46 protein-coding genes (2 of these 46 only partly in view) are annotated in these 57,671 nt (G+C 58.8%); 11 read left to right on the plus strand and 35 right to left on the minus strand.

Annotated features, from left to right (window positions below):
* Positions 1–1,375 carry the 3' portion of a RimK family protein gene (locus N018_RS14315; RefSeq protein ID WP_025390030.1) on the plus strand. It extends 212 nt beyond the left edge of the window, so only the last 1,375 of its 1,587 coding nucleotides appear in the window; its start codon lies off the left edge, out of view; the stop codon is at positions 1,373–1,375.
* A 4-nt stretch (positions 1,376–1,379) separates the two neighbouring features.
* The gene (locus N018_RS14320) at positions 1,380–2,309 is read left to right on the plus strand and encodes a magnesium transporter CorA family protein (protein ID WP_025390031.1); all 930 of its coding nucleotides are present in this window, start codon (positions 1,380–1,382) and stop codon (positions 2,307–2,309) included.
* A gap of 4 nt (positions 2,310–2,313) precedes the next feature.
* Here N018_RS14320 and N018_RS14325 read toward each other — a convergent pair whose 3' ends face one another.
* The 5 genes from N018_RS14325 to lexA all read right to left on the minus strand — a co-directional run bounded on the left by N018_RS14325 (position 2,314) and on the right by lexA (position 8,989).
* Positions 2,314–3,165, minus strand: coding sequence for an urea carboxylase-associated family protein (locus tag N018_RS14325; protein ID WP_025390032.1), 852 nt, complete (start codon positions 3,163–3,165; stop codon positions 2,314–2,316).
* Positions 3,166–3,236: 71 nt separating this feature from the next.
* The gene (locus N018_RS14330; protein WP_025390033.1) at positions 3,237–6,332 is read right to left on the minus strand and encodes an error-prone DNA polymerase; all 3,096 of its coding nucleotides are present in this window, start codon (positions 6,330–6,332) and stop codon (positions 3,237–3,239) included.
* Positions 6,329–7,744, minus strand: a complete 1,416-nt coding sequence (locus N018_RS14335) for a Y-family DNA polymerase (RefSeq protein WP_025390034.1) — start codon at positions 7,742–7,744, stop codon at positions 6,329–6,331. Before N018_RS14335 ends, N018_RS14330 begins: the two co-directional genes overlap by 4 nt.
* 7 nt (positions 7,745–7,751) lie before the next feature.
* Complete coding sequence (gene imuA / locus N018_RS14340) at positions 7,752–8,372, minus strand: translesion DNA synthesis-associated protein ImuA (protein WP_024647008.1); 621 nt, start codon at positions 8,370–8,372, stop codon at positions 7,752–7,754.
* Complete coding sequence (gene lexA / locus N018_RS14345; protein ID WP_025390035.1) at positions 8,372–8,989, minus strand: transcriptional repressor LexA; 618 nt, start codon at positions 8,987–8,989, stop codon at positions 8,372–8,374. The genes imuA and lexA overlap by 1 nt, the downstream gene beginning before the upstream one ends.
* Before the next feature lie 335 nt (positions 8,990–9,324).
* On the opposite strand from lexA, the gene N018_RS14350 reads away from it, so the two are divergent.
* Positions 9,325–10,320 (plus strand): aldo/keto reductase, encoded by a 996-nt coding sequence (locus tag N018_RS14350; RefSeq protein ID WP_025390036.1) that lies wholly within the window; start codon positions 9,325–9,327, stop codon positions 10,318–10,320.
* A 21-nt stretch (positions 10,321–10,341) separates the two neighbouring features.
* On the opposite strand, the gene N018_RS14355 is transcribed toward N018_RS14350, so the two are convergent.
* Positions 10,342–11,028 (minus strand): hypothetical protein, encoded by a 687-nt coding sequence (locus N018_RS14355; RefSeq protein WP_024647005.1) that lies wholly within the window; start codon positions 11,026–11,028, stop codon positions 10,342–10,344.
* A gap of 489 nt (positions 11,029–11,517) precedes the next feature.
* Here N018_RS14355 and N018_RS14360 point away from each other — a divergent pair, with 489 nt between their 5' ends.
* The 3 genes from N018_RS14360 to N018_RS14370 are packed head-to-tail and all read left to right on the plus strand — an operon-like array spanning position 11,518 to position 14,093.
* On the plus strand, positions 11,518–12,531 hold the full coding sequence (locus N018_RS14360; RefSeq protein ID WP_025390037.1) for an aliphatic sulfonate ABC transporter substrate-binding protein: 1,014 nt from the start codon (positions 11,518–11,520) through the stop codon (positions 12,529–12,531).
* On the plus strand, positions 12,528–13,376 hold the full coding sequence (locus N018_RS14365) for an ABC transporter permease (protein ID WP_025390038.1): 849 nt from the start codon (positions 12,528–12,530) through the stop codon (positions 13,374–13,376). Before N018_RS14360 ends, N018_RS14365 begins: the two co-directional genes overlap by 4 nt.
* 3 nt (positions 13,377–13,379) lie before the next feature.
* Positions 13,380–14,093 (plus strand): ABC transporter ATP-binding protein, encoded by a 714-nt coding sequence (locus tag N018_RS14370; protein WP_025390039.1) that lies wholly within the window; start codon positions 13,380–13,382, stop codon positions 14,091–14,093.
* Positions 14,094–14,116: 23 nt separating this feature from the next.
* Here N018_RS14370 and N018_RS14375 read toward each other — a convergent pair whose 3' ends face one another.
* On the minus strand, positions 14,117–15,196 hold the full coding sequence (locus N018_RS14375) for a polyamine ABC transporter substrate-binding protein (RefSeq protein ID WP_024647001.1): 1,080 nt from the start codon (positions 15,194–15,196) through the stop codon (positions 14,117–14,119).
* A 371-nt stretch (positions 15,197–15,567) separates the two neighbouring features.
* Here N018_RS14375 and N018_RS14380 point away from each other — a divergent pair, with 371 nt between their 5' ends.
* Positions 15,568–15,834, plus strand: coding sequence for a DUF1652 domain-containing protein (locus tag N018_RS14380; protein ID WP_024647000.1), 267 nt, complete (start codon positions 15,568–15,570; stop codon positions 15,832–15,834).
* A gap of 51 nt (positions 15,835–15,885) precedes the next feature.
* Here N018_RS14380 and N018_RS14385 read toward each other — a convergent pair whose 3' ends face one another.
* The 15 genes from N018_RS14385 to N018_RS14455 form a co-directional block, all read right to left on the minus strand.
* Entirely contained in the window at positions 15,886–18,378 is a 2,493-nt protein-coding gene (locus N018_RS14385) for a UvrD-helicase domain-containing protein (protein WP_024646999.1), read from the minus strand.
* Positions 18,379–18,507: 129 nt separating this feature from the next.
* On the minus strand, positions 18,508–19,431 hold the full coding sequence (locus tag N018_RS14390; RefSeq protein ID WP_024646998.1) for a sugar kinase: 924 nt from the start codon (positions 19,429–19,431) through the stop codon (positions 18,508–18,510).
* A 27-nt stretch (positions 19,432–19,458) separates the two neighbouring features.
* The gene (locus tag N018_RS14395; RefSeq protein ID WP_024646997.1) at positions 19,459–20,664 is read right to left on the minus strand and encodes an amino acid deaminase; all 1,206 of its coding nucleotides are present in this window, start codon (positions 20,662–20,664) and stop codon (positions 19,459–19,461) included.
* A 14-nt stretch (positions 20,665–20,678) separates the two neighbouring features.
* Positions 20,679–21,443 carry an IclR family transcriptional regulator gene (locus N018_RS14400; RefSeq protein WP_025390040.1) on the minus strand — a complete coding sequence of 255 codons (765 nt, stop codon included), beginning with the start codon at positions 21,441–21,443 and terminating at the stop codon, positions 20,679–20,681.
* Between the two features lie 94 nt (positions 21,444–21,537).
* Positions 21,538–21,924, minus strand: a complete 387-nt coding sequence (locus N018_RS14405) for a RidA family protein (protein ID WP_024646995.1) — start codon at positions 21,922–21,924, stop codon at positions 21,538–21,540.
* Between the two features lie 40 nt (positions 21,925–21,964).
* Complete coding sequence (locus N018_RS14410; RefSeq protein ID WP_025390041.1) at positions 21,965–22,756, minus strand: amino acid ABC transporter ATP-binding protein; 792 nt, start codon at positions 22,754–22,756, stop codon at positions 21,965–21,967.
* Positions 22,753–23,415 (minus strand): amino acid ABC transporter permease, encoded by a 663-nt coding sequence (locus N018_RS14415; protein ID WP_025390042.1) that lies wholly within the window; start codon positions 23,413–23,415, stop codon positions 22,753–22,755. The genes N018_RS14410 and N018_RS14415 overlap by 4 nt, the downstream gene beginning before the upstream one ends.
* Before the next feature lie 9 nt (positions 23,416–23,424).
* Positions 23,425–24,087 carry an amino acid ABC transporter permease gene (locus N018_RS14420; protein ID WP_024646992.1) on the minus strand — a complete coding sequence of 221 codons (663 nt, stop codon included), beginning with the start codon at positions 24,085–24,087 and terminating at the stop codon, positions 23,425–23,427.
* Between the two features lie 63 nt (positions 24,088–24,150).
* The gene (locus N018_RS14425; protein ID WP_024646991.1) at positions 24,151–25,002 is read right to left on the minus strand and encodes a transporter substrate-binding domain-containing protein; all 852 of its coding nucleotides are present in this window, start codon (positions 25,000–25,002) and stop codon (positions 24,151–24,153) included.
* Positions 25,003–25,493: 491 nt separating this feature from the next.
* The gene (locus N018_RS28405; RefSeq protein ID WP_024646990.1) at positions 25,494–25,853 is read right to left on the minus strand and encodes a hypothetical protein; all 360 of its coding nucleotides are present in this window, start codon (positions 25,851–25,853) and stop codon (positions 25,494–25,496) included.
* 48 nt (positions 25,854–25,901) lie between these two features.
* Positions 25,902–26,345, minus strand: coding sequence for a hemerythrin domain-containing protein (locus N018_RS14435; protein WP_024646989.1), 444 nt, complete (start codon positions 26,343–26,345; stop codon positions 25,902–25,904).
* 115 nt (positions 26,346–26,460) lie between these two features.
* Positions 26,461–26,886 carry a DUF3830 family protein gene (locus N018_RS14440; RefSeq protein WP_025390043.1) on the minus strand — a complete coding sequence of 142 codons (426 nt, stop codon included), beginning with the start codon at positions 26,884–26,886 and terminating at the stop codon, positions 26,461–26,463.
* A gap of 69 nt (positions 26,887–26,955) precedes the next feature.
* Complete coding sequence (locus N018_RS14445) at positions 26,956–27,582, minus strand: glutathione S-transferase family protein (protein WP_025390044.1); 627 nt, start codon at positions 27,580–27,582, stop codon at positions 26,956–26,958.
* A gap of 27 nt (positions 27,583–27,609) precedes the next feature.
* Entirely contained in the window at positions 27,610–28,161 is a 552-nt protein-coding gene (locus tag N018_RS14450; protein ID WP_025390045.1) for a GNAT family N-acetyltransferase, read from the minus strand.
* Between the two features lie 99 nt (positions 28,162–28,260).
* Positions 28,261–28,962: a DUF3053 domain-containing protein gene (locus N018_RS14455; protein WP_024646985.1), complete on the minus strand. Its 702-nt coding sequence runs from the start codon at positions 28,960–28,962 to the stop codon at positions 28,261–28,263.
* 818 nt (positions 28,963–29,780) lie between these two features.
* Between N018_RS14455 and N018_RS14465 the strand changes: the two genes are divergently transcribed.
* Both N018_RS14465 and N018_RS14470 read left to right on the plus strand, forming a co-directional pair.
* Positions 29,781–30,623 carry an LPS biosynthesis protein gene (locus N018_RS14465; protein ID WP_024646984.1) on the plus strand — a complete coding sequence of 281 codons (843 nt, stop codon included), beginning with the start codon at positions 29,781–29,783 and terminating at the stop codon, positions 30,621–30,623.
* Between the two features lie 311 nt (positions 30,624–30,934).
* Positions 30,935–32,524 carry an ABC-F family ATPase gene (locus tag N018_RS14470; protein WP_024646983.1) on the plus strand — a complete coding sequence of 530 codons (1,590 nt, stop codon included), beginning with the start codon at positions 30,935–30,937 and terminating at the stop codon, positions 32,522–32,524.
* Between the two features lie 69 nt (positions 32,525–32,593).
* On the opposite strand, the gene N018_RS14475 is transcribed toward N018_RS14470, so the two are convergent.
* Positions 32,594–33,727: a lactonase family protein gene (locus N018_RS14475; RefSeq protein WP_025390046.1), complete on the minus strand. Its 1,134-nt coding sequence runs from the start codon at positions 33,725–33,727 to the stop codon at positions 32,594–32,596.
* Positions 33,728–33,891: 164 nt separating this feature from the next.
* Here N018_RS14475 and N018_RS14480 point away from each other — a divergent pair, with 164 nt between their 5' ends.
* On the plus strand, positions 33,892–35,076 hold the full coding sequence (locus N018_RS14480; RefSeq protein WP_025390047.1) for an MFS transporter: 1,185 nt from the start codon (positions 33,892–33,894) through the stop codon (positions 35,074–35,076).
* 213 nt (positions 35,077–35,289) lie between these two features.
* Here N018_RS14480 and glgB read toward each other — a convergent pair whose 3' ends face one another.
* The 3 genes from glgB to N018_RS14495 are packed head-to-tail and all read right to left on the minus strand — an operon-like array spanning position 35,290 to position 42,885.
* Positions 35,290–37,524, minus strand: a complete 2,235-nt coding sequence (gene glgB, locus N018_RS14485) for a 1,4-alpha-glucan branching protein GlgB (RefSeq protein WP_024646980.1) — start codon at positions 37,522–37,524, stop codon at positions 35,290–35,292.
* On the minus strand, positions 37,521–40,847 hold the full coding sequence (gene treS / locus N018_RS14490) for a maltose alpha-D-glucosyltransferase (protein WP_025390048.1): 3,327 nt from the start codon (positions 40,845–40,847) through the stop codon (positions 37,521–37,523). Before treS ends, glgB begins: the two co-directional genes overlap by 4 nt.
* Positions 40,848–40,866: 19 nt before the next feature.
* Positions 40,867–42,885: an alpha-1,4-glucan--maltose-1-phosphate maltosyltransferase gene (locus tag N018_RS14495; RefSeq protein ID WP_025390049.1), complete on the minus strand. Its 2,019-nt coding sequence runs from the start codon at positions 42,883–42,885 to the stop codon at positions 40,867–40,869.
* A gap of 461 nt (positions 42,886–43,346) precedes the next feature.
* Here N018_RS14495 and N018_RS26580 point away from each other — a divergent pair, with 461 nt between their 5' ends.
* Positions 43,347–43,526 (plus strand): hypothetical protein, encoded by a 180-nt coding sequence (locus N018_RS26580; RefSeq protein ID WP_024646977.1) that lies wholly within the window; start codon positions 43,347–43,349, stop codon positions 43,524–43,526.
* 54 nt (positions 43,527–43,580) lie between these two features.
* On the opposite strand, the gene N018_RS14500 is transcribed toward N018_RS26580, so the two are convergent.
* The 9 genes from N018_RS14500 to N018_RS14540 all read right to left on the minus strand — a co-directional run.
* A complete protein-coding gene (locus N018_RS14500) occupies positions 43,581–44,327 on the minus strand; it encodes an SDR family oxidoreductase (RefSeq protein ID WP_025390050.1) in 747 nt (248 codons plus the stop codon).
* 114 nt (positions 44,328–44,441) lie between these two features.
* Positions 44,442–46,559 carry a putative bifunctional diguanylate cyclase/phosphodiesterase gene (locus N018_RS14505; RefSeq protein WP_025390051.1) on the minus strand — a complete coding sequence of 706 codons (2,118 nt, stop codon included), beginning with the start codon at positions 46,557–46,559 and terminating at the stop codon, positions 44,442–44,444.
* A 169-nt stretch (positions 46,560–46,728) separates the two neighbouring features.
* Positions 46,729–48,192 (minus strand): efflux transporter outer membrane subunit, encoded by a 1,464-nt coding sequence (locus tag N018_RS14510; protein ID WP_025390052.1) that lies wholly within the window; start codon positions 48,190–48,192, stop codon positions 46,729–46,731.
* Positions 48,189–51,296 (minus strand): efflux RND transporter permease subunit, encoded by a 3,108-nt coding sequence (locus tag N018_RS14515; protein WP_024646973.1) that lies wholly within the window; start codon positions 51,294–51,296, stop codon positions 48,189–48,191. The genes N018_RS14510 and N018_RS14515 overlap by 4 nt, the downstream gene beginning before the upstream one ends.
* Positions 51,293–54,403, minus strand: a complete 3,111-nt coding sequence (locus N018_RS14520; RefSeq protein ID WP_025390053.1) for an MdtB/MuxB family multidrug efflux RND transporter permease subunit — start codon at positions 54,401–54,403, stop codon at positions 51,293–51,295. The genes N018_RS14515 and N018_RS14520 overlap by 4 nt, the downstream gene beginning before the upstream one ends.
* The gene (locus tag N018_RS14525) at positions 54,400–55,698 is read right to left on the minus strand and encodes an MdtA/MuxA family multidrug efflux RND transporter periplasmic adaptor subunit (protein WP_025390054.1); all 1,299 of its coding nucleotides are present in this window, start codon (positions 55,696–55,698) and stop codon (positions 54,400–54,402) included. The genes N018_RS14520 and N018_RS14525 overlap by 4 nt, the downstream gene beginning before the upstream one ends.
* Positions 55,699–55,848: 150 nt before the next feature.
* Positions 55,849–56,349 (minus strand): thiol peroxidase, encoded by a 501-nt coding sequence (tpx, locus tag N018_RS14530; RefSeq protein WP_024646970.1) that lies wholly within the window; start codon positions 56,347–56,349, stop codon positions 55,849–55,851.
* Between the two features lie 89 nt (positions 56,350–56,438).
* A complete protein-coding gene (locus N018_RS14535; protein WP_024646969.1) occupies positions 56,439–57,356 on the minus strand; it encodes a LysR family transcriptional regulator in 918 nt (305 codons plus the stop codon).
* 105 nt (positions 57,357–57,461) lie between these two features.
* Positions 57,462–57,671, minus strand: partial view of a translocation/assembly module TamB domain-containing protein gene (locus N018_RS14540; protein ID WP_025390055.1) — the end only. 3,471 nt of this gene lie beyond the right edge of the window; 210 of the gene's 3,681 nt are visible here — the last part of the coding sequence; its start codon lies off the right edge, out of view — the gene reads right to left on this strand; it ends in the stop codon at positions 57,462–57,464.

A 57,671-nucleotide genomic window follows, 5' to 3' on the forward strand; every position in this document is an offset into this window, starting at 1 on the left:
CAAGCGTGTACAAGTTATCAACCTGTGCCGGAGCTACAAGTACCTGGGCCATGGCTATTACTGTTCGCTGCTGGCCGAAGCGCGCCAGCACAATGTAATTCCTTCGGTAAAAACCATCAGCGAGTTAACGCGAAAATCACTCTACGGCCTGGCCCTGGACGACCTCGACAAGTTGCTGGAGACGGCACTTCAGGATCATCCCTATGACGACACCGAAGGGTTTACCCTGACGCTGTACTTCGGCCAGACCACACTGGAACCGTTGAAAGATCTGGCCCGTCAGTTGTTTGAAGCCTTTCCCTGTCCGATCCTGATGGTCGAGTTTCGCAAGCGTGACAATTGGCATATCGCCGGTATCAAAGCCGGCGCCCTGCCCCGTTTGCGCGATGATCAGCAAGACGAGTTTGCCATCGCGCTGGACGGTTTCAGCCGCAAGATCTGGCGACAGCCCAGCTCTCGTCGTCTGGCGCGTTACGACCTGGCGATCCTCCACGACCCGCAGGAGCAACTGCCGCCGTCCAACACTCAGGCGCTGGCCAACTTCATTCGCGTCGGTCAGCGTCTGGGCATTGATGTCGAGCTGATTGAAAAAAAGGACTATGCCCGTCTGGCGGAGTACGACGCACTGCTGATTCGAGAAACCACCAGTGTCGATAACCACACCTACCGGTTTGCCAAAAAAGCCGAAAGCGAAGGCCTGGTGGTCATGGATGACCCCACGTCAATTCTGCGCTGCACCAACAAGGTGTACCTGACCGACCTGCTGAAAAGCCACGAGCTGGGGATGCCACGAACCGAAATACTCTACAAGGATCGCCCCGAGGAACTGCAACACGTCGCCACGCGGCTGGGTTTCCCGCTGGTACTGAAAATCCCTGACGGCTGCTTCTCCAGAGGCGTCATCAAGGTCAGCACACCCGAGGAGATGCACACCGCGACGACCCAGTTGTTCGAGCATTCGGTGTTGTTGCTGGCACAGGAGTTTTTCTACACCGAATACGACTGGCGCATCGGCATTCTCAATCGCAAGCCGATATTTGCCTGCCAGTACTTCATGTCCAAGGGGCATTGGCAGATCTACAACCACAAGGCGATTGGTGCCGAGGTCATTGGCGAATGCCGCACGCTTGCGGTACACGAAGCGCCGAGGGCTGTGGTCGAACTGGCGCTCAAGACCGCCAACCTGATCGGTGACGGGCTTTATGGTGTCGACCTGAAACAATCCGGTGATCAAGTCGTGGTGATTGAAGTCAACGACAACCCGAATCTGGATGCCGGTATCGAAGACGCTTATCTGCAGGATGATCTGTACAGTCTGGTGCTGGAAGAATTCATTCGGCGCCTGGAACTCAAGCGCCTCGGCCAGGCATGGTGAAACGATGATTCAAGGTCTGAAACTTGATGCCGGTCGATTGCAGCCCTGTGACTCGCAAAAGGCTCAGGTGCTGTGGTTCAGCAAACCTGATGCTGGCGAGCGCAGGTTGCTGCTGGAGCAGTTCCACCTCGACGAGCATGCGGTGGCCTCGGCGCTCGACCCGGATGAAATATCGCGCATCGAGTTTCATCCCGATGCGTTGTTTTTGATCTGGAAACGCCCCGAGAACTATTCGGGCAAGGACAGCTTCTCGTTCGATGTTTCATCATTTGGCGTGCTGCTGAGTCAGGATCAACTGCTGCTGATCTGTGATGACGATCAGCTCTTGAGCACGCTGGGGTCTCATCGTCCTCTGAACCAGCCGCTGGATATCCTGCTGGAGATGCTGTTCAACAACATTCACCACTATCTGGGACACTTGAAGGTCATCAAGATGGTCGCCCGGGAATTGCAGCAGAAATTCAACTCATCGCTGGAAAACCGCCATCTGTTGCAAATGTTCAACCTCAGCGAAAGTCTGGTCTATTACATCAACGCTATCCACAGCAATGGCGCGGTGCTGACGCGCCTGCGCAATCACGCGCAAGGCAAGCAATACGCGGCTACCAGTCTGGCGCTGATCGACGACATGATCATCGAGAACGATCAGTGCTACAAACAGGCTGAAATATATTCCACCGTGTTCGCCGGTCTGATGGATGCACGGGGCAACCTGGTCAACAACAGCACCAACACCCTGCTGCGCAAACTGACTTTGATCAACGTGGTGTTTCTGCCGTTGAACCTGATTGCCGGAATCGGCGGCATGTCAGAATTCAGCATGATGACCGCCCCGCTACAGTGGTGGGTGTCTTACCCGGCCTTGCTACTGGCCATGCTCGGGCTCGGGGCGGTGATGGTCCTGGGACTGCGCAAAATGGCCCGCTCGACCTGAGCCGTTACTTTTCCCAGTCGGCCTTGGCGATCTGCAAACCATGCAGCCCGTTGTACGCCGCACGCTCGGGAGACTGCCAGCCCTCCAGTAACGAGGCGTCGAGGTCATAGATCTCGACACCCAACGGCCGGCAGACGCTTAGCGGGTCCTGGGCCTCAGGGCCCCACATTGGCAGTGACAGGTCGCCACCCGGACAGGTCGACAGCGCACACAGCAGGTCGATCTCCGCAAAAAACTCCAGGTAGTCGCCCTTCTGCGCTGGGCAGGCTTTCATGAAATACATATCGTCGTGATTCAGGCCGGTGCACTGAAAGATGTTCAGCACATCGTGCACATCGAATTCGGTCAGACCATGCGGCAACACTGCGCGAGTCAGGTTCGAATGGCAGTGGTGATGAAAGTCTTCGCCGGTCAGCATCTTGTTGACGTAAGGGTCACAGCGCGTACCGAGCAAGTCGTGCAGGCGGCCGCCATGCTCGTCGATGCCGTAGCTGGCGAGGCTGTCATCGGTGATGGTAACCAGCGGCCGCAGGAACGGCAGGTTCGACCACAACCGGTCATGGGTGCTGACGTGCGCACCCTGCAACTGACGCGTGCGCGCTGCCCATAAGCGTTCGCGAGGGTCATTGGCATTCCATACGTTGAAATCGCCCACTTGCGGCCCGACCGGTGTGGTGACGCGAAACACCTGGCCAGCCCTGACCTTCCACGCGCGCCCGGTGCGAATCGGTACTTCGAACTGTTCGACCAATGTGCGCTGCTGCGCATTCGCCCGTATACGCTCGTAAAAAGCCGTGTCCACTTGCAGCGCTGCGCCCTTGCTGACCTGATAGGCGGCTGGGTAGTCTTTGTACATTCAGGGCTTCTCGTTGGCAGGATGTAGCGATTAATGCTGCAAATTGCGGGCCTGGTGCTGGCCTGACCCGATCACTGAAAATCCCGACTGCGCACATCCAGCCCTGTCAGCAGCGGCGTGAGGTCATACAGCCGCTGGGCGATCAGGTGGCGCACGCCGCTTTTCGATTCCAGCCGTCCGAACACGTGCAGTAACTGCGAACCGACCAATACCTTGCGCTGGCGCTCGGCCAGGTCGCGCCAGACCACGACATTGACCATGCCGAACTCATCTTCCAGCGTCACGAAGGTCACGCCGCTGGCAGTGCCCGGTCGTTGTCGGCCGATAACCAGACCTGCCACGCTGAGGGTTCGGTCGTTTTCCAGCGTCAGCAAGTCCTGCGAGCTGCGAAAGCGCTTGGCAGCCAGTTGCCGCCGCAGCAAGGCCAATGGGTGTGGACCAAGGGTGGTGCCGAGTGTGGCGTAATCGGCAACCAGGTCTTCGGCCACGGTCGGCAGCGGCAGCGTTACCTGGGTTTCTTCGCTGGGCAGGTCGCTGAACAGCGGACGCTGGGCTTCGACCCCTGCCACTTCCCAGCGCGCCCGGTGCCGATGGCCGATCAGACCGCGCAAGGCCCCGGAATCTGCAAGTGCTTCGGCGGCGCGAGCATCGAGCCCGGCGCGTAACGTCAGGTCCGTAGCATCGGCAAACGGTCGCTTCGAACGCGCCGTTTCGATACGCAAGGCATCGTCTTCACGAAAGCCACCCACCATACGCAACCCGAGACGAATGGCCAGATTGCGCGTGCTGTCAGGGTGGTCCAGCGGTTCCAGCGAGCAATCCCAGTGGCTGTAACGGATGTCCACCGGGCGTATTTCGATGTGATGACGCCGCGCGTCTTGCAGCAGTTGGTCCGGGCTGTAAAAGCCCATCGGCCAGCTGTTGATCAGCGCGCAGGTAAAGGCTGCCGGCTCATTGCATTTGAGCCAGCAACTGGCATAGGTCAGCAAGGCAAAGCTGGCGGCATGGGATTCAGGAAAGCCGTAGCTGCCGAAGCCTTTGATCTGTTCGAAGATGCGGTCGGCAAAGTCCGCTTCGTAACCGTTGTTCAGCATGCCTGTGCGCAAACGCTCACGGTGCGGATCCAGCCCGCCGTGGCGTTTCCAGGCGGCCATGGCGCGGCGCAATTCGTCGGCCTCGCCGGGCGTATAACCCGCGGCAATGATCGCCACTTCCATGACCTGTTCCTGAAACAGCGGTACGCCCAAGGTGCGCTCAAAGACACTTTTCAGCTTGGGCGGATAGGTGATGACTTCCTCTTTATTACGCCGACGCAGGTACGGATGAACCATGTCGCCCTGAATCGGCCCCGGCCGGACAATGGCGACTTCGATGACCAGGTCATAAAACTTCTCGGGCCTGAGGCGTGGCAGCATGGCCATCTGGGCACGGGACTCGATTTGGAATACGCCGATGGTGTCGGCGCGGCTGATCATTTCGTAGGTTTTCCGATCATCACCTGGCAGATTTGCCAGGGTCCAGCGCTTGCCTCGGTGCAGATGCACCAAATCGAACGTCCTGCGCAGTGCACTGAGCATGCCCAGTGCAAGGATGTCGACTTTCAGCAGGCCGACCAGATCCAGATCGTCCTTGTCCCATTGAATGATGGTGCGCTCGGCCATCGCCGCATTCTCGACCGGCACCAGTGTGTCCAGCGGGTGCTCGGAAATCACGAAGCCGCCCGGATGCTGCGAGAGATGCCGAGGGAAGCCGATAAGCTCGCCGGTCAGTGCCAGCACACGCTTTAGGATCGGTGTGTCGGCATCGAAACCGTATTCGCGCAAGCGTTCGGGCGAAGGCAGCGAGTCGCTCCAGCGACTGAACGCTTCGGACAAAGTATTGATCTGGTCAGACGGCAAGCCCAGCACCTTGGCCACGTCACGCAGTGCGCCAGAACCGTGATAAGTGCTGGCCACGGCGGTCAGCGCCGCCCTGCCCCGGCCGTAACGCCGGAATATGTACTGGATGACTTCTTCGCGGCGGTCATGCTCGAAATCCACGTCAATGTCGGGGGGTTCGTTGCGCTCTTTGGAAATGAAGCGTTCGAACAACAGGTTGCTCTGTTCCGGGTTCAGCTCGGTGATGCCCAGCGCGTAGCACACTGCCGAGTTGGCCGCCGACCCACGGCCCTGACAAAGAATGTGCTGGCTGCGGGCAAACTCGACGATGTCGTGGACCGTCAGAAAGTAGCTATCGAACTTCTTTTCCGTGATCAGGGCCAGTTCTTTCTCGACCTGCGCACGCGTCGACACACTCAAGCCTTTCGGCCAGCGCCTGCGAATTCCGCGCTCGGTCAGCTCGCGCAGCCATGATGTGGAGGTCTGCCCCTTGGGCACCAGTTCATGGGGGTATTCATAGCGCAATTGATCGAAGGTGAAGGTGCAGCGCCGGGCAATGCGCGCCGACTCGGCCAGCAGCCAGTCAGGGTAATGCTCGGCCAGTGCGTCGAGTGGACGTAGATGGCGCTCGCCGTTGGCAAAGAGCAGGTGCCCGGCTTCGGCCACGGTGGTGTGATGGCGGATGGCAGTCATGGTGTCCTGCAAAGCGCGTCGCCCACGGGCATGCATGTGTACGTCGCCGCTGGCCACTGCCGGAATGCCCAGCGACTGCGCCAGCGCCAGCAAATCGGCCAGACGCTGATCGTCATCCGCACCGCGATGCAGCTCTACGCCCAGCCACAGGCGCTCGGCAAAATGCTCGCGCAACCAGTTGCCCTGCGCCAGACAGGTTTGAGCGTCGCCTTCGATATCCGCCAGCCAGATGGCCAGCAAACCACGGGATGAGTGCTCGAAATCTTCACGCAGCAGACGATATTCACCCTTTTTGGCCCTGCGCCGGGCAGCGGTGATCAACCTGCACAGCGCTTCATATCCCGTTTTGTCCTCCACCAGCAGGACAATCTTCGGGCCATTTTCGATGTGCATTTCGCTGCCGACGATCAACGGCAGACCGGTTTTCTGCGACGCCTGCCAAGCGCGAACGATACCTGCCAGGGTGCATTCGTCGGTAATCGCCAGCGCCGTGTAGCCATGGCGCACGGCCCGCTCGAACAACTCACGGGCACTTGAAGCGCCACGCTGAAAGCTGAAGTTGGACAGGCAATGCAGCTCGGCATAGTCGGTACTCATGCGAACCAGCCGTGCAGCAGCAGTTCGCCCTGCTCGCCAACGCTGCGATAGGCCCAGGCGCGCTGGCCATTGAGGGTTTCGACCAGATAATAGTCGCGGCGCACATCCCCACCGTCCCACCAGCCAGACTCGATTCGTTCCGGACCGGCCAGAATGCGCGTGGTATGCACAGGCAACGGCTGCGGCTCTCGCAACAGCCAGCCCGGACGCGTACAGCCGCGTGCGGGCAGAACCGGGTTGCGAGTGCTGTACGGTTGCCAGGCACATTCCGGACGATGATCCGCCTGGGCGCGCAGGCCAGAGACTGACTCGTCGCCCAGCCGCGCCCGCAAGCGTTCGCGCAGTTGCTCCCAGGGCAAGGTCTGTTGCACGCGCTCATCGAACAGCTCGCGGTGGGCCGGCACGAAATCCGGCAGATCCCGCGCCAGCAAACGCACCGCCCGTACCGGCGAGGCTACCAGCACCTGTTCCAGCCTGCCGCGCGCCAGTTCGAAAAGCATCGAAACATCGCGTTCGGCACTGAGCAACCCGACCGGGATGACCGTTTCCGGGCCGTCGACGTGCTCCAGGTGCAGGGCAAATCGCTGCACACCGCTGTCGCGTCCTGCCAGAAACAATGCCAGGTCGGCAATCAGGCGTTTAAGGGGGAACAACAGGGCCTGATGCGATTCGACATCGAAATTCAGCTCGATACGCACATCGAAGAAGTCAGGCGGCGTGTAGCACTCCAGCGCCACGGGACGTGCTCCCAGCAGTGTGTCGAAGTGCTGCAAGACACCGGCCGGGAAACGCCGCGCCAGGGTATCGCGCGGCAACGCCAGCACTTGCCGCACGCTGCGCAAGCCCATGCGTGTCAGGGCGGTGGTGATTTCGCGGCTCAGGCCGATACGCTCCAGCGGCATCTGTTCCAGGGTCCGGCGCAATTCATGTGGGCAATCGATACTCAGCCCGTCGTGCATGTTGGCCAGCATTCGCGCTGCTACCGGATTGGGCGCCACCACGATGCGATGCCGAAAGCCCTGCTCGGTCAGTTCTTCACGCAAACGCGCCTCGAACACGGGCCACGGCCCGAACAGCTTGAGGCTGGACTCGATTTCCATCAGCAGCACGCGAGGATATTTAAGGCTGACATTGGAGCTGAAGCCGTAGGCCCAGGCTGCAAGCAGTTGTTGCAAGCGCTCTATGTCGGACGGGTCGTGCTCGACTGTGGTGAAGTTCGGCACCAATGCCTGCGCTGCGGTCAATGCTTGCCCGGCTTTCAACCCCAGCGTACGCGCAGCCGGATTGACCGCTTGCACCACCCGGCGCTGGGCGCTGCCGCTGATCAGCGCCAAAGGTTCGTCGGGATTTACATGACGGCGCATGACGCCGTCGAGTGCCAGTTGCGGCAGCAAGACACAGGCCCACAGCATAAGAACCTCAAGCGCCGGTCGGAAACGGGATGGGAAAAGGCGGCGCAAGCCCGCCCCGGCATTTGAGCACCCGCAATTGTGCAGGCCGGGTATCGAGGACCACGCGCAGGGCTGCTGGCGAGGGGTTGGCAGCCGCCTGCTGAGGGCGACAGGCAAACGCCAGGGTCTGCCCGGTTTCAGCGGCCACCTGCAATCGCCGCAGCGCACGGTCATCAACCATACCGGGCCAGCACACCACCGCACCGCAACTGCCGGAACGCAGACATTGCTCAGCCGCCCACAGCGCATCGCGGGCACTGGCCTCGACCACCACCAACTGACGCAGGTCGACACCGGCGGCCAGCCAGGCCTGCGGGTAGGGAATATAGGGTGGCGCAACCAGCACGATGCGCTCACCGATACTGGACAGCCGCGCCAGGCTCGGCCACAGCAAACGCAACTCGCCGCTGCCATTGGCAGGAATGAGGATTTCAGTCAGTGCCGAAGCCGGCCAGCCGCCTGTCGGCAAGGCGTTGTCGAGCGCCGCATGACCACTGGGGTGCGGGCTGAGCGCCGGTGCACTCTGCTGACGCCCTTTCCAGACCCGGCGTTCATCCAGCAGGGTATCGAGGCTGACCACCGCGCCCATCATTCGCGGCGCACCAGGCCACAGAACACACCTTCGATGGCGAAGTCCTGATCGGGAGTGACGATGATCGGTTGATAGGCCGGGTTGCGTGGCAGCAGGTGCAACTGATCGCCCCGGTGCTGCAAGCGCTTGATGGTGACTTCGCCGTCCAGACGGGCGACGACGATCTGCCCGTCACTGGCCTGCGGATTGCGGTGCACGCCCACCAGATCGCCATCGAGAATACCGTCCTCGATCATCGAGTCGCCCTGCACGCGCAGCAAGTAGTCCGGCACGCGGGTAAACGTGCCACGATCCAGGTGCAACGTGGTGTGTATGTCCAGATCCGGGCCGATGGGTGCGCCTGCAGCGACACGGCCCAGCACCGGGATTTCCAGTAACTCGGGGCGCAGCTCGCTGTTCAGCAGACGAATGCCGCGTGCCTGATGCGGTACGACCTCAATAAGACCGGCTTCAGTCAGGGCCACGATGTGTTTGCGCGCCACACTGCGCGAAGCAAATCCGAAGGCCTCGGAGATTTCCGCAAGGCTCGGCGATTGCCCTTGCTGCACGATGCGATCGCGGATGAAGGTAAGGATTGCGCTACGGCGGGGAGATAATGTGCTCATGGAGCACATTTGTACTCTTTTCGGTATTTTGTGGCTAGCGCAGTTGGTCGGATTTGAATGGCTCGATATTGCGCAGCCCAACACAGGCCTCGATGAGCCTGGAAAACCGGGATTTTGTAGGAGCGAACGTGTTCCCGAAGGCGCCGTTTCAGACACTGGATCTTCTATGGACGCACTGGCCCTTTCGCTAACACGCCAAGCGTCGCGCGGTTTGCTCCTACAAAAGCTGGGTTAGAAGACTATTGTTTAGATTTTCACAACAGTGAAATCGTAAATACCCGGTTTATTGGGTCAATCAAATGGCAGAGACTCTTGGGGTCTTTCAAATGTCAGGAGCACTCACAGTGATCACGCGCCAACTGGGTAACAACGGTCCTCAGGTTTCTGCCATCGGGCTGGGCTGCATGGGGATGTCGGACTTCTATACCACCGGCATCGACGAGCAGGAGTCCATCGCGACGCTGCATCGCGCACTGGAGCTGGGCGTCACTTTTCTCGATACTGCCGACATGTATGGCCCGCACACCAATGAGGCTTTGCTGGGACGTGCGCTGAAGGGCAAGCGTGAAGGCATTTATCTGGCCAGCAAGTTCGGCATCGTGCGTGGCGATGACCCGCATGCGCGCGGTGTGAACGGCAGCCCTGCGTACATTCGGCAGGCCATCGAAGGCAGCCTCAAGCGGCTGAATACTGATTATCTCGACCTGTATTATCAGCATCGCGTCGACCCTACCGTGCCGATCGAAGACACCATCGGTGCCATGGCCGAACTGGTCAAGGCAGGCAAGGTTCGCCATATCGGTATTTGCGAAGCCAGTGCGGCAACCATCGAGCGAGCGCACAAGGTGCATCCACTGGCTGCGGTGCAAAGTGAATATTCGTTATGGTCGCGAGACCCGGAGCACGATGACGTGCTTGCCACTTGCCGCAGCCTGGGCATTGCTTTCGTGGCCTACAGCCCGTTGGGCCGCGGTTTTCTGACCGGTGCATTGCGCAGCCCGGACGATTTTGCCGCCGACGACTATCGTCGCTTCAGCCCACGCTTTCAGGGGGAGAACTTCTCCAGGAATCTGGCACTGGTAGAGAAGGTCAAGGCGCTGGCTGCTGCCAAGGGCATCAGTGCGTCTCAACTGGCACTGGCCTGGGTGCTGGCTCAAGGTAACAACATCATTCCGATCCCTGGCACCAAACAACGCAAGTACCTGGAGAGCAACGTCGCCGCCGCCACGCTGACCTTAAGCAAGGATGAACTGGCCCAGCTGGATGCGATTTTTCCCTCACGGGGCGGCGCAGCAGGTGAGCGTTACACGCCTGAATCAATGAAGTCGCTCAACGGCTGACAGAATGCTGTCATTTCGAGGTCAGGTCGACGTTGGGCAAGTCTCGGTGCCGTTGTTCAGGTCCTGTTTATGACTCTTGTAATCCAGCGTGGCCTTGCCGTCGACCCACTTGAGGGTGACCACCACCACTGAATCGAAATCATCATTGGTCCAGTCATCGACCAGATTGACGGCCTTGCCGGATGCTTCTTCAGCAACCTTGTTGATCAGCTCCGGCAAGTAGCCGTGAGACCAGGCGGTATAGATAATCGCGTTGTGGTATTTGTCATGCATCAACTCCTCGGCCAGATCGCCGGTGTCGTTGGCGCCAAAGTCGATGTTGACCGGCAGCCCAAGCTTGATGGCGCTGGGACCTACCGTCATCAAAGGTCGAACGTAACTGTAGGAAAGGTCGCCATCACCTTCTTCCACATGCCGACTGGGATTGGCAGCGAAGATGTAGTCCGCCTTGCCAAACTTCCTGGGAAGCACCTCTGATAATTCAATCGCGCGATTAAGCCCTTGGCAATTCAACTGACCCAAACCCATGGCCGGCTTTTCAGCATGACGAAGAAACACCAGTGTCTGCGTACCGTTCTTGGTCTCGGCGAGGGCCCCCTTGCCAACAGTAAACAGCGTCAAGGCTGAAACCATCAGCAGCGCAGGCAGAGAGAACCAGGCTATGCGGCGCTGAAGTCGGGTGGTCAATGCTATTTTTGGAATTTTCATGGTTTAACATCCGATGCGCATTAAGAGGGATCAGCCATCTGGCTGCTGCGAATACGCCTGCTTGGCGTTTCGTCCCGAGAACTTCCTGCGGATCAGTCGAATCCGTGTCTCAGGTAAAAGTAACCACGCGCGATACTAGTGTGCGCATGTTTCTGAATTAAGAATGCGGACGATTAAGAGTGTCAAAAAACGATTGTGTTGCACGACTGGCGGAAAATTTCTGCCTGACGGGTCGAAACCTGTCAAAAAAACGCCGAATCGGGCATTGAACGCTTGCTGTTGATACCGCAACAGTCATTCGACAGCTTGTTGCCGAATCAACATCCCTGAGCCGGGATAAATCGTTCTAGCCCTTGATATACAAAGCCCCCAAGCCTTTGGCACAGAGCGTGCAATATTCCATTTGTGAATCTAACGCCCTTCTGACTGCTGATTTCGGAATATGAAAAACAGCAGACTTGCCTTTTTCCCCTGAGCTGGACGCCCACTATGCCACGTCTTCCTGTTTCTTTTCGGTTGCAGTCTCCTCATGCACTGTTTCGCTGGATAGCGACGACCTGCGCTTTGGCCGTAAGTCTGCAGGGCGCAGCAGTGCACGCGGATGAAACCAAGCCTGCCGAGATCCGTCTGGATTATGCCTACTACTCGCCGGTCAGCCTGGCGCTCAAGCATTTCGGCTGGCTGGAAAAAGCGCTTCCGGACGCCAAAGTCACCTGGGTGCTGAGCCAGGGCAGTAACCGTTCGCTGGAATACCTGAACAGCGGCAGTGTCGACTTTGCCTCTTCGGCCAGTTTGTCTGCAGTGCTGGCCCGGGCCAACGGTAGCCCGATAAAGTCGGTTTACGTTTACAGCCGGGCAGAATGGACCGCTCTGGTGGTGCGCAAGGACTCGCCACTGCAATCGGTGGCCGAGTTGAAAGGCAAGAAGATCGCCGCCACCAAAGGCACCGACCCGTACTTGTTCACCCTGCGTGCGCTGCAACAGGCCGGTCTGAAAAAGGATGATGTCGAGCTCCTGCACCTGCAGCATCCCGACGGGCGTACCGCGCTTGAAAAAGGCGATGTGGACGCCTGGGCAGGACTTGACCCGCACATGGCGGCCAGCGAAATCCAGTCCGGCTCACGCCTGCTTTACCGCAACAAGGATTTCAACAGTTATGGCGTGCTGAGCGTGACCGAAACTTATGCCAAAGAACACCCGCAAGCGATCAGAACGGTCTTGACCGCCTATGAAAAAGCCCGCGAATGGGCGGTGAAGAACCCGGATGAGCTGGCCAGGTTGCTGGCGACCGAGTCAGGCCTTCCGCTCGAGGTCGCTCGCCTGCAATTGTCGCGTACCGATCTAGGCAACCCGCAACTGAGCGCAAAAGACGTGGAGGCCTCCAAAGCTGCCGCGCCGATCCTGATCTCGGAAGACCTGGTGCGCAAAGGTGTCAATGTCGAGCAGGTGATTGATCAGTTGATCACCCCGGACTTCTCCAAAGTCGTGATAGCGACACCATGACCAGCCAGGAAAAGTCTCTGCATGCGGTGCCGCAGACCACGTCGACTGAGCGTCAGGCGCGCAACCTGTGGCAGCGCTCCGGCACACGACTCAAAGGGCTGGTAGTCCCCGCGCTGGTTATCGTGTTGCTGGAAGTCATCGTGCGTATCGGCTGGTTGCCGTCTTACCAGATGCCGGCACCCAGCGAAATACTGCTGACCCTGCGAGACCTGGCAGACGGTGCCTTGTGGAAGCACGTCAGCGCCAGCCTGTTACGCGTTCTGAGTGGTTTTCTGATAGGTGCCGGTCTAGCGCTGCTATTCGCGGCCTGGGTCGGGCTCAGTCGCGAGGCAGAGGCTTATCTGGAACCGACCTTCGCCGGGCTGCGCTCAATCCCCAGTCTGGCCTGGGTCCCGCTGCTGTTGCTGTGGCTGGGGATCGGCGAGACGTCAAAGATCGTGCTGATTGCCATCGGCGCGTTCTTCCCCGTTTACCTTAATGGTGTGGCAGCGATTCGCGGCATTGACCGCAAGCTGGTGGAGGTAGGCCAGATGTATGGTTTCAGTCGCTACCGCCTGACCCGCCGCATTCTGCTGCCCGCCGCCCTGCCCGGCCTTTTCACCGGTTTGCGCAGCGGTATGAGCCTGGCCTGGATGTTTCTGGTGGCCGCCGAACTGATAGCGGCCACTAAAGGCCTGGGTTACCTGCTCAGTGACGGGCGCGAAACTTCGCGCCCGGACATCGTGCTGGCGGCGATTATCGTTCTGGCCACGCTGGGCAAATTGAGCGACGGCCTGCTGGCTGGCCTGGAAAAACGCTTTCTGGCCTGGCGAGACACATTCAACGGTCAGAGCCGTGAGGGTTGATAGATGCCGGATTCGTTGCTGAACATTCGTGTAGAGCACAAGGCTTTCGCTGGCCATACCGTGTTGCAAGGCATTGATCTGTCATTGCAGCCAGGGGAAATCGTCAGTCTGCTCGGCCCCAGCGGTTGCGGTAAAAGTACGCTGCTGCGTATTGTCGCCGGACTTGAGCAGGATTTTCGGGGTGCGGTCGCGCGGACCGGGGGCGAAGTGGCGTTCGTGTTCCAGGAGCCGAGGCTGATGCCCTGGCTGACGGTAGAGCAAAATATCGGCTTCAGTGACGATGAACGCTACGACCGCGACTGGGTCGGTCAGTTGATCGAAGAAGTGGGTCTGGCAGGCTTTGCCAATGCATTGCCAAAGGCGCTGTCCGGCGGTATGGCGCAGCGCGTGGCGATTGCGCGCGGCCTGTATTCGCAGCCGGCCGTATTACTACTGGATGAACCGTTCAGCGCAGTGGATGCCTTCACCCGCATGAAGCTTCAGGACCTGCTGCTGCAACTGGCACGACGTCACGCAATCACCCTGTTGCTGGTGACCCATGATGTCGACGAAGCGCTGTATCTGAGCAATCGCGTGCTGGTCATGGGCAGTCGTCCCGGCACCATCACCCATGAACTGGCTATCGGACTGACAACGCCGAGAGATCGCCGTGATCCCCTGCTGGCCCGACTCAAGGCTCAGGCACTGACCGAACTGCATCAGGCGCATGTCATCTGAATACTGGTAGCGGGTTGAAGCGTCTATTTGCCCGCCATGATTTCATTCCATATCCGCAGGCGCAGCTCGTCGATGTCGACAGGGATCTGGGCCATCACGAACAGGCGGCTGAGCATGTCGGCATCAGGATAGATATTAGTGTCCGACCATATGCCGGGATTGATCAGCGCATCCGCTTTTTCATTACCGTTTGCGTAATGCACGGTGTTGGTGATGTTGGCAATCACCTCCGGACGCAGCAGGTAGTTCATGAAGGCGTAAGCACCTTTGACGTCCGTCGCGTCGGCCGGAATGGCGATCATGTCGAACCACATGGGCGCGCCTTCCCTGGGCACTACGTAGCTGATCCTGGTGCTGCTGCCCGCCTTCACGGCCAACTCCTGGGCTTGGGAGATGTCTCCTGAATACCCCACGGCAACGCAGATTTTCCCGGCGGCCAGGTCGGCAACATAATCAGCGGCACTGAAGTTACGAATATAGGGCCTTACGCTGTCGAGCACCGCTCGGGCCTTGCTGTAATCGTCCGGCACTTCGCTGTGCGGCGGCAAACCGAGGTAATTCAAGGTGATCGGAAACAGGGCTGGCGCACTGTCGAGGAACGCGACACCGCACTGGGCGAGCTTTTTCATGTTTTCCGGCTTCAGCACCAGATCCCAGGAATCAAGAGGCGCATCCTTGCCAAGAATTGCCTTGACCCTGGCCGCGTCATAGCCAATTCCGGTGCTGCCCCACAGGTACGGGAAACCGTGACGGTTTCCCGGATCACTGGCTTCCAGCACCTTGAGCAATACCGGATTGAGATTTTTCCAATTGGGCAACTGGCTCTTGTCGAGAGGTTTGAGCAACCCTTTTTCGATTTGCCGCCCCATGAAATGGATGGACGGGAATACCACGTCGTAACCGGAATGGCCAGCCACCAGCTTTGCGTTCAACGCTTCGTTGCTGTCAAAGGTGTCATACGTGGTCTTGTAACCGGTCTCGGCCTGGAACTTTGTCAGCGTGTCCGGCGCGATATAGTCGGTCCAGTTGAGGATATTGACCGTCTCCGCCGCATGGCTGGTCGAGGCCAGCAGCATGAGAGCAGCAAGGTATTTTTTCAGCATGCGCAGTTCCTCGGGTCAATAGCGACAGCTTGCCCCAGACGCTGTGCGAAAACCACCGTCATTGGGACAAAAGAAGTCCATGACAGTGATGAGAAACTGCACAGAACGTGCCTATCAATACCCTTTAATGATGCATTTCATGTAATTGAATTTCTCATTCAGCGTCATAAAAATTTTTTCCAGAAAAAGCCCGGTCAGTGCTATTTTCATTACTCGTCAGACCGCTCAGTAATCCCGCCGGAAAGCAGCCCCGACAGATGTCTGCCAAAGCAGCTCATCTTCTGGTCATCACAGCTTTGCCAGACGCGTCCTGATTGGTCTGCCTACCCAATGGAGCATTGGACGCTCGATCGATTCAGGTGGGCCATGTCATGACTAAAGTCACCTTCCCCAATGCCTGCCAATTGATGCGCTGGCATTTCCACCCGATTGGCTTTGAAGCCTCAATGGATGCGCCCGGCAGCATGATCGCCAGGCTGTTTGATCGAGCCAGTGGCGAAACGGTGGTGGCCATTGCTGGTCTGCCCTGTTCCACCGTGATGAACGCTGCGGACGTCGAGCGCATCATCGAAGCCATCGAGGACGAGCTGGAGCTGTTTGGCGCGCACACTCAGCGGCAGGTGGCGGGCTTTTCCTGAGCGGCTCCGGCCTGAAACGTCCCGTCTGAACCTGCATACCCAGCTGAAGCCTCAGCCCGCCTGCACCTTGCCGCGCAGATCATCAAAGAATGGTTTGTCCCGGGCAATTCTGTCCGATGCCTTGGGCATCTGCGTGCTGTCTCCGGTACTGGCACTTTCATCGATGTACCAATAACAGTGACGCGACGAGCGCGTGATAGCCACGTAGGCCAGCCGCAGCACTTCATCTTTCTGCGCCGTGTCAAACGGCTGAAGATCGTTAGCGTCGCCCAACCCCGCCAATCGATAGATCTGGTTCTTGTAGGGCGATACGGTCAGATGCTGACAGTCCCCCAGCAGGAAAACAGCATCAGCCTGCAAGCCCTTGGAGCTGTGATACGTCAGCGTGCGTATCCGGCGGCCTTGCGCACCCATCGCCGCGTCGGCATCGATCAATGCCTGCAGGCGCTCGGTAAACCGGGCCTTTTCGCTGCCCTTGCGGTACAGCAGCAGAATTGAATCCCCATCGTTGTAATGTTCAGCCACACGCTCGGCGAGCTCGTCCTCGTTACGGTCCAGTACCTTGACCGGCAACAGTTCCTGAGGCGCACCACTGGCACGGGCCTTTTTGCCCGGAATCGCTGGAGCGGCGCGGACGATATGTTCTGCCGCGTCTATGATGTGCTGATGGCTGCGGAAATTCTCACTGAGCATGACTTTGGTGGTGGCCGGCGACGAAAACTCTTTGGCGAACTCCATGAAGTACTTCGGCGAACTGCCGCGCCAGCCGTAAATCGATTGCCAGTCATCGCCCACGCAGAGCAGCGACGAACGCTGCGCAATGCGGCCCACCTGGAGGGCCGGGCCGCGACGCCTGATCTCGCGCAGGCTGGCACGGATCCACGAAACGATTTGTGGCGACACGTCCTGAAATTCGTCGATCATCAAGTGCGACAGCGGCCTGAGCATCTCGTCGCTGACCTGCCTGAGGTTCTGCGGGGACGTCTCACCAAACAGGGCGAACATCCGGTTGTAGGTCATGACCGGTGGAGTCTGTGCCAGCAGGTGCGCTTCGAACGCTTTCCAGAACAGGCTCAGCCCCTCAAAGAAGAAGCGGTCAGGGTCATCACTGGCAAAACTCATCTCGGCGACTGCGGCGGGAACATCCAGCCCGAGGTTCTCGATAAAGCTGGCAGCTGTTACGAAACAGTCCAGAAGTGGCGCTGCACCGAGTTCGCCCTTGACCCGATAATCAAATCCGGGCCCGGCCACTGCAGTTCCGGCAAGAGACTGCAAAATCTTGCTGGCAGCCTGATAGTTATCCATCCATATCAATGGCTTGTCGCAGAAAGCTTGAAACAGGGTGCGCTTGATGACCCCTTCGGCCCACACCGGCAGTTTGGCACCCGGACGCTTGAGATGCTGGTCTTCACTGGGGTCCAGACCCAATACCACCCATGCATCGAGTTCGGCGATATAACCGTGGAAGTGGAACGGAAAGCCATTTATTTCAACGGTTTGGCGCATAGGCTCAATGCCTTTTATGGGCCAGATTCCGGCACGAATCCACAAATCCTCTACCGTGTCGCACCATTCCTCATCACGTTTCGAGGACAGCTCGGTCACCGCCACGCGCTTCTGCACGTCCGGGTGATCGCGATCCAGTTCCTTGAGCTGTAACGCATGGCGATACAGCGGCGCCATGACCTCACGAAAGCGCTCATTGCTGGCGTACAGGTCGCGGTAGCAAAGATTCAGCTGCTGGCGTTGAGCGTCGTTGATACGCAAATCGAACGGGTTGCTGTCCGCGTCCTCCAGCCCTGATGACTGACTGCTCAGGTTTTCGAAGGCGCGCAACTGTTCGAAGCCCGGCAAACTGCGCACCAGCGGCAGAATACGCGAATGAAAGGTACGCACCAGATCCCTGGCCTGCTTCTGCCCCACTGCATGACCCCACAAAGCCATGACGTCGATCAGCTTGCCGATGAAGTCCTTGCGTGACTCTCGCGTGAAGGTCACCACCGTCATCGCGTTCAGCTCGTAACCCAGATAGTGGTGCAGGAGCAGAATACGCAGCACCAGTGATGTCGACTTGCCCGCGCCCGCCCCTGCAATGACATACGTGGACGGCGTATCGCTGAAAATCATCTTCCATTGCGCCGTGCTGGGTTGGGCATGCGCTAACAACTTTTCCGCGACATCCGCCTTGACGCGCTTTTTCAGCTCGGGCGTCAGCGCCAGCCGCCAGTCATCGAACAGGTGGTCATCAACCTTCGGCCCGCGATGCAGGGCTGGACGTGTATCGCTGATTACCAGCACCTGGCGACCCAGCTCCTGGCCGTCGAGATAGCCTTCGGCGTAGCCTTCACGGACACCTTCTATGTGGCCGTTCAGATAGCCGTCGGCGTGCCCCTGAAACCAGGACGGTGTGTGCTGCGCGCCCAGCCCGGTCAGGCTGCGCCCCATCAGACGCGCCAACAGGCGTCTGAAAAACGGCAATTGCCGCGGCGGTATGAGATCGACATCCAGGTCATGAGGAAGCTCGGAGGGCAGATCGTCGGGCACGCAGACTCCATTGGGTGGCTTGCAGGCAGAAAAGGCGCCTATGGTGGCCGGATTCGCCTGCAGGTTCCAGTGAAATGCTTTGCCGTCAGTGCGTTAGCCGATCAACTGCATGCAATGTGGCAGGTACTGTCAAACTGGCATGACCGATTTCGGCACCAGCGCGCCTGGGTGCTGGATGACTACACCGGCCAGGCGATGCCCCGCTTCGGCAGCCTGTCGCGGGTGCTCGCCACCCAGACGGGCGGCCAGGTAGGCTGCACTGAATGAGTCACCTGCCGCCGTGGTGTCAACGATGTGCTCGACCTTCTGCGGCGCTATTTCAAAGCGCTCGCCGCCGGCTTCTATAAGACAACTCTGCGCACCCCGTTTGATGACGACCTCACCAATGCCGCGTTGCCGATAGGCTTTCAACAATTGCTCGCTGTCGGTGTAACCATACAGCGCCTGTTCGTCTTCCTCGGTCAGCAGCGCCAGATCCACCTGCGGCAGAAACGCCTGATAGGCTTCACGCGCCTGATCGACACTGGTCCACAGCCGGGGACGATAATTGTTGTCGAACGCGACCTTCACCCCACGCGCCCTGGCGCGGACCAGGGTGTCGAGCAACCGCGCACGGCCCTGTTCACCAAGAACTGCCAGGGTGATGCCGCTGAAATACAGCACGTCGTAGCTGGCCAGTGCCGAGAGGATCGGCTCGGCAGCTGGCGTCATGAAACAGTCACGGACAGCAGCCTCGTTGCGCCAGTAGAGAAAACGCCGCTCGCCATTGGCATCGGTCTGGATGCAGTAAAGCCCCGGCAGACGACCCGGCAGGCGCTGCACCTTGCCCAGCCCGATGCCCTCGGCGGCCCAGGCCCTGCACATGGCGTCGCTGAAGCTGTCGTCACCCAGTGCGGTCACGTAATCCACCTGGGCGCGATCACCGAGCAGTCGGCACAGATAGACGGCGGTATTCAGCGTGTCACCGCCGAAACTCTGACGCAGGCTGCCGTCGGCATGTTGCTGCAATTCGATCATGCATTCGCCGATCAGGGCGACGCGTGGAAGGCTCATGGGGCGATACTCCTTCGAATACTTGAACTAGAAAAACGTGCTGAAGGGCTCGATCACTCTCAGATCATCATCTACCAGACAACCTGAACGCCACTTGTCGAAGGTCAGACACGGGTGCGAGGTGCCGAAGGAAATGATGTCGCCGACCTGCAACTGACAGCCGGGTGCGACCGTCATGAAGGCGTGCTGGTCCATGACGGCCGTGACCTTGCAGGCGCTGACATCATCGCCCGAGGCTGGCACTGCGCCTGCCTTGTAGCGCAACAGCGGGTTAGGCAGGCCGGCGTCATAGGCTACATCGCGCTTGCCCATGGCGATCACTGCAAAACCCGGCTCAGGCAGGGACTGCACGTGCGCCCAGACCTCCAGCGCCGGACGCAGCGCTTCGCTCAACTCGGCACGTCGATCCAGCACGCAGCATTGCGCATCCTTGTAGATGCCGTGGTCGTGTACCACGTAACTGCCAGGCCGCAAGACGCTGAGAAAGCGCTCGCGGACTGCCTGAGCATCGAACGCTTCGGCAATCAGGTCATACCAGGCAGAGCCCGACGCCGTCACAATCGGCCGCTGCAGAGCGAATGCGCCCTTGTCCTGCAAATCGACCGCCAGGCGTACCAGCGAAGCGGCAAAGGCCTTGATGCCTTCGATGGCGTGCTCGCCATGAATAACCCCTTCGTAACCCTCGATACCGGTCAGTGCCAGCGCAGGCTGGGCCTGAACGGCGTCGGCCAGCGCCAGCACCTGCGCTTCGCTACGACAGCCACAGCGGCCACCGGGCACGCCATACTCGATCATCACGTTCAAGCGCAGACCACGGGCGGCAAAGAACTCGCCAAGTGCAGCGACGTTGTCCGGATGGTCGACCATGCAGTGAAACTCGAACATCGAATCAGCCAGCAGATCAGCGATCAGCGCCATGTTTGGCGCACCGACCAGCTGATTGGCCATCAATACGCGCTTTACGCCATGGGCATACGCGGCTTGAGTCTGCATGGCTGTCGCCAGGGTCATGCCCCAGGCACCCGCGTCCAGTTGGCGGCGAAACAGCGCGGGGACCATGCTGGTCTTGCCGTGCGGTGCCAATTCCGCACCGCTGTCGGTGACAAAACGCTGCATCCAGCGAATATTGTGCTCCAGCGCCTGATTGTGGATGACCAGCGCAGGCAGACTGACGTCGCGGGTCAGACTGTCACCCGGCTGTGCAGTGCCTTTTTGCATGACGGCGATGCTCATCGGTAATCTCCTGGTTATTCGTTGATTCGGCGAGCCAGGCCGTTGGCGCTGTCGATCAGCACCCGACGGTAGTCGCTGTAATGGGTTTTGGCATCGGCCCGTGGCGCGACGATGCACAGCGTTGCGATGCACTGGCCGTGCTCGTTCTTCACGGGGGCGGCGAAACAGTGGGTGAAGGTGTCGGCCACGCTGTCGAAGGAGAAGAACCCCTCCTCCCCGGCCTTGCGAATTTCCCGCAGGAACGTCTCCAGCGGCAGGCGCTCGCCGCCCGGCAGGATGAAATCGTCGACGTCGATCAGGTCGATGATTTGCTGATCGCTCAGGTGGCTGAGCAACAAGCGGCCGGAAGCCGTCCACGGGATCGGTGCGTTCTCGCCGATGTCCGAGGAAATCCGGAAATGCCGCTCGCCTTCTTTCATCAGCGCGACCGTGTATTTACGGCCATTGAGCAGGCACATCTGCGCGGTTTCCCGCGTCTGACTGACGATATCGCACAGGCAGGATTCCGCCTCGCGGGTGAAATCGAAGTGCCGCAGGTGCGCCTGGCCGAGAAAATACAGCTGTCGGCCCAGGTAGACATGCCCGTCCTTGCCGACCGTTTCCAGAATCCGCCGCTCCAGCAACGACGCCACCAGTTCGTAGACAGTCGACTTGGGGCTGCCAATACCGCTGGCAATTTCGTTGGGACGCATGGGCCTGGCCTTTTCCTTGAGAAAATCCAGAATATCGAACGCCCGGTCCAGCCCGCGCGCCCGGCGCTTGATTGTGTCTTCGGTCATGAGGGTATCCTTCGGATAGCGGCACGCTGCAAACCTCAAGCTAAAAGCCTAATTTGATCTGGCTTGCAGCTCGCAGCCTTGCAGCGTGTAGCGGCTACTTCCGTTTATAAGCTATGCAGTCGATTTCGACCTTGCAGTCCACCATCATGTTGGCCTGCACGCAAGCCCGCGCCGGGGCGTGTTCGGGGCTGAAGTATTCGCCGAACACCTTGTTGAAGCTCCAGAAGTCGCGTGGGTCTTCCAGCCATACGCCGACGCGAACCACGTCCTTGATGTCGTACCCGGCCTCTTCGAGGATTGCGATCAGGTTGCGCATGGTCTGGTGCGTTTGCTCGACGATACCGCCAACGATGATCTCGCCGTCCTGCGCGGGGACCTGGCCGGAAACGTGCAACCAGCCATCGGCCTCGACGGCTCGGGCGAATGGGCGCGGCTGTCCGCCACCTGCGGTGCTGCCTGCGCCATAACGGGTAATAGTCATGAGTTTCTCCTTGCATTGAAACGTTAAAAGGGTTGAAACGTTAAAAACGGATGTTCTTGAGGAATTCGCTCAGGCGTGCTGACTTCGGCTGCTCGAACAGGGCTTTCGGTGCGCCTTGCTCTTCGATGCGGCCCTGATTCATGAACACGATCTGATCCGACACCTCATAGGCAAAGCGCATCTCGTGGGTCACCAGCAACATGGTCATGCCCTCCTCGGCCAGGTCTTTGATCACGCTCAGCACTTCGCCCACCAGCTCCGGGTCCAGTGCCGAGGTCACTTCGTCGAACAGCATCAGGCTGGGGTTCATGGCAATGGCGCGGGCTATCGCCACGCGCTGCTGTTGACCACCGGACAACTGGCCGGGAAAGTGATTGCGCCGCTCCAGCAGCCCGACCCGGTCCAGCCACTTCTCGGCCAGGGCAATCGCCTGATCCTTGGGCATCTTCTTGACCTTGAGCAGGCCCAGGGTCACGTTCTGCAAGGCGCTGAGGTGTGGAAACAGATTGAATTGCTGAAACGCCATGCCGGTCATGGCCCGGTGTTGCGCGATCAGACGCTCCGGATGGCGGACGCGCTTGCCATCTACGTCGCTGTAGCCGATGTCCTGACCTTCAAGACGAATGTGGCCGCCTTGAAACTCCTCCAGCAGGTTGACGCAACGCAGCAAAGTTGTCTTGCCCGAGCCGCTGGAACCGATCAGGGTGACAACGTTGCCCTTCTGCATGCGCAGATCGACGCCTTTGAGCACTTCCACTTCGCCGTAGGATTTATGCAGGCCCTCAATGCTGAGCAGCGCCGGGCCGGGGGTTGCGGTGTGAGTCTGTGTCATGGCAAGGCCACCCGTTTTTCAATGTGTCGCCCAAGAAGCTCGATGGCGTAGTTGATGAGGAAGAACAGGAAACCGGCAAACAGGTAGAACTCCAGCGTCATGAAGGTGCGAGCGATCACCTGCTGGGTGCTCAGCAGCAACTCGGCCACGCCGATCACCGACAACAGGGTCGATGCCTTGACGATCTCGGTCGAGGAGTTGACCCAGGTTGGCAGGATCTGACGCATCGCCTGAGGCAGCAGCACATACCGCAGCGTCTGGTTGAAGCGCAGGCCAATCGCCTTGCTCGCCTCGATCTGACCTCGCGGAATGGCCTGCAAGGCACCGCGCACGATCTCCGCAACGTGAGAGCCGCAAAACAGCGTCAGGCCTATCGCGCCAGCCTGAAACGCACTGATCTGCCAGCCCAGCGCCGGCACCATATAGAACACCGCCAGCACCAGCACGAACACCGGCGTGCCGCGAATCAGGTCGACATACAGCCGAACCGGCAAGCGAGCGAAGAATCCGCCATAGGTCAGGGTCAGACCGGCGCACATGCCGATCAGGGTGCCGAACAGAATCGCCAGCGCCGAGCACTGGATGCTGGTCAGAAAGCCGGACCAGAGCACTTCACGTGCGGCCCACAACTCGTGCAACCAGCCAGGGGGTTGATACATGACGGCCTCCTAGCGGCGAATCGCCAGACGTTGTTCGAGGGCGCGCAAAAGCATGGCGATCACGTAGCAGGCAACCACATACAGCGCAGTGGTCACCAGCCAGGTTTCGATCACCCGATAGCTTTCGACGTTGATCTTGCGTGCGTAATAGGTCAGCTCGGGTACGGCAATCGCGGCCGCCAGCGAGGTGTCCTTGAACAGCGATATGAAGTTATTGGAAAGCGCTGGCAGTACGTTGCGCAACATGACCGGTACGGTGATGTAAGCCCTCACCTGCCATTCACCCAGGCCGATGGCCAGCCCCGCTTCGCGCTGTCCCTTGTGGATACTCAGCAATCCCGCACGGAACACTTCGGTCAGGTACGCACCCGCGTAAAGCGAGAGCGTGACGATGAACGACGCCAGCTTGTCCAGACGAATGCCCAACCCGGGCAAGGCAAAGTAGATCAGCAGGATCAACACCAGAATCGGCGTGTTGCGTACTACCGTCACGTAGATCGATGCCACCACTCGCAGCGCCCGATAACGTGACAACAGCGCGAAAGCGTTCATCAAGCCGATGACACAACCGATGGCAATCGAGAACAACGCCAGTTCCAGACCAAGGCCCAGACCGGCCAGCAGGTTGGGGAAATCCCGCCATACGGCATCAAAATTCAACTGATAGTTCATGTTCGCCCGTACCTGGCAGGGATGGCCAATCGGCCTGCCCTACCCTTGAAGGTCAAATTCGGCTTATTTGTATTCCATCGGGAAACCGATCGCTGGCACCGGCAGGTCAACGCCAAACCATTGTTTGAACGACGCTGCGTAGGCCGGAAACTCAACACCGGTCATGGCTTCGTGCAAGGCGGTGTTGACGAAGTTCAGCCAGTCCTGATCGCCACGCTTGACGGCGCAGGCGTAGGTTTGCGGGCTCCAGGCAAAGGCCGGTGAGCGGTAGCGGCCAGGGTTCTGCACCATCAGGTACTTGACCGAAGACTGGTCGGTGGCGGCCGTATCGGCGCGACCTGAATTGATGGCCTGATACATCAGGTCGACGCTGTCGTACTGATCGACCTTGGCCTTGGGCAGCGCCTGATGCACCAGTTCTTCGGCGTATACGTTTTGCAGCACGGCAACGGTCACGCCATCGCCTGCTGCTTTCAGGTCATCGATTTCCTTGTACTTGCTATTGGCTGGAAGCAGCAAGGCAACGCCTTCGCGGTAGTACGGCAGCGTGAAAGCCACCTGTTGCGCGCGGCTGGCGGTGACGGTGATGAACTGGCAACTGATGTCGACCTTGTCAGTCAGCAAGTTGGGAATCCTGGCGTCCGAGGACTGCACCACGAACTCGACCTTGCTCGGGTCATTGAACAGGCCCTTGGCAATGATTCTGCCGATGTCGATATCGAAGCCCTGCAATTTCCCATCCGCGCCCTGAAAGTGCCACGGCGCGTTGGTGCTGCCTGTGCCGACGATAAGGTTGCCACGTTTCAACACCGCATCCAGTTTGCTGCCTTCGGCCGCCTGCGCCGCATTGGCCAGCGTGAATGAGGCTGCAAGAACAAATGCACAAGCTTTCAGAAAAGAAGGTCCGCGATGCATGACATAAACTCCGCCGGGGTATTCGTAATCCGCTATAGCGGACACTAGTGTGTAACAACGGAATAGACAGCAGAAAGTGTGCCATAGGCGTCAAACAGAAGACGCCACATTAAAAAGCCGAGGCAAATCAACAGGCTGAAATTCAGAGGGTGATGCAGGAAAGTGAGGGGAGATACTGGAGGTAACGCTACCGATTGCCACATTAGGGTGGTAAGGCCCCACTCTTGTGCGTATGCGCTGTTATCGGGCGCGGGGTATCAACGTCCATGAGCCCGGAGCGCGAGCGCAAAATGCCTGACTCTCGCGCCACTCTGCGTTGGTGTGCATCCATGACGCTCTGCGTGACAAATCCAAGCCGCGCAGCGCCTCAAGAGCGGACGCAGAGCGTTGGAACGAGAGGTGTCAGGGCGAAAGCCTCTCGATCTCTTGCCATGCGCTAACGGAGGGACAAAAGTCCTGGTAACGGGGCCCACAGAGCGTGGGGACAAGAATCAAAGGCAGGTAGCAACAGCCGCCGATCGCAAGGCGGCTTGGGTATCGCCTTGCGGAGCATAGAACTCAACGGTGGTGGCCGGGCCTTTGCTGCGCACGTCGGCGAAGTACTTCGACTCGGTGGTGAACACCGTGAAGCCGCCACCGGACAAGTCATGCAGGAACACGTCCGAAGAGGTGCCGAACATGGCCTCGTTCTGCCAGGTCACCTGGATGCACTGGGCAACGGCAGCGTCCTGTTTGGCGCTGGACAGCACCTTTGAAGGCCCTGCCGAGCGCGCCGAGACGGAAGGCGCTGCGCACCCGGCCAATGTAGCTGCCGCAAGTACCGCTGCACCCGTCAAAAACAGAAACTTCATGTCATGCCCACGCTGGTAAAAAGCCGATTCTAGCATTGCAGCGCAGTATCAGCTCTCCGCCAATTGCTCTTCGTATTCCTTCACGTACTCGCCCGCCAGGCTCTCTTTCTGCTTTTCGTCGAGCAGCTTGCCCGCCATCTGGAAGAACTTCTGTTCCTCTTCCTTCAAGTGGTGATGGACTTTTTCCGAGAGTTTTTTTGCAGTCGCCAGCCAGGCTGGACTGGACATTTCGGTCTCGTCGAGCTCTTCCATCATCTCGTCCATTTCATGATGCTCGGAAATGGCATGCCGGCTCAGGTCCACGCCATTGTCGTGGGCCATCAGCGGGATATAGAAGAAACGCTCTTCAGCGGTCTCGTGAGCTTGCAGTTCGTCCTTGAGCTGCTTGTAGGCCTCTGCCCGTTCGGCACTGTCGCCACTGGTCTGGATCAGCGCATCGGCGTAACCACGTTGACGGTCATGACTCTCGCGCAATGCTTCGAAAATATTCAAGGTCTTGTCTCCAGGTCGGCTTCCGGGAGCTGGAAGCATTGTGGACTAGACCCTTGACGAAGATCAGCAGTTCAAGAAAATGCTGGCAAATAACCAGTGCACTAAAATGAAGTACTCAGGCAAGCTCGAAAATCACATCCTGAGCACCTTCCCACAGCGTTTTCACGCCCAGCTTGCGCAGGTTCTCCTTGCCTTCGGTGATGGTCAGGAAATGATTGCCCGCCAACTGCCCCATCTTGCTGGCGAAGCAGCATGAGCCATAAGCCAGGATAATCTCGGTCTCGCTGTAACCGCCCGGATAGAAAAGAATATCGCCCACCGAAGGATGGCTGGTCGCGTTCTCGAAACCGATCAACGTGTCATCAAGCTTCAGTTGATAATCATCCAGCGGCACCCAGCAACCCTCGCCGCTCCAGCGCACATGGATAAACTTCTGCCGATAAGGCAGCAGCTTCAGAAACGCCTCGACCGTCTGCGGCGCATCCGGATTGGCTTCGGCCAGAAATTCATATCCGCCGGCAGTAATCTTAATAGTGGTCAACGCGAGTGCTCCTTGAAAGCCTGAAGACTTGAAACGGCGAGCAAGAATAAACGCGACCGTCATGCGTCGTCACGGAGTTCCGTTGCGGCCATACAACAGATAACCGGGCCGGTTGCTCAGACGTTGGTAATAAGCATTTACCGCAGGCAACTGTGGATGGTCCATCGGTGTTTCGAACCAGCGATTGACTGACAGCCCGATCGGGATATCTGCCAGAGCAAAAGACTCGCCGCTGACATAAGCGCCTGTTGTTTCGAGCTGTCGATTCAATATCTGCATATGCCTGGCCCAATTGGCGCACGAAGCCTCAGTGGCGGCAGGATCGTTGAAATCAGCAGCGCGGCGCGTCAGTGACATGAACGCGTAGGACCAGGATCGATTCAGGTCCGCACTTTGCCAGTCTATCCACTGATCAACGCGCGCCCTCGCCTTCGGATCATGCGGATAAAGACGCCCTTCAGTGTCATGACAGGCAGCCAGATAGCGAATGATGCTGTTGGACTCCCACAGCACAAAATCATCGTCAACGATGACCGGGACCATTGCATTCGGATTGAGCGTCAGAAACTCAGCGGTAGCGGTCGGTTTGAAGCCACTGCCCCACTCTTCTTGATCGAAGGGTATCTTCAGCTCCTCACACGCCCATAGCACTTTCCGTACATTTATCGAAGAAGACTTGCCCAATATGCGCAGCATTTCAGCGTCCTTTGCAAAAATAAGGTCTTATTCAGCAGTGCGATTCACCACCTTGGCAAACAGGCTGTTGCCATGGGTTTCGCCCTGAAACTCATAGTCAGGAAAACCTCTCACCTCATAGCCTTGACGCGGATAAAAGCTCAAAGCGCGCTCATTGCCAGACCAGACGGTCGCCCACAGCAGTGATGCCTGCTTGCGGGCGGCGCAGTGTTCTGCAGCTTTGAGTAATAGACTCCCCGCACCACGTCCGGTGAAGCGTTCCTGTACGTAAAGGCGTTGCAGTTCGGCGGCGTTTGAATCGCGCAGGATCGGGTGATCCGTGCGCAGCTCGACCTGTGCGAAGCCGATCAGATGATCGTGCACTTCGGCAACTATAATAGTGAGGTTTGCCGGTTCGGCGAGTAACCGGACAAAAGCCCGAGGTGCAAAAGCCTCAAGGGCTTCGCGGGCGATGGACTCACGAATGCCTTGCGTTGCGTAAGTGTCGAGAAACACCTGCATGCCAAGTACGCTCAGGCACAGCGCGTCGTCGGGCGTTGCATCGCGTAGCGTGATTGCCAGTGAAGGAGGTGTGATCATCAATCCGTTGAACCCGAGTGTCAGGTAAGCGAGACGCAAATCATACCTGACACTCGCTGCGGCCCGACAACAGCGTCGGGCCGGAACGTCAGCGCTGCCTTAGCGCCCGGTCATGAGCGACTGCAGTCGACCCTGTGCCTGTTGGGCATTCTTGCCCTGATCATTGAGTTCTTGCAGCAGCTTATTGAGTTCAGCCTGCACGACAGGGTCCTTTACGGTAATCGCGGAACCGGAAATATCAATCTGCGACTTGTGTGCATCTATGTAATCGGCGACTTTCAGACCTGTCGAAAATGTACCTTTGATCTGCGGCAACACTTCACGAAATGTATTCGCAGGCACGCTGACAGTCCTGTCGTAGGCCTTGTCATAAACCACTTTCAAATCGTCCGGCTGTTTCAGCTTCGCGTGCGCAGCATCTGCCTTGCCTTGTTCTACGGTCAGTTCTTCACCCACCTTATCAAGACCGGTCTGCACGGCTGCGAGATCACCACGACGCTGCACGACATCACTCACCGAGTGAAACGAACCCTTCTGCATCAGGCTGCTCAACGGCTGCACAGCGGTGTCCATGCCCGCGCCAAAGTCAGAGATCACAGCGTAATGCGAGGTGTAGTCACCAAAGGTCTTCTTCTCGTCGTCCGTCAACTTGGGAACGTGCAGGCCTGGTTTATCGATGATGCGGGTTTGCAGGAACTGAGTAAACGCTGCACGTTGCTCAGGTTCCTTGTCGCCACAGCCAGCCAGTAACAACGGTAAGGCGACAGCCAGCAGCAAACCTGGACGAAAAAGGGACTTCATGTCATGGACCTCCGAGAGAATAAGAATGCGTGTGCAGAGCAGTAGCGCCGCTGAACACAAGCCTGCTTATAGGCTCGTGACGGGGCCATCTAGTTCCGCAATGGCCGTATAACGACTGAAACAACGCGTTTGCTGGCCAGCCGATTGATTGTTTTCCAGCCGATCGTCTGGCTTCAGCACGCTTGATGAACCTGGGTGAGCGCCCACGCACGTCCGGCCAAGGTAAAAGTTCCTGAACAATTCTTCATGTGATGAAACGTTTCAGCGACTAACCTCCATCGGACCGACAAAGTGAACAACAGGAGTCAATCACTATGTTTGCACACGAGGCCATGGGCCTGATCATTATCACCGTCGTCTTTCTGCTTGGAGCGATAGCGCTGTTCATTCACCCGTTCCACGCGCTGGGAAGCTGGTTCAGGAAAAAAAGACAGGAACGGAAATCCGAATAGCTTGCGTCTCGACAAATGATTCAAACCCGCCACAGAAGGCTGGCCCGGCGATAGCCGGGCTTGCAGGACAGACCTTCACATCCCGGTCGATAAAACGAAGTTCAATCGACACTCATTTTCGCCAGAATAGAAGCCCAAACTTCATGCCGGCTGCGATAGCAAGTTGACACTACCCTCCTTCTGCTTATCGTTCCTTACATCACCAACACATCGGCGGAAGAGCAGACGCCTGAAAAAACATCACCCTCTAATGTTTCCTGTATGATACGATTTTGAAACAATCTGATATTGAAATAATGGCCATTAGTAAATATAGTGTGCGGCAAACTTGGTAACTAATTTGCCGCCAGTGCTTACAGGGTAGCCATGGTTAGTCCATCCATAAAAGTCCCCGGCTATATACGCAAGTCCAACGACGACTGCGCCCGACACCCGACGCGCGTGCTGGATTTCGGCAAATGCAAGGGCATCAGGAAGGGACCGGTTTTCCTCATCGGCTCAGGCCGTTCTGCAAAGGATTTTCCGGTCAATGAGTTCTCGGACGTCCCCATGATTACAATGAACGGGGCCTTTTCGATTTTTGCCGGCACGAACATCCAGCCTTTCTTCTACGTTTGTTCGGACCGGGATTTCCCTAATCAACAGCCCGAGCTCTTCGCTGCTGCCCTGCGCGGCAGCGAGAATGTAGGCCTGTGGGAGGACCAGTTCCGTTCAAGCATGCCGAAACCGGCCGGACGTAGCTACGCACTGAAGAAATCCCCTAGATCATCTGCTATCGCCACCCTTTGTTCACGTGAAGAAGCGCTGGTCAGAAAGTTGTCGTTGTGGAGCAGTCGCAGCAGGGATATCGGTTTCAGCAAGGATCTGCAACTGGGTTTTTTCGATGCTCGCACGGTCATGTATCTGGCACTGCAACTGGCGTATCACCTGGGTTTCGATAACGTCTTTCTTGTAGGTTTTGATATGAACCAGTCTGCAGGAAGATTTTATGAATCCTCATCCGGCAAGCACTCTCCTTGCGGTCTGGACCAGCACTATGAGTCCCGAATTCTTCCCTCACTCGAACTCATGTCCAGGCATGTTGTAGGCGATGACTTTCAAGTATTCAACTTGTCCCAAACTTCGCGAGTGCCACACGAAATCATCCCCAAGTTGAGCATTGATGAAACCCGACAGATGTTGCGCAAGACAGGCAGCAACGTTGTCTGAGCGGGCAATGCCCGGCCATCAGACTGGCCGCCCTGTCAATGCTGCACCGCACACAACCCTTCAAACTCAGCCTCCGGCATCACCCGCCATGTCACTGCCGCCCGACCTATGCGACAATGCGCGCCAATGTCTGGCGTGAACCCCCACATTCATCTCCCGGCAACGCAGTCACGGCAGACTGCCGTTGCTGTCGACGCATGCCCGCTGGATAAGCCAAAGCTCAGCCGGAACGGGCTGGAAAACGACAGATGTGGCCCAGAATCGGTCCCAGCCCAAATAAGCGCACCATAAGCTATTGATAGGTAAAGTAATTGATCTCCACAGCTAACATCACGATGCAGTTCGGCGCCAAACCCTTGTTCGAGAACGTCTCGGTCAAGTTTGCTGCCGGTAACCGTTACGGCCTGATCGGCGCGAACGGCTGCGGAAAGTCCACGTTCATGAAAATCCTCGGCGGCGATCTCGAACCTTCGGGTGGCCAGGTGATGCTGGAGCCGAACGTGCGTCTGGGCAAGCTGCGCCAGGATCAGTTCGCCTACGAAGAATTCACCGTGCTCGACACAGTGATCATGGGCCACGAGGAGCTGTGGAAGGTCAAGGCCGAGCGCGACCGTATCTATTCGCTGCCGGAAATGAGCGAAGACGACGGTATGGCAGTCGCCGAGCTGGAAACCGAGTTCGCCGAAATGGACGGTTACACCGCCGAGTCGCGTGCCGGTGAATTGCTGCTCGGCCTGGGTATCGGCATCGAGCAGCACAGCGGTCCGATGAGCGAAGTGTCGCCGGGCTGGAAACTGCGTGTTCTGCTGGCGCAGGCACTGTTTTCCGATCCTGAAGTGCTGTTGCTCGACGAACCGACCAACCACCTGGACATAAACACTATTCGCTGGCTGGAAAACATTCTGACCCAGCGTAACAGCCTGATGATCATCATCTCCCACGACCGTCACTTCCTGAACAGCGTGTGCACCCACATGGCTGACCTGGACTACGGCGAGTTGCGCCTGTTCCCGGGCAACTACGACGAGTACATGACCGTGGCCACGCAGTCCCGCGAGCAACTGCTGTCGGACAACGCCAAGAAGAAGGCGCAGATTTCCGAACTGCAATCGTTCGTCAGCCGCTTCTCGGCCAACGCGTCGAAAGCCAAGCAGGCCACGTCCCGAGCCAAGGCGATCGACAAGATCCAGTTGGCCGAGGTCAAACCTTCGAGCCGCGTGAGCCCGTTCATTCGTTTCGAGCAAACCAAGAAGCTGCATCGCCAGGCGGTCATCGTCGAGCGCATGGCCAAAGGCTTCGATGGCAAGACCCTGTTCAAGGATTTCAGCTTCCAGGTTGAAGCAGGCGAACGCGTTGCGATCATCGGCCCGAACGGTATCGGCAAGACCACCCTGCTGCGCACCCTGGTCAACGAACTGACCCCGGATGCAGGCACCGTGAAGTGGACCGACGCTGCGGAGCTGGGCTACTACGCCCAGGACCACGCTCACGACTTCGAAGACGACTGCAATCTGTTTGACTGGATGGGCCAGTGGACGCAGGGCGGCGAGCAAGTCGTGCGAGGCACACTGGGCCGCATGCTGTTCTCCAACGACGAAATCCTCAAGTCGGTCAAAGTGATTTCCGGTGGTGAACAGGGTCGTATGCTGTTCGGCAAACTGATTCTGCAGAAGCCGAACGTGTTGATCATGGACGAACCGACCAACCACCTGGACATGGAATCCATTGAAGCGCTGAACCTGGCGCTGGAAAACTATCCGGGAACGTTGATCTTCGTCAGCCATGACCGGGAATTCGTATCCTCGCTGGCTACCCGCATCATCGAGCTCAGCCCGAGCGGCGTCATCGACTTCAGCGGCACGTACGACGACTACCTGCGCAGCCAGGGCGTTACGTTTTAAGCCTTACTGACTTTCCGGCGACACTAAAAAGCCCTGTCTCGTGACAGGGCTTTTTGTTTACCGACTGTTTTACGAGCCTGGCTGACTCAGCATTTCGATCCAGAGTGCGCCCTTCCCCGATGGCGCCTCGCTGACCCGCTGCAAGGCACCGTTCGCCCCGATGGCGTAGCTGCCGACCTTGTCGCTTTTCTCTCCGCTGACCAACAACCAGCGCCCATTGGGCGACACGGCGATATTGCGCGGCTGTTTTTCCTGAACCGGATAGTTTTCAACGAACGTGACCTTGCCACTGGCCGGTTCGACCTTGAATACCGAGACACTGCTGCTGGTTCGCTCGCTGACAAACAGCCATTTGCCATCCGGTGCAATGCGTATGTCGGCGGCCCAGATGCGCGGCGTCGGGTCATCCTTGAGGTCGTTGTTACGCGCATCACGTGCTTGTCCGGGGGCCAGTTTCAAGCGCTCTGGAATGCCATCGGCATGGCTCACCTGCTTCAGCGCGCCAGTCTTGTCGTTGATCGCGAAGGCGGTCACTGTGCCGCTCATTTCACCCACCACGTACAGAAACTTTCCATCCGCCGAGAACGCCAGATGGCGCGGCCCGGTTTTGTCCGGAAGCGTCACGTAACCTTCGCCGATGGGCAACAGCTTGCCGTCTCTGGGCGCCAGGCGGAATTGCAGGACGCGGTCAACACCGAGGTTCCCGGCGTATACAAATCGGTTGCTGGGGTCTGTGCGCACCGAATGCGCGTGCATGCCGGTCTTGTACGTGGCAATGCTGTCGCTGGGGCGGTGCTGCGCGTCAATCGGCTGAACGCTGAGCAGATCGGCACCGTAGGACGCACCGAACAGAAAGCGCCCACTGCGGTCCGTCGACAAGTAGGCCAGACTTTCCGCGAGCGGCGCCTGACCGAGCGGCTTGAGATGCCCGGTTCCCGGCTCTATCGTGAAACTCAGCACTTGATAGGGCTTGGCGCGTAACGCGGCGAACAGGGCCTTGCCGTCCGGGGAAATAGCCATAGGGTTGACCTGGTCACCTGCCTGGGTCTGTTCGACCAGGCTTAGCGCCCCGCTCTTCTCGTCGAGACGGTACTGTGAGATGAGCCCGTCTGCGGGGCTGGAGATGTAAGCAAAGGTAGAGGCCTGAACAGGCGCACCGAACGAACAGCCGACCGCAGCGGCCAGCAAGAGGAATTTTCTCATGAAAGACCTTTTTGTTATTGTGTTGTAGTCAGTCATCCTATGACCATCCCTGCAGATCGGCAACTGCCGTCTGATCATCCTGATAAAACCGTTAGCCTGCTTTCATTTATTCACGGCGCACGCCATCATGGGGGCACTCCCACCGCCTGCCAGCGAAGAGTCCAATGTCTGTCGCGCAACCCGGTTCCACGACGATTACTCTGCAAATTGTCTCCATTGTTTTCTATACCTTCATCGCCTTCCTGTGCATCGGCTTACCTATTGCCGTATTGCCGGGTTACGTGCATGACCAGTTGGGTTTCAGCCCGCTGATTGCCGGGATGGCCATCGCCTCGCAATACCTTGCGACCCTGCTCAGCCGCCCCTTTGCAGGCCGGGCAACGGACACGCTGGGCAGCAAACGCTCTATTGTGTTCGGCCTGTGGGGCATCTGCATCAGCGGCGCACTGACTTTGCTGGCGACGCTGTTAGAGGATTTTCCAGCGACCAGCCTGTCGATCCTGATCGTAGCCCGACTGTTTCTCGGTGTATCCCAAGGGCTCATCGGCGTTGGCACCATCAATTGGTGCATCGGCAAGGTCGGTGCGGAACACACCGCGCGCTCGATCTCCTGGAACGGCATTGCCTCCTACGGCGCGATTGCCATTGGCGCACCAATGGGCGTGCTGATCATTGATGCAGTGGGTTTCAACAGCCTGGGCATCGCCTTGATGGTCATGGCCGGAGCAGCGCTGGTCCTGATCCGCAACAAACCTCCGGTGCCGGTCATCGTCGGCGAACGCCTGCCGTACTGGTCGGTGTTCGGCCGGATCGCGCCCTATGGCATGGGCCTGACCTTATCCTCCATCGGTTACGGCACGCTGACCACGTTCATTACCCTCTTCTACCTGAGCCGCGGCTGGGAAGGCGCGGCGTATTGCCTGAGCATGTTTGGCGTGTGTTTCATCCTCGCGCGCCTGATGTTCATCGGCGCCATCAACCGCTTTGGCGGCTACAGCACCGCTATCGCATGCATGGCTGTCGAAACCTGCGGGTTGTTGATGCTCTGGCTGTCGCCGAATATCGGCTTTGCACTGGCAGGTGCCGGGCTGACCGGTGTGGGCCTGTCGCTGGTCTACCCGGCGCTGGGTGTGGAAGCCATCAAACGCGTACCGCCGCCCAGTCGTGGCGCCGGACTGAGTGCCTACGCAGTGTTCTTCGATCTGGCGTTGGCCATTGCAGGCCCTGTGATGGGTGCCATCGCCCTCGGTCAGGGCTATGACTGGATCTTCTTTTACGCATCCCTGCTGTCGATCTGTGCGCTGGGGCTTGCGCTCTGGCTGTCCCGTCACACCCGTCCGCAATCCTGAAATCCTCAATTGCCTTGCCTTGATCACTTGATCAGGACCGAGCATCAATCAACGACGGCCAGTTTTGGCGCTGGGACAGTGGCGAAGATTTCCGGAGATACGAACCTGTACCGGGAGATCGATTACAACTGCGACTTGCCCATTAACGATCAGACCGGAAAAAGCGCCAGCCTGGGAGGCAGGCTGGCGCGGTCACGCGATAGCAGTTGCGACTTACGCCTCATCCGCCTTCTTTGGCTTGAGAATCAACACAGCCAACGGCGGCAGGTTGAGGCTCAGCGACGCTGGCATACCATGCGCCTCATCGCCCTGGGCAATCACTTCTCCGCCATTGCCGAAGTTCGAGCCGGCATAGGTTTCAGCGTCGCTGTTGAGCAACTCGACCCAGGCGCCCTCAAATGGCACGCCAATTTGATAATTCAAACGTGGGACCGGGGTCATGTTGGCCACCACCAGCAGCGGCTCGCCGTCCTTGCTCCAGCGCAGGTAAGCGAACACGCTGTTAGCGTTGTCGTCGCCGACCAGCCACTGGAAACCGCGAGGTTCGGTATCCAGTTCATGCAACGCCTTTTCTTCGCGATAGATACGGTTGAGGTCACTGACCAGCTTCTTGACACCGACATGCTCAGCGTATTGCAGCAAGTACCAGTCCAGTTGCTGATCGTGGTTCCACTCCCGCCACTGACCAAACTCGCAGCCCATGAACAACAGCTTCTTGCCCGGATGGGTCCACATGAACGACAGGTAAGCGCGCAAGTTGGCAAACTTCTGCCAGCGATCGCCCGGCATCTTGTCAATTAGCGAATGCTTGCCGTGAACCACTTCATCGTGGGAGATCGGCAGCACGAAGCGTTCGGAATACGCATACACCAGGCTGAAAGTCAGCATGCCATGGTGATGCCCGCGGTTGATAGGGTCCTCCTCCATGTAATGCAACGAATCATTCATCCAGCCCATGTTCCACTTGTAATTGAAGCCCAGACCACCCTTCTCGGTCGACTCGCTGACGCCTGGCCAAGCCGTGGACTCCTCGGCAATCACCATGGTGCCCGGTGCCTCCAGCGCAACCACATCGTTGAGATGGCGCAGGAAGTCGATGGCCTCCAGGTTCTCGCGGCCGCCAAAACGGTTCGGCACCCACTCGCCTGCCTTGCGCGAATAGTCTCGATAAAGCATCGAAGCTACCGCATCCACCCGCAGGCCGTCGATGTGGTAGTGCTTCAGCCAGTGCAGCGCCGAGGCCAGCATGAACCCGTGAACCTCGGTACGGCCGAGGTTGTAGATCAGCGTGTCCCAGTCCTGATGGAAGCCTTCCTTGGGGTCGGCATACTCATACAGCGCCGTGCCGTCGAACTGCGCCAGACCGTGGGTATCGGTCGGAAAATGCGCAGGCACCCAGTCGAGGATGACGCCGATGTCTGCCTGGTGGCAGGCGTCGACGAAGGCTGCGAAATCCTCAGGCGACCCGTAACGGGCAGTCGGTGCGAACTGGGCCAGCAACTGATAACCCCATGAACCGCCGAACGGGTGTTCCATGATCGGCATCAGCTCGATGTGCGTGAAGCCCATTTCCTTGACGTAGGGAATCAGCCGATCCGCCAGCTCACGCCAGTTGAACTGCCGCCACTGACCTTCGTCGTTCTGCTCCATCTGCCACGAGCCGGCGTGCAGCTCGTAGATCGACAGCGGTGCGGAGGCCTCGTGACGCCCGGCACGCGATTGCAGCCAGTTCTCGTCGTGCCATTCGAACTGCAACGGCGCAGAGATTTTCGAAGCGGTATCTGGCGGCAAGGTGGTCGCCAACGCCATCGGATCGCTTTTCAGCGGCAGAATGCCATGCGGGCCGAGGATCTCGTACTTGTAGACCTCACCGGGTTGCAGACGCGGAACGAAGATTTCCCACACGCCGGTAGGATGCCTCAGGCGCATCGGATGGCGGCGGCCATCCCAGTTGTTGAAACTGCCGACCACGGACACACGCCGTGCATTAGGCGCCCAGACCGCGAAGCGCACGCCATCAACACCGTCGACGCTGGTCACCTGCGCGCCAAGGCAGCTGCTCAGGTCGCGGTGGTTGCCTTCAGCGAACAGGTACAGGTCCATTTCGCCCAGCAACGCACCGAAGCTGTACGGGTCCTCAGTGATTTGCTCGCCACCGGCCCAGTTGATCTTGAATAGGTACGGTTGCGGCTGGTCAAGATGACCGACGAAAAAGCCTGGCACCTCGCTCATTTCCATCTCGCCCAGCTCACGGCCATCGTCTCTGGCCAGCAGGCGGACACTCAGTGCACCAGGCAGGTAGGCGCGGACAAACTGCCCGCTGCCACCGTCGCCGTGCGGACCGAGGATCGAAAACGGGTCACGGTGTTCAGCTCGGATCAGCGCGTCCAGATCCACAGCAGCGGGTATCGCTTGGCGGCCCGTGCCGGCTTTGTCAGGCGCATTCATATTGGCTCTCCATCAGACGGTTGCAGCAATCCACGCAAGCCCTGCAAAGGTACCGCCAGCCAGGCTGGCCGGTTCTCGGCTTCGTAGATCACTTCATAAGCAGCTTTTTCAAGGGTGAACAGTTCCAGCGCAGCGTCCTCCCCTTTTGCATCTTTCCAGGCATGGGCCATTTCAGCCGTTGCCGAACGATAGCCTTCGATGAAGGCTGCACGCGCCTGCGACAGGTACGTCTCGGCGACTCGCTTGCGAGCCGCGGCGGCCTCTGGCGACGTATCAACGCTCTGCGCACTGCGCACGGCCATGGCGGCGGCGTAGTCGAACGAACGCAGAACACCGCTGACGTCCTTTAACGGGCTGTGCTTGGCACGACGCTCTTCAAGCGCACGGGCCGGTTCACCCTCGAAATCGATCAGATAGGCATCGCCCTTGACCACCAGCACCTGCCCCAGGTGCAGGTCACCGTGCACACGAATGCGCAGGCCGCCCGCAGAATGCTTGGCGAGGCTGTCGACCCGCTGGCGGATCTGCTTGCGATGCGCCAGCAAATCACTGACCAGTTGCTGATCATCTTTATCGAGATCGCCCTTGCGCTGCTCCAGCAACTGCAGCGCACGCTCAAGCTGAGCGTTGACGCTGGTTGCAGACGCCTTGCCGTCCGCCACGCTGGTGACCTCAACGGCAAAGTCAGGGTTATCGGTCGGTGCCGCGAGAATCTGGTGCATTTCACCAAGGCGCTGGCCCAGGCTGCGCGAGAAGTCCGCCAGTTCAAGCAGCGCGTTGTAATGCTGCTCCAGCCCGGAAACACCGTGCGCCAACTCGTCGCGAACTGCACGTTCGAGGTTGTTTTGCGTCCATTCCCAGGCATCGCCCTGATTGCTCAGATAGCCTTGGGCGATCATCAGCAGATTCGGCTTGCCGTCATTGCCGACCCGCACCAGCGAGCCCAGCAACGGCGAAATGTTCTTGAAGCCGGCCTGGGTCAGAAACGCGCCCATTTCCAGCTCCGGGTGCGTCCCGGCGCTGACCTTGCGGATCAGCTTGAGCACCAGGCTGCTGCCCACCACAACCGAACTGTTGGACTGTTCGGCGGAGAGATAACGTACTTCCGACTCATCGTTCAGGCCCAGCGGCGCAAGTTGCGAACTCTGTTCGAAACGCAGCTCGCCATCGACGCACGAGATCACGGTCTGCGACTGCATGCCCTTGATAACGGCGCGGATGAAGGTTTCAAGGGTGAACGCATCGGTAATCAGGCCGACATCGCGACTGCGGCGCACTCTGGCGAGCGCCAGCTGTTGCGGCAATGCACTGCTGATGTCGTCTTCGGCCAGCAAACCAAAAGGTAACTGATAACGCTCGGTCTGCCCGCCTGCGGTGACTTCGATTTCACTGAGCAAGACGGGATTGGTCGCGTCGCCAAAGCGTACGGCGTAGGCGATGTGGACCTGCTCGATAGGCTTGTCCTTGCCGCCGAACCAGCGTCGTTTCGGCAAGTAATTCGCCAGCGAGGTGTTTTCCATGGTGCCGCGCAGCGGTTCATCGAGCAGTTCTTCAAGATGCTTCTTGAGCACCAGGGTCGGGAAGTCCGGCATGCTTTGCGCGGGTTCAACGTGCCAACTGGGCATTTGATTCTCCGAAGCCAGTAGAAACCAATAAAAACCATACGGCGGGAGCGTCAGCAGATAGCTCAACTGGCCGATAGGCGGAAATGCACTGCCGCCGAGCATTTCGACAGGGACGGTGCCCGCGTACGCCGACAACTCAAGTTCGGCAGCCTGAGCCGCGCTGGAAACGTTGGCCACGCACAGCACAATCTCGTTGTGGCCGTCAGGCGCAGTGTATTCACGGGTGTAGGCAAGAATGCGCCGGTTCGACGGCGAGAGCATTTTCAGCGTGCCGCGGCCGAATGCCTTTTGCTGTTTACGCACCGCCAGCATGCGCCGGTTCCAGTTCAGCAGCGAATGCGGGTCGCGCTCCTGACTCTCGACGTTGACCGATTGAAAACCGTACAGCGGGTCCATGATCGGCGGCAGCACCAGGCTGGCCGGGTCGGCGCGCGAGAATCCGCCGTTACGGTCGATGGACCATTGCATCGGGGTTCGTACACCGTCCCGGTCGCCCAGATAGATGTTGTCGCCCATGCCGATTTCATCGCCGTAATAAAGGGTCGGCGTGCCCGGCATCGACAGCAGCATGCTGTTGAGCAGTTCGACGCGACGACGATCACGGGCCACCAGCGGCGCCAGACGACGGCGAATCCCCAGGTTGATCCGCGCTCGGCGGTCGGCTGCGTAGTAATTCCACAGGTAATCGCGCTCACGGTCCGTGACCATTTCCAGGGTCAGTTCATCGTGGTTGCGCAGGAAAATCGCCCATTGGCAGTTTTCCGGAATTTCCGGGGTCTGCCGCAAAATGTCGGTAATCGGAAAGCGGTCTTCCTGCGCCAGCGCCATGTACATGCGTGGCATCAGCGGGAAGTGAAAGGCCATGTGACATTCGTCACCGTCTGGCCCCTTGCTGTCACCGAAATACAGCTGCGTGTCCTCGGGCCATTGGTTGGCCTCGGCCAGCAGCATGCGGTCCGGGTAATTCGCGTCGATCTCGGCACGAATACGCTTGAGCACCTGATGGGTTTCCGGCAGGTTCTCGTTATTGGTGCCGTCCCGCTCGATCAGGTACGGGATGGCATCCAGACGCAGCCCGTCGATGCCCAAATCCAGCCAGAAACGCATGACTTCAAGGACCGCTTCCAGCACGTGCGGGTTGTCAAAGTTCAGGTCCGGCTGGTGAGAATAGAAGCGATGCCAGAAATACTGGCCCGCAACCGGGTCCCAGGTCCAGTTCGAGGTTTCGGTGTCGAGAAAGATGATGCGTGTGCCGTCGTACTTCTGATCGGTGTCCGACCAGACGTAAAAATCCCGTGCCTTCGAACCCGGCTTGGCATTGCGCGCCTTCTGAAACCAGGGATGCTGGTCAGAGGTGTGGTTGATGACCAGCTCGCTGATCACCCGCAGGCCGCGCTTGTGAGCCTGAGCGATAAAGCGCTTTGCATCGGCCATGGTGCCGTAATCCGTATGCACATCACGGTATTCCGAGATGTCATAGCCATCGTCCCGACGGGGCGAGGGATAAAACGGTAACAGCCAGATGGTGTTGACGCCCAGCGCGGCAATGTAGTCGAGCTTCTCGATCAGCCCTGCAAAGTCGCCGATGCCGTCGTTGTTGGCATCGAAGAACGACTTCACGTGAACCTGATAGATCACCGCATCCTTGTACCAGAGCGGGTCTTTGATAAATGTCGCTTCACCGGGTTTCTTAGCCATTGCTGACTCCTTGGGAGTGTTATTGCGCGGCCTGGATACGCCAGATTCCAAACGGTTGCGACGGGTCGAGACGCGTATGCTGGTACTTGCCGTACCAAGTCCAGCGGTGCCCGGTCATCAGGTCTTCGCCCGAAGTCGCGGCGTCGTCCGGCAGGCCCATCTCCCAAAGCGGCAATTCAAAATCCGCTTCCTGTGCGTTATGCGGATCGAGATTGATGGCAACCAGGATGAAGTTGCTGCCATCTGCGCTGCGTTTGCCGAAGTACAGAATGTTGTCGTTCCACGCGGTGTACAGCTTCAGCCCCAGGTGCGTTTGCAAAGCCGGGTTCTGTCTGCGAATACGATTGAGCTGGGCAATCTCGGCAATGATATTGCCGGGCGCCGTGAAATCGCGCACACGGATTTCGTACTTCTCAGAGTCCAGATACTCTTCCTTGCCGGGAATCGGTGCCGCTTCGCACAGTTCGAAACCGGAGTACATGCCCCACAGCCCCGAGCCCATGGTCGCCAGCGCCGCACGGATCAGAAAGCCCGGCCGCCCCGACTCATGCAGGAAACGCGGATTGATGTCCGGCGTGTTGACGAAGAAGTTCGGGCGATAGCAATCGCGCCATGGCACTTGGTTGAGTTCGGTGAAATATTCCGCCAGCTCGGCCTTGGTATTGCGCCATGTGAAATAGGTGTAACTCTGGGTGTAACCAACCTTGCCCAGACGCGCCATCATCGCTGGCTTGGTGAACGCTTCAGCGAGGAACATCACTTCCGGGTGCTGACTGCGCACTTCGCCGATCATCCACTGCCAGAACGGCAGCGGTTTGGTGTGGGGGTTATCGACGCGGAAAATTTTCACGCCTTCCTTGACCCAGCCCAGCACGATGTCACGCAATTCCAGCCACAGGCCCGGAATGGCATCCGGCGCGTAGAAATCGACGTTGACGATGTCCTGATACTTTTTCGGCGGGTTTTCCGCGTAGCGGATGGTGCCGTCCGGACGCCACGAGAACCAGCCTGGATGCTGCTTGAGCCACGGGTGGTCCTGCGAACATTGAATGGCGAAGTCGAGCGCGATTTCCAGACCATGATCCGCAGCGGCTTTCACCAGATTGCGGAAGTCTTCAAGACTGCCCAATTGCGGGTGAATGGCGTCATGGCCGCCGTCTTCGCTGCCGATTGCGTATGGGCTGCCTGGATCATCCTGGCCAGCCGTCAGCGAGTTGTTCGGACCTTTGCGGTGCGCGCGACCAATAGGATGAATCGGCGGGAAATACAACACGTCGAAACCCATGTCGCGAATCACCGGCAAGCGCGAGTGGACGTCGTTGAAGGTGCCATGGCGTGCCTTGTCATCGGTGATCGAGCGGGGAAACAACTCGTACCAGCTGGCAAACTGCGCCAGTTCACGCTCGACATCCAGCGGGTATTCCAGGCTGCGGCTGAGGAATGCATGATTGTCGGCCTGCTTCATCAGGCCAGCGGTATCGCTGTGCAGCAGCAGCGCGACCTGTTCGGTGCCATCGGAGCGGCCAAACCGTTCCAGCAGGCCTTCGATCTGCTGACGCAGCTGATCATGACTGCGTTCGGCAGCCTTGCTCAGATGAATACGGCCTTCTTCAAGCTCCAGATCGATGGGCACGCCTGCACCGAACTTCTTTTCCAGTTCATAGCAGTAGCTGCCAAATTGATCGATCCAGGCTTCAAGCTGGAACACATGACGACTGACAGAAGTCGGGGTGAACTCACCGACCCAACTGTCGTTGCCCAACTCGTGCAACGGAGCGCTCTGCCAGACCTCTTCATCGGCAGCGCGCCAGCGCACATTGACGGCCATCTTGTCGTGGCCGTCCGCGTAGACCTTACTGGTGACTGTAACCGGTTGCCCGATGATCGCCTTGGCCGCAAACATCCCGCCGTCTATCACAGGCAACGTGTCTTCGATCACGATGCGTGGCAGTTGTAGCGCCTGGGTCAGTGACAAGGGTTGGGTCGGGTGCGGTACATCGGTGGCCAGGGAATCCGGACCGTATGGCTGTTCATTCATCGAGCATCACTCCTCACGCCCCAGGGACGCTCCTGTGCATTCCATGCAATGGAAAAATTGACGGTATGGCAGCGCACGACCACAGAGTCCCAAGGGCTCGTCTGTTTCGCTGCCTAGATTCCGAGCAGACATCAGGGTGAAAGTTCAAAGGTTTTATGGCAGCTTGCGAAGCGCGTCAGAGCATAGCCCAGCCGGAAATGTTTGAGTTGGTCACGCCAGACTGGCCCCCTGGATGAACCTGACGCGATACATAATCTGATTTTGATTCTGGCCGAAGGCCGTGGGAGCGTACCGGGCGACGCTTTGCATATTCGTGAAGGCGGTAGATGAAATAACGATGCTGAAACGGAGCTGTTGTTGGTAGCGGTGAATTGTTTACAAGGATGCCTGAATCAACAAATCAATTGAATCATCCCAAAAACAGACAGGTCGAACGCAGTACCAACAAGGAGGCTGCAACCATGACCCTGCCCATTCCGCCTGTAGCACCTGATCCGAATATCGACAATCCGGTACTGCCCGGCACGCCACCCAGACCCGATAACGAGCCACCGCCGCCGATGCCACCGGTTATAGATCCGCCCGAGGAAAACCCTCCAGTGGGTGACCCGCCGGCCGAAGAGCCTCCCGTGGTTGTCTGACCGCGCGCTGACCTGACGCTGAAGCTATCCATGCCATGTCGTAGCTGGATACCCTCAGCGTCCCCCCGCCACATCAATAAATGTTCCGGTCGCATAAGACGCCTGATCCGACAGCAACCAGATGATGGCTTCGGCTACCTCCTCCGGAGTACCGCCACGGCCCATGGGCAGTGCGCCTTCGAGTTTACTGACGCGGAGCGGATCGCCACTCAGGGCGTGAAAGTCGGTGAAAATGAAGCCTGGCCTTACGGCATTGACGCGAATGCCCTCCCCGGCCACTTCCCTGGAAAGCCCGATGGTGAAGGTATCAAGTGCGCCCTTGGACGCCGCGTAGTCGACGTACTCACCCGCCGAACCGAGGCGTGCCGCCAGCGAAGACACGTTGACGATGCTGCCGCCATGCCCACCATGTCGCGGCAACATGCGCAGCAGCGCGTGCTTGCTGCACAGCATGGGCCCTACCACGTTGTTCATCATCATCTTGAGCATGCGAAATTCCGACATGTCCTCGACTCTGGAGGCCTGTGCCAGCGTCCCTGCGTTGTTGACCAGATGCGTGACACGCCCCAGCTCCGCGTCGACTCTGGCGAACAGACGGATGATTTCATCCTCGTTGCTGACATCGGCCTGCATCGTGATCGCATGCGCACCCTGCGCCCTGACCTGTGCGGCAGTTTTTTCCGCCGAGGCACGGTCGGACATGTAATTGATGCAGATCCGGTAACCGTGTGTTGCAGCCAGACGCGCCGTCGCCGCGCCTATCCCGCGCGAACCGCCGGTGATGATGAGGACTTTTTCCATGTTCAGTCTCGTAAATGTTTCCTGAAGTCAGCAATTAGTCTGGCCTGAGACCCGCAGCGCGGCCAAAGGTGACTGATCGTGCCAGCGTTTGCGATCCAGCGCCATCGAAGCGTTTCAGAAAGCTGACGCTTTGTTATCCGGATCATGTGCATTGAGCGCGATTCTTGACTCGGCCGTGCGGATATCCGCGATAAACTGCTGTGCAGGCAACGGGTGCCCGAGCAGAAAACCCTGCAAGGAATCGCATCCCAGGTGCGTCAGAAAACGCTGCTGGAGCGGGGTTTCTACGCCTTCGGCGACGATGCGCAAATTCAATGCCTGCCCCACCGCGACGATCGCCGACACAATAGCCGCATCGTCGGTATCGTGTTCCAGATCGCGAACGAAGCCACGATCGATCTTGATCTCGTTGGCGGGCAGTCGTTTGAGGTACATCAGGCTGGAGTAACCCGTACCAAAATCATCGATCGACAGGTCCAGGCCCATCTCTGACAGCCTGTTCAGGACGCCGAGACTGGCATCCGCGTCGTCCATGGCGGTGGTTTCGGTAATTTCCAGCGTCAGGCAGTTGGCCGGCAGTTGATGACGCGCCAAGGTGTCCGCAACGGTGGCAACCAGACCGGAATGGCGGAATTGCAACGCCGACAGGTTGACCGAAATGCGCCAGTGCGAATACCCCTCGGTGTACCACTCATGCATCTGCCGGCAGGCTTCGTCCAACACCCACTCACCGATCTGAATGATCAACCCGGTTTTCTCGGCCATGGCAATGAACAGATCAGGTCCCAGTACTCCACGCTCCGGATGATTCCAGCGCAACAGGGCTTCGGCGCCGACAGGCAGCCCGGTCAGGGCGTCAAATTTGGGCTGATAGTAAAGACAGAAGTGCTTTTGCTTGAGTGCGGTGCGCAAATCCTGCGACAGCTGCAACTGGTTGCGCGCATTGCAGTTCATCGATACTTCAAAAAAACTGTGGCCGTTCTTGCCTGCCGCTTTGGTGTGATACATGGCTGCGTCGGCGTTGACCAACAGTTCGTGCTGGGTTGCACCATGGCCTGGATAGATGCAAATGCCGATGCTGAGCGAAATCTGCAACTGGTGCTCACCAATCAGGAACGGATTGCTGATCTCGCTGACCTGGCGGTTCGCCACCGTCAGCGCATCCTGTTGATCGTCAAGTTCGATAAGCAGGACAAACTCGTCACCGCCGACTCTGGCCAGCGTGTCTTGCCGGTTCACGTTTTGACGCAGGCGCAATGCCACCTGACGCAACAGCAGATCACCCGTGTGGTGGCCGAAGGCGTCATTCACCGGCTTGAAGCCATCCAGATCCATGAACATCAAGGCAAAACACCCCCCCGTCTCATCGGCCCTGGTCATGGCCTGCTCGACACGCTCCGCGAGCAGCACCCGGTTGGGCAGCCCGGTGAGGTTGTCGTGCATCGCCAGATGGGTGAGTTCCTGATTGGCCTGGTTCAGGGAGTTGGCCAGCACCGCCGTGCGCGCCTCAAGATGAGCGTCCAGAATACAAGCGAACAGTGTGAGGCTCAGGACCGTCAGGCTGGCAACCAGCACCACCCGGTCCAGCCCGTTACGGCTCAGCCCGTTGACCAGCGCCCCACAAAAGCTGCCTTCGGCAAAGTTGGCCGCCGCCATGCCGATGTAGTGCATGCCCACTACGGCGAGGCCCAGCACCACGGCCGCGCCCGCGCGTACCAGAAACCTGCGAGGCCGCTGATAGCGAAGCCGGAACGCGATCCACAATCCCGCCGCCGACGCTACTACGGCGATCACCAGTGACAGTGCGAACAGTACCGGCGTGTATTCGATAGCTGGCTGCATGCGCATGGCCGCCATGCCGGTGTAATGCGTTGCGCTGATACCCAGCCCCAGCAATAAGGCTCCCAGACTCAGCTGCAGTAGCGAAAGCTGCGGTTGTACGAAGAGCCACAGGGTGAATCCAGATGACAGGACGATGATCGACAGCGAGAGCAACAGGAGTGGCACGTCATAGCCGAGGTCGATGGGCAAGACGAAGGCCAGCATACCGATGAAGTGCGTTGACCAGGTACCGACACCCATCGCAAAAGCGCCGCCGACAATCCAGAGATACACCGCCCGGCCCTGGGCAGAGCTGATTCGGCCGGCGAGATCAAATGCGGTGTAGGAAGCAAGGATCGCAACGAAAATGGAAAGAACGACAAGCGAGGGTGAATAACTGCCAATCAACATAGACGCACCTGAAACCCAATGAGCGCGTCCGTGCCGTTCTTATGCGCTGATTGTACGCAATAGCTGCTGAATGTCGCGGCTGCTGGTCGAAAAGACTGGCAGTACGCCATTAATTTTGCAGTTACCAGCGATAGATAAAGAAAACTTGCTCTTTATCGCTTCAGCAGGCTTATTCCTTCAGTGTCATATCACGCTCGGCATCCCAGCCGCCACCCAATGCAGCGATCAGTTGCACACTGGCGAGCAATCGGCTTTGCAGTACGTTGAGCACACTACGCTCATTGCTCAGCGCAGTAGCCTGCACGTTGACGACGTCCAGATAGCCGATCAGGCCAGCCTTGTACTGGTTGTTGGTGAGGCGCAGCGAATCACGCGCGGACACCAGCGCTTCCTGACGCACCGCAGCTTCGTCTTCATAGACCTTGAGCTGGATAAGGTAGTTTTCGACTTCCTGAAAACCGTTGAGCACCGTCTGGCGGTATTGCGCAACCGTCTGGTCATACAAGGCTTCGGTACGCTCCACCTCTGCCGAACGTCGCCCCCCGTCGAACAGGGTCAGGGCCAGTTGCGGCCCAACCGACCAGAAACGGTTGGGCAAGCTGATCCAGTTGGCGAAGGTACTGCTGTTGTAGCCACCGCTCATGCTCAGGGTAAAGTCCGGATAGTAAGCCGCCTTGGCGACCCCGATGTTGGCGTTGGCGCCCATCACCGAACGTTCTGCCGCGGCGATATCAGGCCTGCGCTCTAATAACTGCGATGGCAGCCCCGGCGGGATATCCGGCAAATGAGGAATAGTCGTGCTGGCCGGCAGGCTGAAGTCAGCCGGTGCCACGCCCATCAACACCGCAATGGCGTTCTCGTATTGCGCGCGCTGCCAGGCAAGATCGATCAGGTCGGCCTGCGTACTTTTCAGCTGGGTCTGCGCCTGGGCAACCGAATCACGTCCGGAAATACCGGCGCGGTACTGATTCTGGGTCAGGGTCAGGGAGCGCTGGTAGGCATCGACGGTGGACTCCAGCAAACGCTTCTGTTCGTCGATTACCCGCAATTGCAGGTAATTCTGGACCAGTTCCGATTGCAGGCTCAGGCGCATAGCGGCCAAGTCAGCAAGGCTGGCCTGCGCGTTCGCTGTGTCGGCTTCCAGGCCACGGCGCAGTTTACCCCAGACATCGGCTTCCCAACTGACGCCCAACTGGGCGTTGTAGCTGTTACGAATGCCCGAAGCACTGGTCCCGTTGCTCGACGTCCCGGAGCCCTGCCCTGAACGTGTCTTGCCGGTCGTCAGGTCCAGGCTCGGCATGAAGGCCGCTCTGGAACTGCGCACCAGCGCCTGCGCCTGGCGGTATTGCGCTTCGTACTGGGCCACCGTCTGGTTGGAGGTGTTCAAGCGCTCGACCAATGCGTTCAGGTCCTTGTCACCGTACACCTGCCACCAGGAGCCCTTGGCCATTGAGTCGCCGGGGGTCGCTGCGCGCCAGCCCTGAACCGCCTTGAACTGCACAGGCGCGGCCATGGTTGGCCGCTGATAATCCGGTCCGACCGAGCAGGCGCTGAGAAAAGCGATACAGACTGCCAGCCCGAGCGGGCGAATCAGCCATTCTGGACGGGATGTAAAAGCCGGGCGTTCGGTCATAGCGGAGTTTCCAGAGCGGCATCAGTGCGCACGCCACGCCATTTACTGAAGCGATGGCGCAGACGATCAAGATAAAGGTAAACCACAGGCGTGGTGTAAAGCGTCAGGATCTGACTGAAGATCAGGCCGCCAATAATGGTCAGGCCCAGCGGCTTGCGCATTTCGGCACCTTCGGCCGTACTGAGCAGCAGTGGCAAGGCACCGAGAATCGCTGCCATGGTAGTCATCAGAATGGGCCGCAGACGCTGCAGACAGGCATTGCGGATCGACTCCTCGGGCGCCATGCCCTGCTCGCGCTCAAGGTGCAGCGCCAGATCGATCATCATGATGGCGTTCTTTTTCACCACGCCGATCAGCAGAAACAGCCCCAGCAGGGATATCAGGCTGAACTCGCTGCCGACCACATAGATCGTCAGCAAGGCGCCGACGCCCGCCGATGGCAGAGTCGAGAGAATGGTCAGCGGGTGAATGTAGCTTTCATAGAGAATCCCCAGCACCAGATACACCGCGAGCAGCGCTCCAAGAATCATCCAGGGCTGGCTTTTCTGGGTCGCGGCGAACGCATCCGCAGTGCCCGCCATTTTGGTGATGATGTCCGCTGGCAGCCCGATCGCCGCAATGGCCCGCTCGATGGCGACGTTGGCCTTGTCCAGGCTGGCACCTTCTGCCAGGTCAAAGGAGATGTTTTCAGCGGCGAACTGCCCGTCATGGGAAACCCGGTCGTTGGCCAGACTGCGTTCGTAATGGGCAATGCTGGACAACGGCACACGCTGACCATCTGCGGTGATGACCTGAACCTGCTCAAGTGTCACCGGGTCCTGCGCATATTTGGGATTGACCTCCATGACCACCTTGTACTGATTGAGGCTGTCGTAAATGGTCGACACCTGGCGCTGGCTGTAGGCATTGTTGAGCACTGCAGTCACCATGTTCATGTCGATGCCCAGCCGCTTGGCAGTGTCGCGGTTGACCACCAGCGTCACTTGCTGCGCGCCGCGCCCTTCCCGGGCATCGATGGCGGTCAGCTCGGGGACTGACTTGAGTGCCGCGACGATCTTCGGGTACCACTGGCGCAGGCTGGTCAGGTCGGCGCTCTGCACGATGTACTGGTACTGCGAGCTGGTCTGCTCGCGCCCCCCACCCAATTGCAGGTCTTGATCAGGCGCGAGAAACAATCGCCCGCCCGGTACATGCGGCAACGTCTTGCGCAGGCGCTCGACGACTTTTTCCGCCGACAGCTTGCGCTCGGCAATCGGCACCAGACGCACGATCATGAACGCGTTATTGGTGCCGCTGCTGCCGCCGATGAACCCGGCAACGCTCTCTACCGCAGGGTCGGCCAGTACGGCACGGCGGAATTGCTCCATCTTCGGCTGCATCACCGAAAACGACAGACCGTCGTCGCCACGGACGAAACCCATCAGTTGCCCGGTGTCCTGCTGCGGCAGAAACGTCTTGGGCACCACCACGTACAGCGCGATGTTGACGATGACAGTGATCAACAGGCTGATCAGTGTCAGGCGCGGATGGCGAAACACCCAGCCCAGCGAACGGTCGTAACCTGCCACCATGCGGTCATTAACCCGCTCACTCCAGCGCTGAAAGGCGTTCTCGCCGCTGGCTTCACGTGGCTTCAACCAGCGGGCGCAAAGCATGGGAGTCAGCGTCAGCGACACGATCAACGAGACGATGATCGCCACCGACAAAGTGATGGAAAACTCGCGAAACAGACTCTCTACCAGCCCGCCCATGAACAGGATGGAAATGAACACCGCAACCAGCGAGACGTTCATCGAGAGCAAGGTGAACCCTACCTCTTTGGCCCCCAGAAACGCCGCTTTCATAGGGTCCAGACCGTTATGAATGTGTCGGGAAATATTTTCCAGCACCACGATGGCGTCGTCGACCACGAGACCGGTCGCGAGGATAAGGGCCATCAGTGACAGATTGTTCAGGGAAAAGCCGAACAGGTGCATGATTGCGAAGGTGCCGACCAGGGACACCGGAACCGCCAGTGTAGGAATGAGCGAGGCACGAAAGCTGCCAAGGAACAGAAAAACCACCATCACCACCAGAATCACGGCGATCAGCAGAGTCATTTCAGCTTCGTGCAGCGTCGCCTTGATCACCGGCGAGCGGTCCATGGCGATCTCCAGCCTTACACTGGCGGGCAGCACGGCCCGCAAGGCTGGCAATTGCGCCTTTATCTGCGCAACGGTCTCGATGATGTTGGCACCCGCCTGACGGTTGACGACCAACAGCACGGCCTGGTCGTTATTGAAGAAGCCGCTGTTGTAACGGTCTTCCACCGCATCGCTGACCTTGGCGACGTCCTTCAGACGCAGGGTTGCGCCATCCTTGTAGCGAATGATCAACGGTGCGTAGTCAGCGGCTTTTTCCAGCTGATCGTTGGCCTGAACCTGCCAGTTATGCAGGTCATCCTCGACAAAACCCTTAGGCCTGCGCACGTTGGTCCCGGTAATCGCAGTGCGCACGTCATCCAGCGATACGCCGTACTGGGAAAGCATCTGCGGTTCCAGCTCGATGCGCACGGCGGGCAGCGAACTGCCGCCGATCTGCACCTCGCCGACCCCCGAAACCTGCGACAGGCTCTGCGACAGGATGGTCGAGGCCAGGTCGTAAAGCTGGCCTTTTTCCAACACTGTCGAGGTCATCGACAGCACCATGATCGGGGCCTGAGACGGGTTGACCTTCTTGTAGGTCGGCATGCTGCGCATCCCGCTCGGCAGCAGATTGCGCGAGGCATTGATGGCCGCCTGCACTTCGCGCGCAGCGCCATTGATGTCGCGGTCGAGATCGAACTGCAGAATGATCCGCGTCGTGCCCTGGCTCGAATTGCTGGTCATGGTGTTGACCCCGGCAATACTGCCCAGTGAGCGTTCGAGCGGCGTTGCCACGGTGGACGCCATGATTTCCGGGCTGGCCCCGGCGAGGCTCGCCGAGACCACAATGACCGGGAAATCCATGTTCGGCAAAGGCGCTACCGGCAACAACCTGAAACTGACCGCGCCCAGCAGCATGATCGCCAGGCTCAGCAGGACGGTCGCAACCGGGCGACGGATAAAGGGCGCGGACAGGTTCATGCGTCAGCCTGTGGCGAGCGGTCCGGTGCAGCGGGCTTACGACTCCAGCGCTGTCCAAGACGGTCGAAATACAGATAGATCACTGGCGTGGTAAACAGCGTCAGGACCTGGCTGAGCAGCAGGCCGCCGACCATCACCAGACCCAGCGGCTGGCGCAACTCGGCGCCTGAACCGCTCGCCAGCATCAGCGGAATGGCGCCGAACAGCGCGGCCAGGGTGGTCATCAGAATCGGCCGGAAGCGCAGCAGCGCCGCTTCGTAAATCGCCGTTTCCGGATCGACGCCGCGATTGCGTTCGGCATCCAGCGCGAAGTCGATCATCATGATCGCGTTCTTCTTGACGATACCGATCAGCAGAATGATGCCGATGATCGCGATCATTCCCAGATCGTTGCCGCTGATCAACAGCGCCAGCAAGGCCCCGACCGCAGCCGAAGGCAGCGTCGAGAGGATGGTGATCGGGTGGATGTAGCTCTCGTAGAGCACACCCAGCACGATGTACATGGTCACCACCGCCGCCAGCACCAGCAACAGGGTGCTGGACAGCGAGGCCTGAAATGCTTCGGCCGCGCCCTGGAACCGGGTCTGCACGCCAATCGGCATGCCGATGTCCTTCTGCACCTGCTCGATCACTTCAACGGCCTTGCCCAACGCAACGCCAGGTGCAAGGTTGAAAGACATCATCACCGCCGGAAACTGCCCGAGGTGGGTAATCGCCAACTGTGCCTGACGCTGCTCGACCCGGGCCAGACTGGACAGTTTGACCTGTGCACCATCGGTGGTCTTGACGTGAATCTGATCAAGCGCCGCAGGACCGAGTTCGCTGGCGGACGCCGCCTGCAAGACCACACGGTACTGGCTGGCCTGAGTGTAAATGGTTGATATCTGCCGCTGGCCGAATGCGTCATACAGCGCATCGGTGATATTGGCCACCGTCACCCCGACCCGGCTGGCTGCGTCGCGATCAATATTCAGATACACCTGCAACCCCTTGTCCTGCAGGTCACTGGCCACGTCGGTCAGCTCGGAACGCTTGCCCAGCGCGTCGACCAGCGTCTGACTCCACTTGCTCAGCAACTCGGCATCGGGGGATGACATGCTGAACTGATACTGGGTACGGCTGACACGGTCTTCAATGGTCAGATCCTGTACCGGCTGCATGAACAGACGGATGTCCGACAGCTTGTCGACCTGCGGCTGCAGGCGCTGGATGACTTCGGTGGCGGTGAGATCACGCTCGCCATGTGGCTTGAGGTTGATCAGCAGGCGTCCGCTGTTGAGCGTCGCATTGTCGCCGTCCACACCAATGTACGAGGACAGGCTGACCACCGCCGGGTCCTGGAGAATAATGTCCGCCAATGCCTGCTGGCGCTCGCTCATGGCCGCAAACGAGACTGATTGCGGCGCTTCGGAAATACCCTGGATGACGCCGGTATCCTGCACCGGAAAGAAACCCTTGGGCACCGCGATGTACAGCAGGACGGTCAGGGCCAGCGTCGCGATGGCAACCAGCAGCGTCAGTGGCTGATGCTTGAGCACCCAGCGCAGCCTGCCAGCATACAGATCAATCAGCCAGTCGATCCACGCGCCACTGGCCTTGTAGAAACGGCTCTGCTCTTCCTCTTTCGGCTCGCGCTTGAGCAGGCGCGCGCACATCATCGGTGTCAGTGTCAGCGAGACCACCAGCGAGATGAGGATGGCAACCGCCAGGGTGATGGCAAACTCGCGGAACAGGCGCCCCACTACATCTGCCATGAACAGCAGCGGGATCAACACTGCAATCAGCGACAGGGTCAGGGAAATCAGGGTGAAGCCGATCTGCTTTGCGCCTTTCAGCGCAGCCTGCATGGGCGTTTCGCCTTCCTCGATGTGCCGGGAGATGTTTTCCAGCATCACGATGGCGTCGTCCACCACGAAACCGGTGGCGATGGTCATCGCCATCAGTGTCAGGTTGTTGATCGAGAAACCGGCGAGGTACATGACGCCGAACGTCCCGACCAGCGACAGCGGCACAGCAATCGAAGGGATGATGGTCGCGCTGAAGCGCCGCAGGAACAGGAACGTCACCAGCACCACCAGCACGATGGCGATCAGCAATTCATGCTGAACATCGGTCACCGACGCCCGAATGGTCTGGGTACGGTCGGTCAACACCACAACGTCCAGGCCTGCTGGAAGGTTATTGGTGATGCCCGGCAGCATGGCCTTGATCCGGTCGACGACCTCGATAACATTGGCGCCCGGCTGACGTTGAATATTAAGCAAGACGGCCTGACTGCGATTGGCCCAGGCGGCCAGTCGTTCGTTCTCCGCACCGCCGACAATTTCCGCGACGTCTTTCAGACGCAACGGCGCGCCGTCCTTGTAGGCCAGAATCAGGTTGGCGTATTCCTCGGGAGACTTGAGCTGGTCATTGGCATCGAGCATCGAGACCCGGGTCGGCCCGTCGAAGTTGCCCTTGGGCTGATTCACGTTGGACGCACTGATAAGCGTGCGTACATCGGACAGATTGAGGCTGTTGGCTGCCAACGCCTCGGGGTTGACCTTGATCCTGACTGCCTGGCGTTGCCCACCCGCAATACTGACCATGCCGACGCCGCTGATCTGCGAAATCTTCTGCGCCATGCGCGTGTCGACCAGGTCATTCAGCTTGGGCAACAGCATGGTTTTGGAGGTGATGGCAAGGGTCAGCACCGGCGTGTCGGCCGGGTTCACCTTGTTGTACACCGGCGGGGCCGGAAGATCGGTGGGTAGCAGGTTGGTGGCCGCATTGATCGCTGCCTGCACTTGCTGCTCGGCCACATCCATATTGATTTCGAGGCTGAAACGCAGGGTGATCACCGATGCGCCCCCCGAACTGGTAGACGCCATCTGAGTGAGCCCGGGCATCTGCCCGAACTGGCGCTCCAGCGGCGCAGTGACAGAACTGGTCATTACCTGCGGGCTGGCACCGGGGTACAGCGTCATCACGCGAATGGTCGGATAATCCACCTGCGGCAAGGCCGAAACCGGCAGCAAGGTGTAGGCGATGAGACCGGCCAGAACGATGGCCAGCATGCTCAGCGTAGTGGCTACCGGACGCAGGATGAACAGGCGCGACATGTTCATACGTTTGGTTTTTCCACCTTGCCAAGCACTGCCGACTTGTCAGTGCCGCTGCCCGGCTTGCCGTGCAACTTCTCAACCGGGCTTGCCGGTACATCCTTGCTATCGTTGACCACTTCCACGTCAGCGCCATCGCGCAGACGATCCGTGCCTTCGAGTACTACCCGCTCGCCTACCGCCAGACCTTCGGTGATGACCGTCGATGTTTCGTCGCTCGGGCCGGTTTTCAACAGCTTGAGTTTGACCTTCTTGTCGCCGTCCAGCACATAAACGAACGTGCCGTCGTTTCCGAACTGCACAGCCGCCGTTGGCACCAGAACTGCGTGTCGAAGGGTATCCGCACGCAGGCGCACGTTGACGAACTGGTTGGGAAACAGTATTTCGTCACCGTTATCGAAACGGGCCTTGAACTTCAGGGTGCCGGTCGCCACGTCGATCTGGTTGTCGAGGCTGGCGAGCACACCGGTCGCCTGCATTTTCGTGTCGCCGCGGTCCCACGCTTCGACGGGCAGCTTTTCGCCGGTGCGATAGCGGGCTATGACCTTGGACAGGTCTTTCTCGGGCAGTGTGAAGTTGACCGAAATGGGCTGGGTCTGGGTAATCACCGCCAGCGCAGTGGTGTCGTTGGCGGCAACCAGATTGCCGACATCCAGCTGTTTTAGGCCTACCCGCCCCGCAATCGGAGACCGGATGCGGGCAAAGTCCAGGTTCAGCTTCGCTTCAGCCACCGCGGCCTGGTTGGTCTTGATCGTGCCCTGGTACTGATTCACCAGCGACTCGGCGGTGTCCAGTGTCTGCTTGGCGATACTGTCTTCGGCAAACAGCCCACGGTAACGCTGCACATCGAGCTGAGCATTCTTGAGCAACGCCTGATTGGTGGCCAGCGTGCCTTCGGCCTGCTGCAAGGCGACTTGATAGCTGCGTGGGTCGATTTCTGCCAACAGATCACCGGCCTTGACCATCTGCCCTTCCTGGAAGTAGATCTTGACCAGTTCGCCCGCCACCCGGCTGCGCACATTGATGGTGTTCATCGCCGTGACAGTGCCGAGCGCCTTGTAGTAGATCGGAAAATCGCCCTCGGTCGCTGGAGCCACGCGCACCGGGACAGCCACCGCCGATGCACCGAAACCAGGTCGGGCCATCCCGCCGCCCGCCTTCTTGCTCTCGGCCCCCTTGCCGGGTGTGGATGCAGGCCAGAGCCACCAGCACAGGGCAACGATGACCACAAGGACCAACAAACTGATCAACCAGCGACGGGATTTACGAGGGCCAGACGATTGCATGAATAAATCAACCATTACGGGTGGGGGGTTGTTCAGAAGGCAGAACAATAAGCACAGATACGTGACAAGCAAAGCGCCTTTACCAAGCGCTTACTTAATAAACGTACACAGCACGAACAGAATAACGGCCTGAGTGGTATCAGGCCGCCAATGTGTTGCGGAACGTTACTTCAATACAGCCAATGCAGCGTCGTAGTTCGGTTCTTCAGCAATTTCCTTGACCAGTTCGCTGTGCAGGACATTGTCGTTTTCGTCGAGCACGACCACTGCGCGTGCGGTCAGGCCTTTCAATGGGCCGTCGGCAATGGCAACGCCGTAGTGCTGGCTGAAATCGGCACTGCGGAACGAGGAAAGATTCTGCACGTTTTCCAGACCTTCAGAACCGCAGAAGCGTGCCTGGGCGAAAGGCAGGTCGGCGGAGACGCACAGGACAACCGCATTGCTCAGTTCGTTTGCCTGGGCGTTGAACTTACGGACCGACGTAGCGCAGGTCGGCGTATCGACACTCGGAAAGATGTTCAGCACTTTGCGCTTGCCTGCAAAATCGGCCAGGGTCACGTCGGACAAGTTGGCAGCGGTCAGGGTAAAGGCAGGTGCCTTCTTGCCAGCGGCAGGCAGCTCGCCATTGACTTGAACCGGACCGCCTTTGAGAGTCACTTGGGCCATGAAACATATTCCTTATTAAAAATGGGTAAAGAGCCGGAAGTTAAACACGAAAGTGGCTTCTGGCCTATATCGGAAAATTCCGAATTTGCTCAGGAAACCAGTCTGTCCCGAATATCTGGGTGGGCGCACAACTCCACCAGCCAATCGACAAATACCCGCACCCTTCGCGACAATTGTCGATGTGGCGGATAAAGCGCGGTCAAGGGCAAGGCCGGCGGGCGATACTCGCGTAACACCTCGACCAGCGCGCCACTGCGTAGTTGTGTAGCAATATGATAACGAGGCACCTGTACCAGGCCGAAGCCCGCTTCGCAGGCAGCCACATACCCCTCCGCACTGTTGACCGACACCGAGCAGGTCATGCCGTGATCACCGGCAAGGCCATCGGCCATGAACTCCAGGCCATAACGTTTGCTGGTGCTGGCAGAAAAGTATTCAATCACCTGATGCTGCGCCAGGTCATGCAGATCCCGCGGCGTGCCGTATCTGTCGAGATAGTCTCGACTGGCGCAGGTAATCTGGGTCAGGTTGCCCAATGGTCTGGCGACCAGCGTGTCGTCCAGCGCATCGCCAGCGCGCAGCACACAATCCACACCTTCACGTATCAGGTCGACCGGCCTGTCGCTCATGCCGATCTCAAGACTTACCTGGGGGTAGCGCCGGGTGAACTCGGGCAAGGCCGGGATCACGATCATACGGCCGAGGCTCACCGGTAAATCAACCCGCAGCAAGCCCTTGGGTTCAGCCCCCTTGGAAGAGAAGGCAGCTTCGGCGTCGTCCAGATCGGCAAGCAGGCTGACGCACCGCTGGTAATAGGCTTTGCCATCTGGCGTGGTGCTGACCTGCCGCGTGGTGCGCTGCAGCAATTGCACGCCCAGATGCGCCTCCAATTGCTTGATCAGGATCGTCACTGATGCTCGCGGCAGGTGCAGGCTGTCGGCAGCCTTGGCAAAGCCGCCCAGTTCGACGATACGGGTGAATACGCGCATGGCGTTGAATCGATCCATGATTACCGGAAGCCTGGGTTCAAGGAGTGTGTGAGGATCACACGGTGTTTAGCAGGGTAAACCGGTTGAGCCGAGCACCAGCAACAGCTAAGCGCCCGGCCCTCGTCAGAAGTCTCTTTTATAGAAAATATCCAGCGAACTGGCAACACCGCTCGCCGCCTCAAGGTATACCCGTTTACTCAGCAGGTAGCGCAAGGCAATGGTACTGGCCGGTTCAAAAACACCCACACCATAGCGCAGGCTGAGCTTTTCGGTGATCTTGCCGCTGGCCACCACATTGGTCTTGTCGCCCGTGCCCGTTGTATCCAGTTCAAA

Origin of the sequence: Pseudomonas syringae CC1557 (assembly GCF_000452705.1) — a bacterium.
Classification (GTDB): Bacteria; Pseudomonadota; Gammaproteobacteria; order Pseudomonadales; family Pseudomonadaceae; genus Aquipseudomonas; species Aquipseudomonas syringae_F.

Bases quoted from the DNA above. Each gene is read 5' to 3' on its own strand.
- N018_RS14320 (WP_025390031.1), top strand. From the start codon at position 1,380: ATGATTCAAGGTCTGAAACTTGATGCCGGTCGATTGCAGCCCTGTGAC.
- N018_RS14325 (WP_025390032.1), bottom strand. From the start codon at position 3,165: ATGTACAAAGACTACCCAGCCGCCTATCAGGTCAGCAAGGGCGCAGCG.
- N018_RS14330 (WP_025390033.1), bottom strand. From the start codon at position 6,332: ATGAGTACCGACTATGCCGAGCTGCATTGCCTGTCCAACTTCAGCTTT.
- N018_RS14335 (WP_025390034.1), bottom strand. From the start codon at position 7,744: ATGCTGTGGGCCTGTGTCTTGCTGCCGCAACTGGCACTCGACGGCGTC.
- imuA (WP_024647008.1), bottom strand. From the start codon at position 8,372: ATGGGCGCGGTGGTCAGCCTCGATACCCTGCTGGATGAACGCCGGGTC.
- lexA (WP_025390035.1), bottom strand. From the start codon at position 8,989: ATGTGCTCCATGAGCACATTATCTCCCCGCCGTAGCGCAATCCTTACC.
- N018_RS14355 (WP_024647005.1), bottom strand. From the start codon at position 11,028: ATGAAAATTCCAAAAATAGCATTGACCACCCGACTTCAGCGCCGCATA.
- N018_RS14360 (WP_025390037.1), top strand. From the start codon at position 11,518: ATGCCACGTCTTCCTGTTTCTTTTCGGTTGCAGTCTCCTCATGCACTG.
- N018_RS14365 (WP_025390038.1), top strand. From the start codon at position 12,528: ATGACCAGCCAGGAAAAGTCTCTGCATGCGGTGCCGCAGACCACGTCG.
- N018_RS14370 (WP_025390039.1), top strand. From the start codon at position 13,380: ATGCCGGATTCGTTGCTGAACATTCGTGTAGAGCACAAGGCTTTCGCT.
- N018_RS14375 (WP_024647001.1), bottom strand. From the start codon at position 15,196: ATGCTGAAAAAATACCTTGCTGCTCTCATGCTGCTGGCCTCGACCAGC.
- N018_RS14380 (WP_024647000.1), top strand. From the start codon at position 15,568: ATGACTAAAGTCACCTTCCCCAATGCCTGCCAATTGATGCGCTGGCAT.
- N018_RS14390 (WP_024646998.1), bottom strand. From the start codon at position 19,431: ATGAGCCTTCCACGCGTCGCCCTGATCGGCGAATGCATGATCGAATTG.
- N018_RS14395 (WP_024646997.1), bottom strand. From the start codon at position 20,664: ATGAGCATCGCCGTCATGCAAAAAGGCACTGCACAGCCGGGTGACAGT.
- N018_RS14400 (WP_025390040.1), bottom strand. From the start codon at position 21,443: ATGACCGAAGACACAATCAAGCGCCGGGCGCGCGGGCTGGACCGGGCG.
- N018_RS14405 (WP_024646995.1), bottom strand. From the start codon at position 21,924: ATGACTATTACCCGTTATGGCGCAGGCAGCACCGCAGGTGGCGGACAG.
- N018_RS14410 (WP_025390041.1), bottom strand. From the start codon at position 22,756: ATGACACAGACTCACACCGCAACCCCCGGCCCGGCGCTGCTCAGCATT.
- N018_RS14415 (WP_025390042.1), bottom strand. From the start codon at position 23,415: ATGTATCAACCCCCTGGCTGGTTGCACGAGTTGTGGGCCGCACGTGAA.
- N018_RS14420 (WP_024646992.1), bottom strand. From the start codon at position 24,087: ATGAACTATCAGTTGAATTTTGATGCCGTATGGCGGGATTTCCCCAAC.
- N018_RS14425 (WP_024646991.1), bottom strand. From the start codon at position 25,002: ATGCATCGCGGACCTTCTTTTCTGAAAGCTTGTGCATTTGTTCTTGCA.
- N018_RS28405 (WP_024646990.1), bottom strand. From the start codon at position 25,853: ATGAAGTTTCTGTTTTTGACGGGTGCAGCGGTACTTGCGGCAGCTACA.
- N018_RS14445 (WP_025390044.1), bottom strand. From the start codon at position 27,582: ATGCTGCGCATATTGGGCAAGTCTTCTTCGATAAATGTACGGAAAGTG.
- N018_RS14450 (WP_025390045.1), bottom strand. From the start codon at position 28,161: ATGATCACACCTCCTTCACTGGCAATCACGCTACGCGATGCAACGCCC.
- N018_RS14455 (WP_024646985.1), bottom strand. From the start codon at position 28,962: ATGAAGTCCCTTTTTCGTCCAGGTTTGCTGCTGGCTGTCGCCTTACCG.
- N018_RS14465 (WP_024646984.1), top strand. From the start codon at position 29,781: ATGGTTAGTCCATCCATAAAAGTCCCCGGCTATATACGCAAGTCCAAC.
- N018_RS14475 (WP_025390046.1), bottom strand. From the start codon at position 33,727: ATGAGAAAATTCCTCTTGCTGGCCGCTGCGGTCGGCTGTTCGTTCGGT.
- N018_RS14480 (WP_025390047.1), top strand. From the start codon at position 33,892: ATGTCTGTCGCGCAACCCGGTTCCACGACGATTACTCTGCAAATTGTC.
- glgB (WP_024646980.1), bottom strand. From the start codon at position 37,524: ATGAATGCGCCTGACAAAGCCGGCACGGGCCGCCAAGCGATACCCGCT.
- treS (WP_025390048.1), bottom strand. From the start codon at position 40,847: ATGGCTAAGAAACCCGGTGAAGCGACATTTATCAAAGACCCGCTCTGG.
- N018_RS14495 (WP_025390049.1), bottom strand. From the start codon at position 42,885: ATGAATGAACAGCCATACGGTCCGGATTCCCTGGCCACCGATGTACCG.
- N018_RS26580 (WP_024646977.1), top strand. From the start codon at position 43,347: ATGACCCTGCCCATTCCGCCTGTAGCACCTGATCCGAATATCGACAAT.
- N018_RS14500 (WP_025390050.1), bottom strand. From the start codon at position 44,327: ATGGAAAAAGTCCTCATCATCACCGGCGGTTCGCGCGGGATAGGCGCG.
- N018_RS14505 (WP_025390051.1), bottom strand. From the start codon at position 46,559: ATGTTGATTGGCAGTTATTCACCCTCGCTTGTCGTTCTTTCCATTTTC.
- N018_RS14510 (WP_025390052.1), bottom strand. From the start codon at position 48,192: ATGACCGAACGCCCGGCTTTTACATCCCGTCCAGAATGGCTGATTCGC.
- N018_RS14515 (WP_024646973.1), bottom strand. From the start codon at position 51,296: ATGAACCTGTCCGCGCCCTTTATCCGTCGCCCGGTTGCGACCGTCCTG.
- N018_RS14520 (WP_025390053.1), bottom strand. From the start codon at position 54,403: ATGAACATGTCGCGCCTGTTCATCCTGCGTCCGGTAGCCACTACGCTG.
- N018_RS14525 (WP_025390054.1), bottom strand. From the start codon at position 55,698: ATGGTTGATTTATTCATGCAATCGTCTGGCCCTCGTAAATCCCGTCGC.
- tpx (WP_024646970.1), bottom strand. From the start codon at position 56,349: ATGGCCCAAGTGACTCTCAAAGGCGGTCCGGTTCAAGTCAATGGCGAG.
- N018_RS14535 (WP_024646969.1), bottom strand. From the start codon at position 57,356: ATGGATCGATTCAACGCCATGCGCGTATTCACCCGTATCGTCGAACTG.